The sequence below is a fragment of the Thermococcus celericrescens genome, from assembly GCF_001484195.1.
In the GTDB taxonomy this organism is placed as follows: domain Archaea; phylum Methanobacteriota_B; class Thermococci; order Thermococcales; family Thermococcaceae; genus Thermococcus; species Thermococcus celericrescens.
This window is the reverse complement of the sequence record NZ_LLYW01000018.1, coordinates 54,313-106,194: the sequence shown is the minus strand read 5'-3', so window position 1 is coordinate 106,194 and position 51,882 is coordinate 54,313. Positions and strand designations below refer to the sequence as shown.

The following is a 51,882-nucleotide window of genomic DNA, read 5'->3' as shown; positions in this document are numbered from 1 at the left end:
CACGAGGGTGAGACAAACAGTTGAAAAGCTCTATCGTCTCGGTGTTTCAAGGATTGTTGTTGGCTATCCGAAGGGCATCAGTGGGAACTCCAACAAGGGTAAAAAGCAGAATTATCTCCTCTCCCACGTCTGGCGGTTTAATTACGTTATCAAACGCTTGAAGGAAGTTGCTGGGGAGTATGATATTCGGGTTTTGGTTGTGGACGAGGTTTTCACGTCTAAGCGTTGTCCCGTCTGCGGGAGGCCTCACGAGGGGGCTCGCTTCCTTCGTGGTTTGTTTAAGTGTCCCGAGACGGGGCTTGTCTTCAATTCAGACTTGGTTGGGGCGTTTAATATTTTGAAGAAGGTTGTGAAAACCATAACCCCGAGTCTGAGCGGGCTTTACGCTCAAGGGAGGGGTAATTGGGGGAAGACCGTCCCGGAGGGGTTGAAGACCCGCTTTTTAGTGGGTTTGAATGAGACCCCTCAAACCTCTCCGCCATTAGCGAGGGGTTAGGCAAACCCCCGCCCCTCACGGCGGGAAGGAGGTCAGAAAGTTCCTCCATTGGCGATTTCAAAGTATATTATACCAGATATTGCAAATCGTCTGGTTGCTAATATTAAGTTGAATGATAAAAAAGGACTTCAAAAGCTACATAGAGACTTACTGAAAGAAATATGCTACATTCCAACCTTGAAAATTAAAGATAGCAATGAGTTGCATCCTCTAAATACCATAGGCCAAAGATGCGGGAATTGTCTTCAAATTTCTATTCTTGAGGCTTCTATATTGAGGGGACTGGGATTCTCAGAACGGGAAGTATATGTATTTTTGCTTCTTCACAAAGGAGAAAGTGTTTTTGAGGCTTCACATGCTGTATGTGGAGTATTTTTAGAAGAAAAGGAGATATGCTTAGAGAACGAAATCGTAATATTGGATCCCTCTACTCCCCAAATAAGTTCAATGACATTATTAGGACTACTCTTGACCCACAACATCCATACATTTTTCAATGATGCGATCGCATTTTTGGTGGAGATGCCAATCAACCCTTTCTGAGTATTGAGTATATCAGGAATGCCACCGAGACATACCTGATACTGTTAGAACAATCAAAAAATTAGAAAAGAACCCCTTGATCTAACTCGCATTCTCCAACCACCGTGTCTCGTAGAGCTGATCATCACCATGAGCATCTTGTGGAAAACCTTAAGTATCGGTACCGATACTTAGTATCGGGGGCGATACCAAATGCTGTTTGATCCAAGGCCTAAAGAAAGAAGAGAGGAAATCTTTGACCGAGAGAAAGAGCTTGAAAGTATACTTAATGGAATAAACGAGTATCCAATAAGCCTTATTATTGGAATCAGACGCGTGGGGAAAAGCTCCCTATTGAAAGTCGCCTTGAACGAGTATTCCGGTATTGGGATCTATATAGACACTCGCCGTCTCTATTCTGCTGGCAGCGGTAGTATAAGCTCAGCTGTGCTCGTTGACGAGATAAACCGGATACTCCTCGGGAAGGGCAGAGTCGGTTTCCTTAGGGGAATCAAGGTTGATGGCGTGAGCCTTGCCGGTCTTCACTTAAGACCTCGAGAATCAACCTGGGTTGACGTCTTGGACGGGTTGGAAGGGCTCGGAAGAAAGACCGGAAAAAAGGTCGTTGTTGCCTTCGACGAGGCGCAGTATCTACGCTTTTTTGGCTCCCGTGGAGGTAAAGACTTCCTCACGGGAGTGGCTTATGCATACGATTCTCTCCCAGATGTCAGTTTTGTATTCACGGGCTCCGAGGTGGGCCTCCTCCATGACTTCGTTGGAATTGACGACTATTCCAGCCCTCTTTACGGCAGAATATCGGAGGAGATCGAGATAAGGCCGTTTCCCAGAGAGCTCTCAGAGGAGTTCCTGAGGAGAGGCTTTGAAGAGGTTGGGCTTAAAGTCCCCGAAGATGAGATACGGAAAGCTGTTGACGAGCTCGACGGAATCCCTGGATGGCTCGTGGAGTTTGGCTTCAAATACTGGAAGAAGGGAAGCTTTGAGAAAGCTATTGAGGCAACCATGGACAGGGCAAAGGCGATGATAAGGGAAGAACTATTTGAACTGGAAAAGCGCTCTCCCCGCTACGCTTTGATTTTGAAGGCGATCTCAATTGGACTTTCAAGGTGGTCTCAAATAAAGGACTACGTGGAGGCCAAGGGCGGCCCGATAACCAACGCACGCCTCAACAGCATTCTCGTGAACCTGGAGAAAATGAGCTGGATAAAGAAGGAAAACGGCCGCTATCAGATGATAGACCCGGTTGTTGAAAAAGTGATTAAAGAGGGCTGATCACATCTTCTCCGGCGCCTCTATTCCGAGAAGCTCGAGCGTGTTCCTCAGCACCTGCTTCGTCGCCAGGACGAGCAGCAGGCGCTCCTCCAGTATTCCCTCTTCCGCCTTGAGCACGGGGTGGTCCATGTAGAACTTGTTGAAGAGCGAGGCGAGCTCGTTGGCGTACCACGGGATGAGGTGGGGCTTGACGTCCCTGCCCGCCTGCTCCACGACCTCGGGGAACTTGGCGAGGAGCTTTACCAGTTCCTTTTCCCTGTTGGTGAGCCTCGAAAAGTCCGCCCTCTCCATGAGGACCTCCCAGTCGGTCTCGATGCCACCGTCCGCGGCCTTTCTGAGGATGGACGCACACCTGGCGTGGGCGTACTGAACGTAGGGGGCGCTGTCTCCCTCGAAGTTGAGAACATCGTCCCAGCGGAAGGTTATCACCTTGTCCGGGCTGTACTTAACGAGGTTGTAGCGGACGGCGCCGACTCCGACGGCTTCGGCTATGTGCTCCTTCTCCTCCCCGCTCAGGCCGGGGTTCTTCTCCTCCACGAGGGCTCTGGCACGCTGAACGGCCTCGTTGAGGACCTCATCAACGGTAAAACCGACCCAGGTTCCTTTCCTGCCCGAGAACTTGCCCTCCTCGCGGACAACGTGTTCGTACGCAAGGTGGTGGAAGTTCTCGGCGCTTTCCTGGAAGCCGAGAAGCTGGAGGGCGTACTTGATGGCCATCTGGGGGTGCTTCTGCTCGGCACCGATGACGTTGATGACCACATCGGCTTTTCCGAACTTTCCGGGCATCGCTCTCCCATCGGGGGCGGTCGTCCAGGTTTCATGTTCTTCGTTCTCCCACGGCTTGTAGAGCATGTCAGCTTTGACCTTCCCGAACTTCCAGAGGTGATAGGCTATGTCCTTGCCGGTGTAGGTCGCCGTCCCATCGCTCCTCTTGAGGACGAGGAACGGGTTCTTCATGTCCGGGAAGAGCTTTCTGAGGCCCATCACGAACGCTCCCTTATACTTCCCCTCCTCCGCCCAGAAGAAGTTCTCGTTGGCCTCGATAAGCTCGTAGGCCTCGCCGAAGATTCCGCTCCTCATTATGTCGCTCTCCCAGCTGAGGAGGTCGTAGTTTATCTTCATGCGGCTGGTAGTGAGCATCTGCGCCCTGACAACCCTCTCCGCGAGCTTTCTGCCGATTTCCGCTATTTCGTTGTCCCCCTCCTCGAGCTTCTTCATCAGCTCACGAACTTCCCCCTCAACATCGGGGTTCTCCTCTATGCGCCTGTTCACCTCGACGTAGAGAAGGCCCATAACGTGGTCAATGATGTCCTCCTTGAGGCCCTTTTCCCTCATCTCCGCCTCTATCCTGTCGAATTCCTCTTTGAGGTTCAGGTAACCCCAGAGAACCTGGGCAAACTGAACGCCGAGGTCGTCTATGTAGTTTTGAACCTCGACGGTGTAGCCGAGCTTCCGCATTATTCTCGCTATCGTATCGCCGAGAACCGAGTTCCTGGCGTGTCCCATGTGGAGCGGCTTCGTCGGGTTCACGGAAGTGTGCTCGACGATGACCTTCTTCCCATCCCCAAGCGCGCTCTCGCCGTATGCGTTTTTCTTCTCAAGTATCTCGCGGACGAGCTCCCGTCCGAAGGTGCCGTAGTTCAGGTAGAAGTTGATGTAGCCGTTGACCGCCCTGACTTCTGAGATTTCCTCGGGGAGCTTCCCACCGAGCCTCTCCGCAAGCTCCTCCGCTATGAGCTTTGGCGCCTTCCTGAAGACCCGGGCAAGCTGAAAGGAAACCGCCGTCCCAAAGTCGCCGAGCTCGATGTTTGGGGTGTCATCAAACGTTATCTCTCCGCTCCATTCCTTCCCTGCCTCTTTCAGCATGTCCTCAAGGGTTTCCTGAAGGATGAGCTTCATTTTCTCCTTAACTTCGCCGTATCCCATCTCACACCACCGGTCGTGATTTGGGATATGGACTATAAAGTTTTGCGTGGTGGAGGATATGGAAAACGATAATAACCTGAAGGATTTTCTATTTAGGGGATTTGGTATGAAGAGGGTCGCCGTCCTGCTCGTAATGGTCCTTCTGGTGTCCTCGGCTGGATGCATCGGGGAAAAAGAGCAGGTTGAGGCCACAGGAAAGCTGGAAGCCATGACCAAGGAGGCCGAAGCACTGGGGTGGATCAAAACGGGGGAGGGATACTCCGAAACCTACGAACTTTCGATTCATGGGTTTTCCCTTGTGAAAATTCCCTACAGAATAATGCTCTTCAGAAAGCCCACGTATGAGCGCAGACGGATGAAAGAGCTGGAAGGACTTTTTGAATTTCTCAACATCAGTGAATCCATGGAAACTCCCGATTTTACCACCATGGCGGTTGGATGGATAGACACGTCAGACGTGCCGGCCAGGAGGGCTTTGGGGGCCGTTCTTGAGAAGGAGATAAAAGACACCCTTGATTCAGAAGTCGCAGAGATGTTGAATAAAATGGGGCTCTCAATAATCTCGGAAGGGGAGTGGAAGGAAAGGGACGGAATGATGCTTAAAAAACTGTCCGCAAGATATCCTGTGGGGACGTTCAGGACCCAGTACGGCACCGTTGAGCTGGGGAATGTGAAAGTGGAGATACGTGAATACCTCATCCAATCAACCAGCGGCTATGGCATTGTTATAGTCGCCGTTCCCGAGGACTACCATCGGAGGATCGTGCTGCGTCCCCTCGAGTTCGTTGAGGTCGAGGTCGAGATCGACTGGAACCTCCATGACGGTTCTCTGGTGTCGGACGCGGAGAGTGTGGCCGAGGTGGTTAAATGAGGGCGCTGAAAATCATCGGTGCCATCCTCGCGGTGATGGCGCTGGTTTTCATCCTAACAGTGGCCACAATGGACGAACCCCGAACCCTTGTGCCGTCCACGGCCCCCGACAAATGGGGCCCCAAAGGAACACAGGTGAATGCCATCTCTTACGGCCCTGCAGAGGTGAGGTACACCATAACGGAGTACTCGTACACTGGGTTCGCCCGCGACATGGGAAACCTCTCGCGGCTGGCCGGCGTGAGCGTGTCTCTGAAAGACGGAGTTGTGGGATACGTGGTGGTTGTCGATCTCTCATCGGTTCCATCGACGGTGCTTCCCCTGGTCCGCGGGAAGGTGGAGGAAAAGGTCATGGGGTTCATTGAGGATGAGGTTTTCTCCATGGCAGGGGAACTGGGGCTGGAACTGCAGGAGAAGTACACCTCCGGGAAAGACGTTGTGTGGCGCTTCTCGTTCCCCCTAGAGCTTCCGGGGGTGTTCGGTGGGAACACTACAAAAGAAGAACTGCCTGTGTACGTAAGGGCACGCACAGTGTGGCGCGGAAAGACCCTTGTGGTGGCCCTTGTAGCGTATCCTGACGGCACTCTGGAGGCATCAGGAGGAAAACACTCCTTCGGAAGCCTGTCGATATCGATAACCGCCAGGATACATCTGGAATATTCGGACGAGGCTGAGGGCTTTCTCCTGTGGGCGGGCGATGCCGAGCTCGAAGAAACATGACCAACCTTTAAAAACTTCTTCCACCAATTTACTTTCGAGGTGGGTAGAATGAAACATCATGTGGGCGAGCACAAAGCGAAGAAGGGACTCATAAGGATAGAGTTTGATGAGAGGGACGGCAGGGCCGAGCACGTCAGGATCACGGGAGATTTCTTCATGCATCCAGAGGAGGCGGTCCATGAGCTGGAGCAAAAGCTCGAGGGGCACGGGATCGACGAGCTGGAATCCCTGATGGACGAGTTCTTTGCGATGAGAATGGACATTGAGATGCCCTACGTAAACATCGAGGACTTCAAAATCGCACTCAAAAACGCGCTGAAGGAGTGATGGACGTGCTCGATGTGAAGGTTCCGAGGAGAACCCTGGGGCACCTGCTGCTGGTGTTCCTGCTCTCCACCCTCGGGGGATACTGGGCGGGGGCCGCCAGTCCGGACACGGCCCTTGAGGCAGTTCGGAAGATAATTGGGCAGATCGGGCCGATCTCAGACTCCAGCTTCCACAACTTCGTCAAGATATTCACCAACAACTCGATGGTGGCACTCCTCACCTTCATATCGGGCCTTTTCTTCGGTCTCGGCCCGTGGTTTATAATGGCCTTCAACGGCTTCGTCGTTGGACTGGTGGTGTTTGCGGTTCACCGGATGGGCGGGATGCCGATGGGGCAGATACTCCTCGGTCTGGTGCCCCACGGCGTCGTCGAGATACCCGCGATAGCCCTCGCCGGCGTCGCCGGTATCGTCTGGTACAGGGAGATAATCTCCGGAGAAGGTGATGGGGGAGAAAGGTTTAGAAGGGGGGCAGTTAAGGGCCTGAAGCTTTTCGCCCTGTCAGTTCTGCTCCTTTTCGTCGCGGCCCTCATTGAGGCCTACGTAACCCCCAGGGTTGCGGGCCTCTGAGGTCCCTGCCTCCCCAATCTTCATCGCGCTGAACGTTCCGAACTCTTCGTACGTCTCGATCTCGCCGAGTATGACGTCTAGGGGGTTCTCAAAGCCGCTCACAACGCTCCTGAGGTACGCCCGGTAGCTTCCGTTCATCTCCATCATGTGCTCTGCCATCATAGCGACCTTCACAGGATCGGTTGAGTGGAACTTGACGCCTTTCTCGACGAGCCACCGCGTCACCGCGAGCAGTCTGCCGGGGTAGGTGGAGATCGTTGGGGTTCCAAGGGCTATGGCCTCGCGGTTCATCGTTCCGCCCGCCCCTATCATAAGCCTGGCGTAGTAGAGCAGGCTGAGGCTGTCAACGGGCTCCTCCGGCATGATCACGTTGTCGAAGCGCTCGAAGCGCTCCCTCTGCTCAGGAGTCCTGGGGAAGAGAACTATGGGCACCTCTGGGAGGAGGGGTATAACGTCCTCAAGGATGCTCTTTCCGTGTCCGTTGAAGTAGTTGGCCTTCACGGGCTCGGTGCGCATGACGATGTACTCGTTCCTCCTGACGCCGAGCTTATTCAAAACCTTCCGGTTGGGAACAAAGCCGTAGAGGTGAGACAGCTCGGAGAAGCCGTTTATCGGCCTCATACCGTTGGGATCGGCGCCGCATCTGATCAGTTCGTAGGCGTCTATGGCCTTGGGGAACACCAGGAGTTCGGTGTAGGGGAGTATGAGCTTGTTCTGGCCAACGGCGGTTTCGTTGTCCACGAAACCTATCGAAGGAATCTGAAGACCAAAGGCGACGCGCGGTGCCTCCGCGGAGTGCTTGTACAGAGCCAGGTCGGGCTTCTCCTCCACTATGAGCTTGCTGAGGCGGTACATCCTCTCGGTACCGGCCACGAGCTTGCCCTCGAGGGTGGCACCCCCGTGCCTTCCGACGACGTAGTAATCAAACCCGTACATGTCGAGGATGCCCGTGAGGCCGTCGAATTCGCGCGTGGTTATTAAAACCTCATGCCCGGCCTTTTCGAGTTCCCTGATTATACCCTTGAAGAAGTGAACGTGAGGGGAGTTTGTTATGTCGATCCATACCTTCATTCTACCCACCATGTTACTGAACAGCTCTGTTCAATATAAGGCTTTCCCAAAAACGGTTGTGAAGCCTTCTTTTCAAAGCTTTATCCGTGCATTTTCAAGCAAAAGAACGTTTAGAACGCTTTCTCTCCATGAAAAAGGCCCTGGTTGAAACCAAAAATCTGTCGGGCATGTCCTCGTCCCGTAGAATGGCCCAACACCCCATACATCCCAAGAAACCGGGCCGGAAACCGTTTTCTGGAAAAGGCTTTTATTCATGCGGGGAAAGCGTTGATAGGTGGTATGAATGAGGGACAGGATAGAGAAGAGAACGGCGGAGATAGCTGTCATCGGCCTCGGGTACATCGGCCTCCCGACCGCGATAATGTTCGCCAACGCGGGCTTCAAGGTTACCGGATATGAAATAAGGAAGGACGTTGTTGAGAGGATAAACTCCGGAAAGGCCCACATAGTCGAGCCGGATATAGACGATCTCCTCAGGAAGGCCATTGAGAGCGGAAAGCTGCGGGCAACGTCGAATCCCGCCGACATCAGGGGAAAGGACGTCTACATAATCTGTGTCCAAACGCCCCTAAGGGAGGACAGGACGCCCAACCTCACATACCTGGAAAGCGCCGTTGAAACCGTCGCAAAGGCGATGAAGCCGGGTTCACTCATCGTTATCGAGAGCACCATTCCACCACTCACGACGGTTAGAATGGCCGAGCTCATAGAGGAGCTGACCGGATTGAAGCCGGGAAGGGATTTCTACATGGTTCATGCGCCGGAGAGGGTGATGCCTGGCAGGATATTCCGGGAGCTGGTGTACAACTCGCGCATCCTCGGTGGAATAACCCCCGAAAGTGCCGAGCTTGCCGAAAGGCTCTACCGCTCCTTTGTTAAAGGACAGATATTCAGGACAAAATCGACCGTCAGTGAGGTTGTCAAGCTCATGGAGAACACTTTCAGGGACGTCAACATCGCCCTCGCGAACGAGTTTGCCTATCTCGCCCACCAGTACGAGATAAACGTCTTCGAGGCCATAGAACTGGCCAACAGCCACCCGCGCGTTAAAATCCACGTTCCGGGAATAGGCGTTGGCGGCCACTGCCTTCCAAAGGACCCTCACCTTCTCGTCTGGCCGGCGAAGGACGACTTTGGCCTCATAAGGCTCGCGAGAGAGATAAACGACGGTATGCCCCTCCTCGTCAAGGATCTTCTTTTCGAGGCGCTGAGAACCATCAACCTCCCGCCGGAAAAGGCTGTGGTCGCGGTCCTTGGGCTGGCATACAAAGGGGACAGCGACGACACCAGGAACTCCCCCGCCTCCGCCTTCGTGGAAGCCATCGTGGATGACGTGGCGGAGGTAAGGACGTACGACCCGTTCGTGGAAGGAACCCACGGGAGCCTCGAGGAAGCCCTGAGGGGCGCCGATGCGGTGGTCATAGCGACGGACCACACGGTCTTCAAATCCCTCGACTGGGAAACTCTCGGGAAGCTCATGCGGAACCGCGTTCTCATCGACGGCCGTCGCGTGGTCGAGGTGCCACCCGAAGGGTTCGTCTTCAAAGGCGTTGGGAGGGGTGAGTATTGAAACCCGCCTTTGTATTCGGAACCCGGCCGGAGATAATAAAGCTCGCGCCGGTAATACGGGCGTTCCTTGATAAGGGTGTTAAGCCGCTCCTGATTCACACCGGACAGCACTACGACTACGAGATGAGCAGCGTCTTTCTGGAAGAGCTGGAGATGCCCCCCATAGACCACCACCTCGAGGTCGGTTCGGGAACGCAGGCCGAGCAGACGGGTCTCGCGATGATTAAGATCGAGAAGGTCCTGATGGACGAGAGGCCAGACGTCGTGCTCGTTCAGGGGGACACCAACACAGTCCTGGCCGGGGCTCTAGCCAGCGTCAAGCTCAAAATCCCCGTTGCCCACGTGGAGGCCGGCCTCAGAAGCTTTGACCGGACGATGCCGGAGGAGATAAATCGCATCCTTGCAGACCACGCGAGCGAGGTTCTCTTCCCCCCAACGGAGGAGGCCCGGAAAAACCTGGAGCGCGAGGGCATAACGGAGAACGTTTACGTCGTTGGCAACACCGTTGTGGATGCCGTTCTCCAGAACGCGGAGGTGGCGGAGAGAAAGAGCGATGTGCTCGAGAGGTTTGGACTGAAGCCGAAGGAATACGTACTCATAACCGCCCACCGCGCCGAGAACACCGACAGCAGGGAGAACCTCGAAAGACTCATTGAGATTCTGGAAGGGCTTCCAATAAGGGCGGTTTACCCGATGCATCCCCGCACGAGGGGCAGGCTCGAGGAGTTCAGCCTCTGGGAGAGGGTGGCCTCAATAGAGAACCTGACCGTGACAAAGCCCCTTGGCTACCTCGACTTCCTGAAGCTCGAGAGGAACGCCTTCACGATAATGACCGACTCGGGCGGCGTCCAGGAAGAGGCAATAATCCTAAACGTGCCCTGCCTAACGCTCCGCTACAACACCGAGAGGCCGGAAACCGTCGCCGCGGGCGGCAACGTTCTCGTAGGCCTGGAGAAGGAGCGCGCCCTGGGGCATCTCCAGAAACTCCTGGAGGACAGGGAGTTCTACAGGAAAATGGCCGAGGCAGCGAATCCGTTCGGCGACGGAAAGGCCGGGGAGAGGATAGCGGAAATTCTGCTGGAGCTCCATAAGAGGGGTGAGCTGATGGTTAAGGGCTCAAAGTTTATTTAATCCAAGCCGTTCTCCGTTTTTCCCTCCAATTCAAAACGCTCAGCCTGATGCGCGATAACCTCAGCGGCCCGCCTCAGGAGGTAGTCCTGGTAGCCCTTGAAAGCAATGAAGCCCTCGGATTCGTCCGAGACTTCAGCGATGATGTAGGCCTGGAACTGGGCCCTGCCGGTTTTCTCAAAGGACGTCAGGGCCGTCCTCTTATCCATAGCGTTCCGGTAGTTTATGTAGTGGGTTGGATCGCCGGCGCTGGAGTAGACGGCGACGGCCCTCACGCGACCCTTCGAGAGCACAGGAGAATAGCTGATGTTGAGCCCCTCGACCCAAACGGCCAGAAACTGACCGTCACACTCCACCGGGGCGGAGAGGATCAGGACCTTGTGTCCTCCGGCCCTCAATTCGTCGGCGACTAAATTTCCAAAAGGAGAATCCGGGTACACACAAAAGCCCTCACTAAAGGTCGCGTTGGCGTCCTTTGAGCCCCCAACCTGAGCGGTTGAATATGTTTCGGACTTTGCCAGAGCAAAATCGCCGAAGTAGAGCGCGAGAACCAAAACCACCAAAACTACGATGGCGATATATGCCCTCCTCATGCACTCCCCCCAAACGCAATAAAACTCTAAAAATTTAAACTTTTCGAAGTTACAGTTAAACGAACAGGGGTCCTCCATAAGTTACCGAACTAGAGTTATAGAACACTAACGACCAGAGTTTGAAGATAGTGCTTTGCCCAGCATATCTTCGACCGTTCTCGTGAGGTTCTGGGCCCGCTGAAAAGTTTCTTCAAGGGTTCGTGAGAGCTCCTCCCCCTTCTGCCCACCGTGTTCTCCAAAGATGGCGAAGAATTTCTCAATTATCGCTTTAGAAGTCTCCGTAGAGTTTCTAACGACCTTCAGAGTATCGTTGTAAACCCTCAGCGCGTACTTAGAGCTCAGGGAGCTGTTCCCAACGTACCAGTCTGTAGTGTCCAGGAGTTCACGGATCATGGAAGAGTTCAGATCACTTGCATTGTAGACGCCGCCCTCCAGGGATATTCCCATCCCACCAGCGGACTGGTTGTACTCCGGAACTCGGGGTCCGGGCGTTTTTGCCCCCTCTGCTGGTGAAGTCCACGTGAATGGAACCTCCCCGTTAAGTCTTTCCAGTGTCTTTGAGAGCGAGCCAAGGGAGGAGAGGATACCCGAATACACCATTGCCATTAGAATAAACATAATGATAATTGTCACCACCTTTCTCATAACCCTCCCTACATTAAGTACGGTTCTCCAAATTTAAAAGTTACTGCAGTATTGTTAAAATCCCAAAACATTCCAAAAAATCCGATATTTTCAGGAGACCCTAAATCTCCGTGCCAATGTATATGCCGTGCCTCGTTCTGACTATCCGCACCCTCACCATGTCCCCTACCTCGGCGTCGGTGTTGATGACCTCGATGAGGCGGTTCCGGGCCTTCGCGAGCATCTCACCCTTTATCCTCCCCGGGAGGACGACCTCCGCCTTGACGATTTCTCCCGGCCGGAAGGAGAGGGGGATGAACTCGCGCTTTTCCATTCCGAAGTGCTTGGGCTTCAGGACGAGCGGCCTCATCCCGGTTTTCTCCTCAAGCTTCCTGAGCCAGGCGTAGAAGTCCTTAAAGGGAACGAGCTTCGCTATTGTGGGGTTCCTTCCGAACTTGTAGGGGATGTAGTTCTGGAAGCCGAGGGCCGGCCAGCGCTTTCCGGCGCCGATTTTCCTCGCGAACTCTATGAAGGCCTCGGCCTCGTCGTCGTTTATGCCGAATATTATGACCGGAGCGATGAGGACGTCGATTCCAGCGTTCACCATGGCCTCGGCCATGTCCAGAACGTGCTCAAGGTCGTAGTCCTTCCTGCCCATGAGCATCCTCGCCTTGTCCGGATCGAGGGAGTGGAGCGAAAGGTTCACACGGTCAAGGCCGGCCTCCGCCAGCTCCTCGACGAGTTTGTCCGTGAGGAGTGTCCCGTTGCTCTGCATCGAGATTACAGACACGTTCGGGTGCTCCCTGAGCGCCTGGACGAGCTCAACGCGGAAGGGATAGATGAGCGGCTCACCCTGGCCGTCGAGATGGGCCTCGAGGCCCCTCCCCTTTATCCTCGCGACCTCATCGAACCATTTCATCAGGTAGTCAACATCAACCACATAGTCGAGCTTCCTCGTCCTCGAATACGGCCCCTCATCAACGGAGCAGAAGACGCAGCTGAGGTTGCAGCCGCTCACGCCGCGAATTTGAATCAGGTTGGTCCCCCTGTCAATCAGGCCGAAGGCGTTGTATCCCAGGAGCGGGACGTCAAGTCCCTCGTGGATATAGAAGACCCTTCTGTTGGTGTAGCGGTTTCTCAGGATGGCGCCGAGGTTGTTCTGGATGTATATCGAGATGTACTGCTCGATGCCAGGGTAGTCCGTGTCGATGACCATGGCTCCGTTGCGTACCGTGATCTCCGGCTCAACACGGTACTTCCGCCGTATAATCCTCGCCAGCTCGCCCTTGTCGAAGTCCGCGTAGAGGGTCTCTCTCCAGACCAGCCTGATGCTCTCGCCGGCATCCTCAAAGGTGACGTGGGGAAGGTGAACCTCGATCATGTTCCGGGGTTTGGGACCATTCTTAAAAATCCGACGATGGATAAAACATCCCGACATGAGTGGGCCTCCAGGGGCGTCACTGCCCAAAGGTTTTTAAGGGAAGACCTGTTGGCATCATGCGGGCATGGAAACATTTTAATATTATTGAATTAAACAGTCTAACAGTGGACTAGTGTGGGTGATATGGAATGTGGGGAAAGATTGAGCATTATTTTGATGAATATCCAGTCAGGAAGCAGATAGCCAAGACCCTCCTCAAGTACGGCCTCAAGGTCTCCGATGACCTCAAGATCAAGGCCGGTGATATCGAGGTTCCGTACACCAAGATCGCCAAGGCCCTCGACGTGGATAGACGTGTCGTCAAGGAAACCGTCGGCATGATACTCAAGATACCCGAGCTGAAGGAGATATATACCAACCTCGAGCCGACGGTTCACATGAAGTACGTCGGCAGGCACGTCGGCTACGGCGTCATCGAGATAGAGCCGGAGCCGAGGGCCATCGGAATACTCGCCAAGATAGCCCTCAAGATAGCCGAGCGCGACATCAACATCGTCCAGGTCGTCGCGGAGGACCTGGAACTTTATCCCGAAGCGACCCTCACGATAATCACCGAGAAGCCCATCCCCGGCGACCTCATCAACGAGCTCTCCAAGCTTGAGGGCGTCAAGAGGATTTCGATATACTGATGGTTCGTTCCCATCCTTCTCATCTTTCATCATTTTGAATCCTGCGATTCTTGTTCCAACCTCCTCCGTCCGGAGCACAGGCATCCAGGACTCACTTTTCTAAACGCAATCCCTGTGGTTTCTTCATCCCCTCAGATGGAGATGGACAAACTGGACATATTGCTCCTATAAAGCGGTGCTCCATGAAGAACCCCTCTTGCCATTAAAGAACAAATCTGATGCCTTCATTTCAACCAAAAGTTTTAAACCTTTGTTATTCGCAGGTAAGGTTTATAAGTCAATGTTAAAAACCAAAGATTAGCTTCCCTTAACTCTGTTCGGACATGTCCACCAACCGCTGGAGGTTGATGATATGGGAGAAGCAAGCAAAATAAGCAGATACCTGTACACGGTGATCGTACTGTTCTTGATATGGCTGGCCATAACGGCTAGCCTGGACGTACAGGAGCTGGGATTCGGCCTACTGCTGTCGCTCATAGTCGCGGCATTCACCTACGAGATATTCACCACCAACGGCCTGGCGAACCTCCACCCCAAGAGGATAGCGTACATGATAGCGTACATCCCCTACTTCCTCTGGGCCATGATCATGGCCAACCTCGACGTTGCCTACAGGGTCCTCCACCCCAAGAGACCCATAAGGCCCGGAATAGTGAAGTGCAAAACCGTTCTCAGCAGCGATGTCGGAAAGCTCGCCCTGGCCAACTCGATAACGCTGACCCCCGGAACAATAACCCTCGATGTTGACGAAGATGAGTACTTCATCCACTGGATATGGGTTCCGGATGAGGCCCTGACCGAGAGCGAAGAAGAGCACGTTAAGGCCTCCTCCGAGGGAATAACCGTTCCCTTCGAAAAGTTCCTGAAGGTGATCTTCGGATGATAGGGATAAACATCTACCTCGCCCTGATAGCGATAGCAACGCTGCTCAGCGTGTACAGGGTTTTCAGGGGACCGACTACCGTCGACAGGCTCGTTGCGGTTGATATCATGACCACCATCACCGCTGGACTCATGGTGCTCTTCGCACTCTACTACGAGCGCATGATATTCCTCGACGTGGCCCTGGTCTACGCGATACTCGCCTTCGGTGGAGTCATAGCATTCGCGCGCTACATGGAGGGAGGACTATGAACGCTCTGGCTGCGATAGGGGAAGCCCTCGTCCTCATAGGAACGTTCTTCTACTTGCTGTCAGCCCTGGGTCTCATCAGGATGCCCGACGTGTACAACAGGATGCAGACCTCGACCAAGAGCGCGACCCTTGGAAGCCTCGGTGTCATGGTCGGTGTTGGCATCTGGGCGCTCGGTACCGACTTCGGAAGCGCGGCATGGCTCACCAAGACCGTGGTCATCGCGATCTTCCTGCTGCTCACCAACCCAATAAGCGCCCACGCCCTCATCAGGGCCGCATACAAGAGCGGCGTACCCCTCTGGGAGGGCAGCGTTGTCGATAAGTACCGCGAGCACCTGGAAGGTAAGGAGAGGGAGGAAGTTGAGGCCCCCGCGGCATCCGAAGAAACACCCGCTGAGGAGGGTGGTGAGGAATGAACGGCATAGCACTTATCGAGTACCTGATAGTGGGCATAATGATAATCTCCGCAGTGCTCGCCGTCGAGTGGAGGGACCTCCTGGCGGCGGCAGTTGGAATGGCGGCGGTGAGTCTATTCGCGTCGCTGCTGTTCTTCATGCTGCAGGCCCCGGACGTCGCAATGACAGAGGCTGCCATAGGCGCAGCGCTCAGTGGTGCGATATTCATCTTCGCCATCAAGAGAACCCAGCGCTTTGAGACCGAGGAAGAGGAGAAGCCCGGCTGGTGGGTGAGGTGGTGAAAATGCTCAAACGTGCGCTCGCGATAATTTCCCTGCTCCTCATAGGCTACTGGATTGCCCAGGGACTCGCCGGAGTTCCCTTCGGGCAGGACAGGATGCTCGTTGCCCAGTACTACCTTGACCACGTTAAGGAACAGACCGGCGCGGTCAACGCCGTCACCGCAATAGTCGTTAACTACCGTGGATTCGATACCCTCGGTGAGGTCACCGTTCTGTTCATAGCCTCAACCGGCGTGGGTGCTCTCCTCTGGAGGAGGAAGAAGCAGAGGACCGCCAAGACCGAGGGCTCGATAGTTCTCACGACCGGAACCAGGCTCCTCGTGCCGTTTGTGATGCTCTTCGGTGCGTACATCTTCATCCACGGACACCTCACCCCCGGTGGAGGATTCCCCGGCGGAGCCACCATAGCCACCGCGTTCCTGCTGCTCTACATGGCCTTCACCGCCTACGAGATACCCCACAAGGCCTTCGAGAAGACCGAGGGTGCGGTTGGAATGGCCTACGTGCTCGTCGGCCTCATAGGCCTTGCCATAGGTGGCTACTTCCTCTACGACTGGATATGGCAGGACTGGGGCTTCGGCGTTGACAACATCGGCAGGCTCCTCAGCGGAGGATTCATCCCCATAATCTACACCATCATCGGCCTCAAGGTCGGCACCGAGCTGAGCGGAATCATCGACAACATGGTCAAGGAGGAGGTGAGCGAATGATTTCAGTCTACTACTTCGGTGCCATCTCCCTCATACTGATAGGCCTCTACGCAGTCCTCGTTAAGAAGAACCTCCTTAAGATGCTCATCGGGCTCAGCATAATGGAGACCGGCGTGAACCTCCTCCTGGTCAGCATCGGCTACGTTGCCGGAAGGAGCGCGCCCATACTGAGCGAGGGAATCGGGCCAAACCAGGCCGTTGATCCGATTCCCCAGGCGCTGGTTCTCACGGCGATAGTCATAGGCGTTGCCACCACCGCCATGGCCCTTAGTGTCGCCATGATACTCCACGAGAAGTACGGAACCCTTAACGTTGAGGAGATAAGGAGGTTGAGAGGATGAACGGGCAGTACGCTTCACTCCTCATAGCATTGCCCCTCATAAGCGCCTTCTTCGTGCCCCTGATAAAGGGGGCCGGAAAGAAGGCCGTTAAGTACTACCTCATAGCCATCACCGCAGTCCAGACCGGAATCGCGGCGTGGATCTTCCAGCAGGTTTACACCACTGGACAGCCGATAATAGTCATGGCCGGCGCCTGGAGACCGCCCGTTGGAATCAACCTCTACATCGGCCACTTCGCGGCTCTCTTCGTGCTCATCGTTGCCGCGGTCAGCTTCATGATGGCAGTCTTCAGCCTCAAAGCCATCGAGGTCGAGCCGATAGACAAGTACGCCATGCTGTTCCTCCTGCTGATGCTCGGAGCCACCGGCATGATAGCGACGGGAGACATCTTCAACCTCTTCGTCTTCATGGAGATAACCGCCATCAGCGCCTACGCTTTAACCGCCTACAACAAGACCGGTGAGGCGGCCGAGGCTTCAATGAAGTACATCGTCCTCGGAGGAATAGGCTCAAGCTTCTTCCTTATTGGCATAGCCTCATCTACGGCTCGCTCGGAACCCTCAACATGGCCCAGATAGCCCAGCTCGCCGGTAACATGAACGCCACCGTCGCCCAGGTCGGGCTGGCGCTTATAGTCTTCGGCCTGGCCGTTGAGGCCGAGCTCTTCCCGCTCAACGCCTGGGCGCCCGACGCCTACCAGGCCGCGCCGCACCCGATAACGGCCATGTTCTCGGCATTCGTCGTCAAGGCGGGCCTCTACGCAATGGCCAGGCTGCTTTACCTCATGCAGGCCGTCGAGAGCTGGGGTTCGGTCCTCAAGCTGCTCATAATAATGGCCACCCTCACCGTCTTCGTCGCCGAGTTCGCGGCGCTTAGGCAGAGAAACGTCAAGAGGATGATAGCTTACTCCAGTATAGCCCAGATAGGCCTTATAGCCCTCGCCTTCGCCCTCGGAACCCAGAGCGGTGTCGATGCAGGAGTCTTCCACATGGTGAACCACGCCATAGTCAAGGCCCTCCTGTTCCTCGCCGTCGGGCACGTCGCGGTTACCCTCGGCGGGGCGGAGATGGAGAGGTTCGAGGGCCTTGGAAAGAGGATGCCCCTGACCGCCTTCGCCATAACCGTCGGAGCGGTGGCCGCCGTGGGAATACCGCTGTTCAACATATTCTGGAGCAAGCTCAGAATCCTCCTCGCCGCCATCGGCGCGGACTACGCCTGGGCCGCCGCGGTCGTCCTGACGGCCAGCGTCGTCGAGGCGGTCTATTACTTCAGGCTGATACACACAATGTGGTTCGCCGGAGAGGGCGAGAGGATAAACGAGGGACTTGCCGTCAGCCTCATGCTGCTCTTCCTCGCGGCCCTCGTGATAGTCATAGGCGTTTACCCCGACTACGCCTGGAGCATCGCCCAGAAGGCTGGAAACGATATCTTCAATGTGGCCCAGTACATTAAGAACGTTCCACTGATGGGGGTGGGAGCATGATCAACGAGCTGCTTATCATCCTCCTCGCGCCCCTGATTGCCGGTGTCATCGCGTGGGCGCTTGACATCAGGGGTCTCAGGGAGGGAATCGGCATCATCGGTGCCGCCGTACCTCTGGCCATGCTGGCCAAGCTTTATTCAACCGTCCTCAGCGAGCCGGTCGAATACTCGCTCACCGTCAGCGGGTTCACCCTCCAGTTCCAGCTCAACACCATGAGCTGGTACTTCGCGGCCGTCGCTTCCCTCGTCGGCCTCGCGATGGCCTTCGGAATGGCCGTCACCTCCAGGGAGAGCTACGACTGGCTCTTCGCCCTGATGAGCTTCACAGGAGTGCTCGGCGTCTTCCTGAGCCAGGACTTCGTGGGCTTCTTCCTGCTCTGGGAGCTCATGACCTTTGCCAGCTTCATGATGGTGCTCAGGAGGAACAGGCACGAGTCCCTCAAGTACTTCGTGCTCAGCGTCATAGGCGCCTACGCCATGCTCATAGCCATTGGAATGCTCTACGCCAAGACCGGTGCCCTTGACTTTGCGTCCATCAGGCAGGCGCTCTACATGGACGCGGCCATGGGCACCATAACGACCAGGGAGATGGCGGTGATATTCGGCCTCTTCCTGACCGCCTTCGGCGTCAAGGCCGGTGCCTTTCCGCTCCACGTCTGGGCGCCGGGAGCCTACAGCGAGACCGACCAGAGCTACACCGCCTTCTTCAGCGGCGCCCTCAGCAAGGCCGGAGCTTACGGTTTCCTCCTGCTCTACATCCTCATGGGCTACAAGCTCTACGCCGCCTTCGGAACCTTCCACAACCACCTGGTCTTCGCGTACATAATCGCCTGGATAGGCGCCCTCACCGTCGTGGTAGCCAGCTTCCTGGCCGTGCTTCAGGAGGACATCAGGAAGCTCTTCGCCTACTCCTCCGTTGGCCAGGTCGGCTACATACTGCTCGCTTTCGGCCTCGGAAGCACCCTGGGATTCGCGGGAGGCCTCTTCCACGTGCTCAGCCACGCGGTCTTCAAGGGCCTCTTCTGGCTCGTGACCGCGGCGATAATCCTCCAGACCGGCAAGACCCAGTTCAAGGACATGGGAGGCCTTGCTGAGAAGATGCCGTTCACCTTCGCGATGGGCCTCATAGCGGTGCTGAGCCTTTCGGGAATCCCGCCGCTGGCGGGCTTCGCCAGCAAGTGGCTCATCTACGAGGCGGCCATCAGCGCCCACATGCCCCTCGTCGCAGGTGCAATATTCCTCGGAAGCGGCCTGGCCTTTGCCTACGTTGTTAGGTTCCTCTACTCCGTCTGGTTCGGTCAGAGGCCGAGCGACCTTGAGGACGTCAAGGAGGCCCCGCTTCCGCTCCTGATAGCCATGGCCATACTGGCCATCCCGAATCTGCTCTTCGGTGTGGCTCCGGGCCTGGTCACGGGGTACATAAACAAGATGCTCGGTGGAGAGGTCGTCGGCGGCGACTACTACAAGCTTGTTACCCCGACCGGAACCTACAACGCCCTGCTCGTGACGATAGTCCTCATGATAGGCCTCGCCATAGCCGGGCTGATATACCTCTACGGCGCAAAGGTGAGGAAGATAAGCGTGACCAACACCTACCAGTCCGGTAACCCGGTCACTGAGGAGTTCAACCTGAGCATCAGGAAGAACTTCTACAGGCCACTCGCCGAGGCCCTCGACTTCTGGCTCAAGAGGAGCTTCGACAGGTTCTACGAGAGGTTAGCGGGCATGGCGGAGGACTTCGCGGACTCTCTCAGGCAGGCGTTCTACAACGGAAACGTCCAGAGCTACTCATGGTATCTGGTGATAGTGCTCCTTATACTCGCGCTGTGGGGGGTGCTGTGAATGATAGACTGGAAACTCGTGCTTGAAGTCATAGGAATGCTGATATACGCCACCTTCATGGGCTTCATCTTCATGGGCATTGAGAGAAAGGCAATGGCCAGGATACAGAGGCGCGTCGGACCTCCGATATACCAGCCGATCATAGACACCCTCAAGCTCCTCGGCAAAAAGGAGAGCGTTACCCACGGCTTCATCTACGACTTCGGACCGATATTCGCGCTTGGGGCCAGCATAGCTGCGCTCCTCTTCATCCCCCTCGCCAACTTCCAGCTCTTCAGCGCCAACGCAGACCTCATCGTTGTCGCCTACCTCCTTGAGGTACCGATGCTCGGTATAATGCTCGGTGCGATGAGCTCGGGCAACCCGTACTCGGCGGTCGGTGTCCAGCGTGGTCTGCTCACCATGGTGGCCATGCAGCTGCCCTACGGCCTGGCGCTGATAGCCATCATCCAGCACTGGGGAACCTTCAAGCTCAGCGAGATAGTGGCCCTCCAGCAGACCCAGGGATGGAGCGTGCTGGTTCCCGCGCTGCTCCTCGCCCTGATAGTCTTCGACATAGTCTTCCAGGCGATGCTCGGACTGGAGCCGTTCGACATCATCACTGCCCCGGCGGAAATCTCCATGGGTCCGATGGTCGAGTACGGCGGCAAGCACGCGGCCATACTCTTCACCCAGCACGCGGTTCAGCTCTTCGCAGAGACGGCGTTCTTTGCCGTGCTTTTCCTCGGCGGAGCTAGCAACCTGCTTGAGCTGCTGGTCAAGCAGATAGCGGTGCTCTTCATAGCGATATTCGTGGCCAGCATCTACCCGAGGTTCACCATAGATCAGGCGGCCAAGTTCTTCTGGAAGTGGCCGACCATACTGGGAATAATAGCCGTGCTCCTGACGGTGTGAGGTGATGTGGATGAGCGAGAGGAAGAATGACGAGTTCATAAACTACGAGCTCCAGGAGTTCAAGCTCTTCGAGCCCCTGTTCAAGTGGGCCAGGAAGAAGAGCCTCTGGATAGTGGCCTTCTGTACCGGATGCGGCGGTATCGAGATGCCGCCGCTGGCCACCGCCAGGTACGACTTCGAGCGCTTTGGAATAATGCCCAACCCGGCACCGAGGATGGGTGACCTGTTCCTCATCACGGGCTACGTCACCCCGAAGACCCTCAAGAGGATAATCATAACCTACGAGATGATGCAGGATCCCAAGTACGTCATGATACACGGCTCATGCCCGATAAACGGCGGAGTCTACTGGGACTCCTACAATGTGGTCAAGCAGTTCGACAAGTACCTTCCGGTTGACGTTGCCATAGCCGGCTGCATGCCGAGGGCGGAGGCAGTCATGGACGGAATAATGGAGATAATGCGCAAGATAGAGGACGGAACCGCCGACGGCTGGAAGAGGTACAGGGAGAACTACGAGTACTACAGGAAGAATCAGGACGAACTGTTCGGTGAAGGATGGCGTGAGAAGGACGCCAGGAGGTGGCTGGCATGGATATGAACGAGAAGCCCAAAGTCGAGGAGAAGGTTGAGGAGCAGAAGCCCCAGGAGGTTCCGGAAGTGGAGGCTCCAAAACTCCCTGACACTAAGGAGGGGAAGCTGGTCGCAGAGGTGCTTGAGAAGGCCCCCTATGCCGAGGGCAACGTCAGACGCGAGAGGCGCGTTGAGTTCAAAGTCCCTGCGGACAGGATAAAGGAGTTCCTTGAGCTCGCGAGTGAGAAGTTCGAGATGCTCATCCAGATAAGCGTCGTTGACTGGCTCAAGGAGGGCGAGTTCGAGCTCGTCTACCAGCTCTGGAGCGTCAGTGAGAGTGTCCACGCATTCGTGAGGACGAGGATACCCAGGGAGAACGCAAAGATGCCGACCGTCATGGACATCTGGCCGGTCGCCGAGACCTACGAGAGGGAGGCCCACGAGTTCTTCGGCATTATATTCGAGGGCAACCCGAGGCTCGGTCCGTTCATCCTCGAGCCGAGGGAGTACGAGAAGCATCCGCTCAGGAAGGACTTCAACATGCTCGGCTACGTCAAGACTATCTACGGCGAGGATTTCGACAGATACGACGAGAGCAAGACCAACTACGTGATATGAGGTGAGGATAATGGCAAATTTGGAAGTCCCGAAGGAGCTTAAGAAAGAGGCAAAGGCACACGATATGTATCTTCACCCAATTGACAAGGATACCTACGAGCTGTTCTTCGGTCCGCAGCACATGGCGACCGAGAACTTCAGCATAATCCTCAAGATGGACGGCAACAGGGTGGAGAAGGCCATCGTCAACCCGGGTTTCCTCCACAGGGGATTCGAGAAGCTCGCAGAGCAGAGACCCTACTTCACCAACATCGCCCTGCTCCTTCGTATTTGTGTTCCAGAGAGCGATGTGCCGGAGAACATCTACTCCATGGCCGTTGATGAGATAGTCGGCTGGGAGGTTCCCGAGAGGGCCCAGTGGATAAGGACGGTAGTCCTCGAGATGGCCAGGATGAGCGCGTGGATGTTCTGGATAATGGGCTTTGGAAACGAGATAGGTCTCTACACCGCCGGCCAGTGGGCAGCTGCCTACCGTGAGAGGTTCATGCGCCTCTTCGAGGAGCTCACGGGAGGCAGGGTCTACCACATCTACACCGTGCCTGGAGGAGTCAGAAGGGACATACCCGGCGACAAGTGGCTCCGCCAGCTCAGGGACACCGTCGAGTACATCAAAGGCAAGATGAAGGACTTCGATGAGATACTCTTCGACAACTACATCACCTTTGAGAGGACTGAGGGAGTAGGAGTTATGGACAAGAGGTTCGCGCTGAAGCACGCCGTCACCGGTCCGAACCTCCGCGCTGTGGGTGTTCCCTACGACGTCAGGAAGGACGACCCGTATCTGCTCTATCCGGAGCTCGAGTTCGAGGTCCCGGTGCTCAAGGAGGGCGACAGCCTGGCCAGGATCCTTGTGAGGAGGTACGAGATGGAGCAGGACCTCTACATCCTTGAACAGCTCCTCGACATGGGACCGCCGAGCGGACCGTACATGGTGAAGGACGCCAGGCTCAAGGCCCTGCCGAGGTTCAAGCCGCCGAAGGGAGACGCCTACGCCCACGTCGAGAGCACGAAGGGAGACTTTGGCGCTTACGTCGTCAGTGACGGAACCCACAAGCCGTACCGCGTCCACGTCAGGGGACCGAGCCAGAGCCACGGTGTCACGGTGCTTGAGGAACTGCTCAAGGGAGCCCGCCTTGCGGACGTTCCGGTCATCCTGAAGACCCTTGACAACTGCCCGCCGGACATAGACAGGTGATGAAAATGGAGAGCGTTGAGAAGCCAAAGGTTAGGGTCGTCGGCGAGGAGAAGGTCAAGCTCAAGAAATCATTCGTCAAGCCGTGGATGGGCATCAAGTACCTCTTCAAAAAGCCGGTTACCATCAAGATACCCTTCGAGCAGATAGAGCCGGCACCAAAGTACAGGGGATTCCACACGCTGAACTGGAAGACCTGCGTCGGCTGTAACTTCTGCGGCCAGATATGTCCAGCCAGGGCTATAGAGATGACATGGATGGAAGTAGATGGCAAGATGGAGAAGAGGCCGCACCCGAAGGTGGACTACGGCAGGTGCACATTCTGCCAGTTCTGTGTCGACGTCTGCCCGACCGGTGCCCTTGACTTCACCGAGAACTACTACCTCACCACCGGCGGCCTGGAGGAGGACCTGGAGCTCTACGACTGGGTGCCCATAGACCCGAAGAAGGTCAAAGAGCTCAACGAGAAGTTCAGGGACTACCGCTTCCCGGTGGTCAAGATCGAGAAGCTGGAGGACGGTACACACATCTACCACCTCCGCGACGGCGACAAGATAGAGTTCAAGATACTCGGCTACGGTCTGAGGCCGCCCAAGAAGCCGACGCCGGCCAAGGCCCCTGAGAAGAAAGAGGCTGCCAAACCGGCCGAAAAGAAGGAAGCTAAGCCTACTGAGAAGGCTGCGGAGAAGAAGGGAACCGAGTGAGCGTTTTTTGTTATTCTCCCCTTTTCTATTCTCCCGGATCGCCGTACCGGTATCAGCCTCCCAGCGTAACCCTTTAAAGTTATAATCGCACACAACTATCGGAGGGAGGCAATGTGGCTGTGAGTCTGAAAAATGAAAAGAACTACGGGTTGATAGGTTCGGTTCTTGTGCTCGCCGGGGGATTCCTCGGGATAATCCCGTACATCGGGACGTTCATGGGGGCCATCTCCCTCGTCGGGCAGGTGCTTATTCTGCTCGCCCTCAAAGGGATAGGTGACAAGCTGGGAGACGACAGGCCCTTTAGGTACTACCTTTACTCAGTCATCGCTGGAATAGCCGGACTGATACTGGCCGCGGTTCTCGTTATAATCGGTGCCCTGTCCATACCATCGTTCGTTGAGAATGGGGACTCCGTATCCCTGGTTGGCATCAGCCTTCTCGGCACGGGATTGCTGGTGCTCCTGGCCGCGGCAATAGTCGGCATATACTTCACCATCAGGGCCTGGCGCGCTACGTACGAACTCACCGGCGTCGAGGAGTTCGATAAGACCGCCACGTGGCTCATGTGGGGTGCGATACTGGCGATAGTCGTCATTGGCCTCGTCCTGCTCCTCGTCGCGGCGGTGTACCAGATACTGGCCTTCGCCAACCTTCCGGAGGAGCTGGAGCGTTCAAACGAATCCGGAACACTGGTTATTTCCTGATGCATTAATTTTTTTAAGAGTTGATGTTGATTTCATATATGGTGGTACAATGATAGTAAGGGTTGAACGTGAAAGGGAGATGGGAATGTGGGGGCTCCTCCTGGCCCTAGTCAGCGGCTTCATCCCGTACATTGGAGCGATACTCTCCATAGTGGGCTTCATCCTCGTTCTCATGGCCCTCCACGGCATAGGGGATAAGTTCAACAACGGCAGACCCTTCAGGAACTATCTCATCGGTGCGGTCTTCAACGTCATGGGCCTGATAGTTCTCGTGATCTTCGTCCTCGGCGCCGTTGGCTTAACATCGCTCCACGAAAGCTCAACCTTCCACGGGGAGGGCGTTCAGATGGTCACCCCCGGAGAAAACGCAGAGTTCATAGAAAACGGGGATGAGGCCTCACTCGGGCTTATCCTGCTGGGGGCCTTTACGATGCTGGTCTTCATCGCCCTCGGAGCCTACTTCAAGAGCCGCGCCTGGGCGGTGATGTACGAGATAACTGGGGTTAAGGAGTTCAATGACGCCTCGACTTGGATGAAGTGGGGTGCTGTAACTTTAATCGTCATCGTGGGCGCAATACTCCTCCTTATCGGTAGGATAATGGCCATCATGGCCTTCAGTAAGATGCCGAAGGAGATTGAAACGGGACAGGCAGAGGGCCCAGTTCTGGTCGCCTACTGATTTTCTCTTCTTTTTCAGACAATAAAAAGAGAATCAGAGGAGCCTGTCGAGCACTATCGCTGTGAGCGCTCCGACCGCCATTCCAGACTCAAGGATGCTGGCGACTATCTTCGGGAAGGCCGCCAGGAACTCCGCCGGGAGCTGGGGCGCGCCGAGGCCGGCTATCAGTGCGGCGGCCAGTATCAGCGTGTTCCTGTCGTTGAACTCGACCCTCTCCTTTATCAGCCTCAAACCTGTGACGCTTATCATTCCGTACAGTGCCAGGGTCAGGCCGCCAAGAACCGGGGCTGGCATTGAGGCGAGAACCCCTCCGAACTTCGGAACCAGGGAGAGGAGGATCAGAATAACCGCCCCTATCTGCACCACGTACCTGCTCCCTACCTTCGTGAGGGCCACCACGCCTATATTCTCAGAGTAGCTCGTCGTTCCACACGCGCCGAGGAGGCCAGCTATCGAACAGGCCAGGCCTTCGCTGCCGATTCCCCTTGCTATGTGCTTGCCCGTTATGTCCGAGCCCGTGACGGTGGCTATCGCGTGGTAGTCCCCGACGCTCTCTATGATGCTCACCATGAAGGCGAAGAGGAGCAGGACTATCGCCGTGGTGTCGAATATCGGCTCGCCCCACGGGAAGGGCCTTGGGACGCTCACGATGGGCAGGCTCTTTACGAGCCCGAAGTCCGTGAGGCCGAGGGGAACGCTCACCAGGTATCCCACGGCTGCCCCCACAACGACCGGCATCGCCTTTAGACTTCCCTTCGCCCGCAGGGCAACGAAAACCGTCGTGAGGAAAGTTATGACCGCGACCAGGGTTGCCCTGGCGATGGTTCCCCCGGATGGGTCTGCGTAGAAGTTGAAGAAGTTCTTTATCGCAACGTCGGCCAGGCTGAAGCCTATCAGCGTTATCGTGACGCCCGTGACCAGCGGAGTGAAGAGCTTCCTGACCTTCCCGATTATCCCGAGCCATCCGATGGCGGCCTCTATCAAACCCCCAACGATTAGCGCACCCTGAACCGCAGCCATTCCGAGGCTCGAGCCAATCGCTATGAGGCCTGGAATAAAGGCGAAGCTTGAGCCCTGCACTATCGGGTAGCGGGAGCCTATCGTCGTCTGGAGCAGCGTTGCGATGCCCATCGCCAGCAGAACAGCCTGTATCATGAGGGCAATCTCAGAGCCGCTCAGACCAACGGCGCCCCCAACGACCAGGGGCACGGTGACGGTGGCACCGAACATCGCGAGAACATGCTGAAGGCCAAAAACCAAAGCCTTTGAAGGTTCAACCTTATCCTCGATTCCAACCTTCAGTACCGGTCCTTTCATGGTTTCCAGGGTTTCCATTGAAGCCCGCTCAAGCTGTGTAGGAGTTTGTTTAAAAAGTTTTCGGAGAAGGAAAAAATAAACATACTTATGTCAATCACCAGCCCTGAACCTTCGTCAGAACCTCGTCCGGAACCTTACCATCCTCCACGTCGGCTATCGCCCGCTCCAGCCTGTCGAGGCCCTCCTCGAGGAGTTCCTCCTCTATCGTGAGGGGCGGCTGAATCCTCAGCACGTTGCCCTGCAGGAACGCCAGCACGAGTCCGAGCTCGTAGGCGCGCCAGACGACCTTCCTGGCCTCCTCGTAGGCCCTCGCCTTGGTCTCCCTATCCTTAACGAGATCAACGCCGAGCATCAAGCCGAGGCCGCGAACGTCGCCGATGAGCTCGTGTTCCTCCTTCATCTTTTCGAGCCTCTTTCTAGTGTACTCCCCAAGCCTCTCCGCCCTCCTGAGCAGGTCCTTCTCCTCTATCTCCTCGATAACCGCCAGGGCCGCCCTGCTCGTCACGGGATTGCCGCTGAGGGTGAAAGTGTGTCCAAGCGACGGGAGGGAGTCCATGACGTCGGAGCGCCCTATTATCGCGCTTATGGGCAGTCCACCGCCGAGGGGTTTGGCTATCGTTATGACGTCGGGCGTGACCCCGAAGTGCTCTATCGCGAACCATTTGCCTGTTCTCCCCATGCCGCTCTGAACCTCGTCCACTATGAGGAGAATTCCGTGCTCGTCGAGGATCCTCTTGACCCTCCTGAAGTAATCCTGCGGCGGAACGACCATTCCGGCATCGCCCTGTATCGGCTCGGCGAAGAGAGCGGCCGTTCCTTTGGCGTAAACCTCTCCCTCGAACTTCTCCTTAATGTAGGAGACGCACTCCATTTTGCAGGTCTTTGGCTCCTTCCCGAAGGGACAGCGGTAGCAGTTGGGGTACGGGATGTAGTGGACACCGCTCAGCTCACCGACTATGGAGCGAACCTCGAAGTCGAGGCCCGTTATACTCATCGCGCCGTAGGTTGCCCCGTAATAGCTCCTGAGGTAGCTGAGTATCGTTCTCCTCCGCGTGTAGGCCCTCGCGAGTTTTATCGCCCCATCGTTGGCGTCGCTTCCGCTCGTACCAAGGCTGACCTTCGGACTATCAATCGGTGCTATCTCGGCGAGCTTCTCGGCCAGGAGGAGCGGCTCAACCGGGAAGCCGTAGATAAACGTGAAGTGGATCAGTCTGTCTGCCTGCTCCTTTATCGCCTGGACAACGCGGGGGTTGTTGTGGCCGACGTTCTGAACGGCGGCATCGCTCAGGAAGTCTATGTACTCCCTGCCCTCAATGTCCCAGACGCGGGCGTTATCCGCCTTAACACCCACTATCGGGGCGTAGGTGACGCGCGCTGACCTCGGAAAAACCCTTGAATAGCGCTCCAGAACTTCCTCCTTGTTTCCGGGATAACCCATGTTCCCACCGTATGCTATACGCGCTTGGAATTAATAGCAATTTCGCCAGAATTTTGCTAATTTCGTAGAAAAGGTTAAAAGAATAGCGAAATATTGACAAGAATTGGGGTGAGAAAATGCGGACTAGTGAGCACCTTGACGAACTGGACAGGATGATACTCCACATCCTCCAGGAGGACGGGCGGGCCAGCTACTCCGAGATAGCGAGACGCCTCAAGGTGCCGGAATCGACGGTCAGGCTCAGGGTAAAGAAGCTCGTCGAGAGGGGTGTTATAAGAAAGTTCTCCGCGCTCATAAATCCCTTCAAGGCGGGCTACTCGATAGTGGCTTTCATAGCGGTCGACGTTGAGCCGAGCAGGGTCAAGAAGGCCGCGGAGGAGCTGAGCAAACTGCCGGAAGTGGATGTTCTCGGAATCGCCACCGGAGCGCACGACATACTCATGCAGGTGACCGTCAAGGACCTTCAGGAGCTCGAGAGCTTCCTCATAGAAAAGCTGGGAAAAATAGAGGGGTTGAGGAGCACGGAAACGTCAATCCTGACGAGCGTGAGGAAGTGGGGCTACGCGAGGGTGTTTTAGGTCACCCTCTCGAGCCCACCTTTTTTGACTATGTAGGTGTCCTCGTGCTTTACCGCTCCCTCCGGAATCATGAGGGGCGGGTGTATTATCGTAAGAACCATGTTCTCCTGGACTTTGGTGGCCCTCTGCGGGACGATGATAGTGGTTATAGGAGGCTCCTCGATTAACAGGCCGACGCCGTGGGTGTAGCCGGCTATGTAAGCTTCCCCAAAGCCCCTCTCCCTGAAGAAGTTCGCGAGTTTCTTCTCGATGGTGTTCAATGCAACGCCAACCCTCGTCTCCTCAAGTGCAATCCTGTACGCCTCCTCCTTAACCTCGATGGCTTCCCTGACCCTTTCGCCCGGCTCTCCTACAACGAAAGTCCTGGCCATGTTCGCGTAGTAGTGGTTCCAGTCGGCTCCTATAACGACGGTAACAATGCCATTTTCGGGGACCCTGAGGTCGCGGAAGGGCTCGGCGTGAGCCCTCGGCGTCGTTGAAACGTAAACCTTCGGGTCTTCACTGCCACTGAGCATGAGCTCCCTTACGACTTCAGCCGCTATCTCCAGCTCGCTGAGGCCCGGCTTTATGACCTCCTCGGCGACCTTCATGCCCCGCCCTGCGATTTTTCCAGCTTTCCTGATGTTGTCTAGCTCCCAGTCTTCCTTTATCATCCTCAGCCCCATCGTGAGGTCGAGGATGTCCACTATCTCGATGGTCGGGTTGAGGCGCTCGAATATCTTGAGGAATATGAGGTAAGCGTCGCGCTCTACCCCGAACTCAAGGCCGACCCGTTCCATGCCGTTCCTGTGGATCCAGCTCACGACGCCAGCCATCAGGTCCTCTACCTTCTGGAACTCCACGACGTTCTCGATCCAGCTCTTCTCCCTGAAAAGCTCGGCTTCACCTTTAACAACGTAAACCACTGGCTCTCCCTCGGCCGGGATAAGGAGACTCGGCCGGAGCCACTTGGTTCCGGTGAAGTATATGAAGCTGGAAAGGGTTCTTATCACTGCCCCGTCTATCTCGTTCTTCCTAAGGAGTTCCTGAAAGCGCTCCACACGTCTTTTGAAAATTTCGGGATTCCCACGCATTTACATCACCTTGATAACGAGGAATGCCATGTCAAGGCTTCCCCCGTTGGAAACCGCATGCGGCACTTCCTTCGGGAGATATACGGCGGTTCCCTTCTTAATCTCTGCCCTTTCGTCGCCGACCTCCACGATGCCCCTGCCCTTGAGGACGTAGAGGAAAGCATCAACCGGCGTTGTGTGTCTCTTCAGACTCTCTCCCGGTTTCAGGGTTATGTAAAATATCTGGGCACTTTTCTCATCCATCAGCTTTCTCACATCCACTCCGTGTGGGTTGTCCACCCGCGGGGCGTCCTCAACTCTAACAACGATCATCTCAATCCCTCCAGTCGAGCAGTCTCTTCTCGCCCTCGATCTTCTTATATGGCTCGATGTCCATGGTAATCTCCAGCGTTCCCAGGTAGTTCCCGTTTTTGTCAAAGAGGGGCACGTATTTGATGTAAACGTACTTCGGACCGAGCCTGAGCCAGAAGGTTGCCTCCTTCTTCCTGCCCTCCTTGAAGGCCTTGAGTATCTTGTTGACGATGTGAACGCTCTTGGGCGGGTGGCAGAGCTGGACGGGCCTCCCGAGCACGGAGGGAGTTCTGGCGAATATCCTTTCGCCGGGCGAGAAGAAGCGAACGCGGTCGTCCTTGTCTATGAAGGTCACGTCAACCGGCAGGGCCTCAAAAATCGCTTTAAGCTCTTTCAGGCTGAGGAAGCCCGTTCCAAGATCTATATCGCCCTCCCTCAGGAGCCGGCTCTTGTCGAACTCCAGCGGCCTGCCCTTCAATGCCTGCTGAACCTCCTTTGGAAGGTTCAGAAGCTCCTCAACGCTCAGTTCGGGATTGATTTCCCAGGGATGGAGCGGTTTAACGTCCTCGCCGGGATCCCAGGCGGGCGGGTCGACCTTGTAGTAGCCAATCTCATCCTCCTGCTGACGGATAGCTTTCCACTCGCCCTCGCTCAGGAGAGCTTTAAGGGTCGGGTAGTAGATGTTGTTCTCCCTGAAGACCATGTCGCTCAGCGCGAAGGAGGCCTCGCCCGCCTTTTCCTTAAAGCGCTCGACGAACTCTTCCCAGGGCATCTCGTCCCTCTTCCTCAAAAGCTCTGCAAGCCTTTTTATCATGAACCTGATTTCGTCATGCTTCGTCCAGAGAACTGTTGCTATCGCGGTCAGACCTCTGCGCTCAATGTAGGGGAAGGTGAGCATCTCCTCCCGATTGTAGTGGGTGAAGCCAACCCTCTTGAGGTTGCCAACGAGCTCCTCCAGAACGCCGAGTATTTCCTCCCTCATGCGCTCGTCCTTGGTCGTTGCTAGGGTTCTTGCGTAGAGGTTGAGCATCTCGGAGTCCTTCATTATCTCCTTGTTTTCGAGGTAGAGCGTCTTGAGCGGATGCCCGTCGGGAAGGTCTTTCTCCTCAAGTTCCTCCGTTCCCTTAACGGCTTCCCTGAAGAGTTCGACGTGCAGGTCACACATCTTCGCTATATCCTTGGCCGAAATTCCTTCCTTCACGAGCTCCTGCTCTATGATTGGAATCTCAAGGGGCGAAATGCCGCTCAAAACTTGGCGGAATTCTTCCTTGAGCTTATTAACGTCCTCTCCCTCATGAATTCTGAGAAGGAGTTTCTTCAGCTGCTCCTTCTTGTATTCGCGATTGTTCAGCAACTCAGTCATTTTCATCCCTCCCTAACCTTGTTTATCAGCAGGTTCGTCAGCCTGACGAGTTCGTTATAATCACCCATCCCGGGCCTCGCGTGGACGTCAAGCGTACCCAGGAGCTCGAGGTTTAACCCCTTCAGAACTTCGAGGAGAGCCTCATTGCTCTTCCCGTGCCACCCATGGGAGCCGATTATCAACGCGTACCTGGCCGGCGGCCTGAGGGCTTTTACGAGGTATGCGGCATGAACTGCCAGGGGGTGGGCCCCTCCAAGTACGGTGGGCGCGGCGAGCACTATTGCCCTCGAATCCACAAGGTCTTTGGCTATCTCCCCTATGTCCGAGTTCACAAGGTTGTAAACGACCACCTCTATTCCCTCGGCAGTTAAGCGGGCCGCGAGTTCCTTCACGATCCTCTCGTTGGTGCCGTACATGCTCACGTAGGCTATGAGCACCTTCTCCCGCGTTTCACCGCCGCTCCACCGCTCATAAGCTTCAATTATCCTCCCAGGGTTCCTGTATATGGGCCCATGGCTCGGGGCGATCATCTCTATCTCAAGTCCCTCAATCTTCTGAAGTGCTTTTCTCGCCATGACCGAGAAGGGCATTATTATCTCGCCGAAGTATCTCTGGGCATGTGTCAGGAGGTCTGGCACATCATCATCGTAAAAGCCCCTTGCGAGGTGGGCCCCGAAGAAGTCGCAGGTAAACAGTATTTTATCCTCCACGAGGTAGGTGAACATGGTCTCTGGCCAGTGGAGCCACGGGGCCTCTATGAACAGCAGCGTCTTTCCACCGAGGGAGACCTCATCACCGTCCTTCACGACCATGAGCCTGTCTTCCGGCACATCATAATAGGCCCTCGCTATGTCCGCACCCTTCTTCGTCGCAACCAGCACGGCCTTTTCATTCCTCTCCAGCAGGTACGGAATCGCGCCCGAATGGTCGGGTTCGGCGTGGTTCATAACTATGTAATCAATATCCGCCACGTCCGCTATTTCGTTTATCTTCTCCTCAAGCTCACCCTCAAAACCGGGGTTCACCGTGTCTATGAGGGCGGTTTTCTTGCTTCCCACGACCAAGTAAGCGTTGTAGGAAGTCCCCTGAGGCAGGGGAATGAGGGCATCGAAAATTTTCCTGTCCCAATCCTTGGCCCCCACCCAGTGGACACCACTGGTTATCTCAACGGTTTTCATAATATCACCTTCATGACGAGTGTCATACTGGGTACTTTTAAGCGTTTCTGGGCAGATTTGCCCAACAACCTTTATATGTCGCGTGTCATAGGGGGGAACGGTGATGGAAAATGATGCTCGATGTCCGTGGATTACAGCCTCCCCAGCCGGCGGTTATGATAATAGATGCCCTGGGAAAGCTCAAGGTCGGGGAGACGCTCGAAGTCATAGGCGACAAGCCCTTCGTTGACATGCTGGGAAAGCTTGAAGAAGCCGGTTACCGGGTCGAACTGAAAGAGGTTGGCGGGGCATTCGTGCTCAGGATAACCAAGACCGAGAACTCCAAGGAGCTTACGATGGAGGTCAAGGAGTGCGACGATAAGCTTGAGGAGATAACGGAGGACACCAACGTGGCGAAGCTCCTCAAAGCTTACCCGGAATCTCTCAGGATACTGGTCAAGTACGGCTTCTCGCCCCTTGAGAATCCCGAGATGAGGAAGACCCTCGCGAGGACGATAACCCTGAGGCAGGCAAAGAAGCTCATTGGAATGAGCGACGAGAAGTTCAAAGAGATGATGGAAGAACTGAAAGGGCTGGAAGAAGGTAGATAGTTCAGTTCAAAACATTTCCATTGAGGTTTATTTGTTTTTTAGTAATCTCAACCTACGATGGATTTATTTTTGTTAATCATTAAAGCCACCAAACTTTGGCGAGGCCGTTACCTTTTCCTTCCGAAAGCCTCACCCTTTAGGGCGGGGATGCAGTGTTCGGAAATTCAGCCCTTTAAACCGAAATTCTTTTAAACTTTGGTGGTTAATACGGCCTTGGAGAGGCCAAAGTTAGAACCCGATGAGATGAGGGGTTTGAGTGTCCCCTTCGGCCTGAAGGGGAGTGGACGCCGATAGGCGTCCTTTGAGAACTGCCCGCTTGGGCAGTCAAAGACTGGAGATTGGCCTCTAAGCCATAACCCCAATCCGGCTTTAGCCGGTAGGGGTAATGGGGGCAAGACCGTCCCCTTGGGCCGAGCCGAAACCGGCAACGGGAGTAGGGGATGAGTTGCCCATAAATCTCCCTGCCATTGGCGAGGAGTTAATTCGTTGGAACCCTCGCCGTTCACGGCGGGGAGGAGGTCAGCCGCTCAATATGGTTCAGCCCCTGTTTGAGCTTTAAAGTATTCCTCGGCCCTCTTGATTAAGAATTCGTTTTTAATTTTCTTTCCAATACGCTTGAAGATCAATGTGGTTATGTCCCCGCCGAACCATGCTTTGTCTTCAATTAGCTCTCGGTAGCCCTCCTCATCGGTTAAATCGCTTTCTCTTACTGAAACAAGTATTTTATAACTATCCAATCTCTTGATTAGGACATACTCTTCCTCCTCCCTTCCGGGTCTTTCAATCAGCTCGTAGAGACCGTCCTCCAAGTCTAAGAGTTCTTTCTTCACTATGGTAACGTCCGAAGGAACGATTTCAAGCTTTTTCCTTTTCACAGTCTCAACTAACCATTCGTAGAAAAGAAACTGGTTGTTTTCTTCAAAGCCTGCATCTCTGAGGTCGTGGTCGTCCGTGTAACCACAGATGAGGACCGCCCCAACCCTCATCAGCTTTCCGAGGAACTTCATAAGTTCGGGGCTCAGGACGAACAGCCACCTGCCGGTGGAGACTCCAATCTGGAGGAGCGTCATGTTCTCCTTTGAGTACGTTTCAACCTCAAGCCAGTCAAAGGAATCTTCCTCGGTGGTTTTCAGCTCGTAGTGCAGTTCTCCCACTGCAACCAGCCTAAATCCCCTCATATCAAAGATGAACTTCAGGTGCTCTTCTCGTCTTTCCCGCTGGTACGCGAGTTCGCGAGTGTACTTGAACTCGCGCGAGAGCTTCTCAAGCACTTCTCCCCAAGGCTTATCAAACACGGCGACAACATAATACGTGGTTCCCATATCACTCCCCCCATGATTAATTCATAATGAAAAATAAAGAAACAGATTCAGTCGAATTCTGAAGCTAGGTAACGCACTTCAACGTCCACACCAAACCGGGACTTTATCTCCTTTGGCAGGTACTGGGTGTAGTAATAGTAGTCCCTTATGTTCTCAATGCCTCCAGCATAGTACACCTCAATCTTTCTGATTCCCTTATTGATGGCGTACTCAGCGTACTTTGCAAGCTGTTCCTCGCTTATTTTATGTGCGTTTCTCTTGCACTCTATCAGCACGGTCTCCGACCCCTTCTCCGCGATTATGTCAATCTCAGTGTTTTTATCAATTGATGTTATCACTCTCTTCTCGACTTCCCTTATCGTCCACCCGTTCCTCTTGAGGTGGCTGACGACCTCAGCCTCATAAAGGGCTCCTGACTTAATTTGGCCTCTCGCTAATTCCTGATTAATCTTGCTGATAATCTCGCGCCCTCCGTGTTTAACGCTGCTTGCATCGTTAAGTACTTCTTCAAGCTTCTCAACGTCCCAGTCTCGGCGAATAACCTCCTTAAATGCATTCTTGTTAGTTAACCACCTCCTGATCCTTTTGAGGCTATTAACAACCTCATCAAAGTCCATGCCACGCCTTTTTACGTATTTCTCGCCTATCTCCTCGAGGTACTGCTTGCCCAGTTCATTTACGACCCACCTGGCGTTTTCTCTGCTGACTTTCGTGAATTCCCTAACCATTATTTTACGTCCCAGGTAGTCCTTTACGATGCCCATTGAAAATCTGGATATTTCGTCCCCGTCCTTCGCGAGTATCTTGATCCCCCATTTCCCACCGCGAACGATGTCTGTTGGATCTGGAGCAAGAATAGTGGATAGTGCATCATACGCCATTGCTGCCTCAGGAGAGACGTAATGTTCGATAGCAAGACTTAACGCATTGTCCACGAGGATTGCACCTATTATCAGGACAATTCCCGGAACAGCCTGGGGCTGGACCTCATCTCCTGGCCTTTTTTTCCGGACTGAACTCCTGCGGAACCGTTACGGTGCCGTTCACCGTTCCATTAACGAGACTCGCTGTAGCGCTCGCACCGCTGAACGCCAATCCCAAAATCAAAACCCCGAAGAGCAGGGCAAGGATTTTCTTCCACACCTGCCGGACCCCCAGATATGTGCACTGGATAATTACGCCAGAACCTTAAAAAGTTTACTGTGCAAAGTTTAACAAGCTCATGATGATAGAATTTAAATCAAACTTTCAAAAGTTCAGAAAAATACAACCCCAACAAACGGGGCACCTGAGGGGGACAAGGTTTATATTCAAGTTTTGCCTTGAAATTATTGCAAGTAAAAACTTGAAAAGGTGATCGGAATGGGAAAGCTGGCCGTTATTGAAGCTAAGGGCACCGAGAGGCTGAAGCGCGGTTTTGCCAAGATGGTGAAGGGCGGCGTCATAATGGACGTCACCAACCGCGTCTTTGGTAAAGCAGTTGCCCAAGGGTATAATCTCATCCCCGTGCTTGATGGCAATGGTTAGAGCATCCGCAGACACCTCACCCCTGAGAGCCTCCTCCCAGCCAAAGAAGATAAAGGAGAACGACATGAGCTCACCTCCTTCTTTTCCCTATGTCATCCGAGCTACCTATCGAGCGAGAGCATTTCAATTGACCTGTCAATGTGCCTTATTGTGGCCTTGGCCAGGGATGAACGAATATCAATACGATCGATTAGGACATTTATTGAGTCCCTCCCTGCAATGAGAATGTCCAAAGCAAACCTCGTGAACTCTCTTTCCCCCATCCTGTAGACCCTGCCATTGTCGAAAATCCAAATCAGAGAGTTTCCACTCCTTAAAAGTACCGCATGAAGGGCGGGGTCAAAGGCTCCAAAGTCCATGTCCACGTAGAGTTTGACCTTTGCTCGCGTTCTCCTTGCCCAGTCGGGGAGCTCTCCAATGGGCTTCAGCACGTCCTCGGGAACCATCCTGCCGTCTCCTGCAGGCGTTTTAACTCCCGGTCCTCCAATGAACTTTCTGAACTCGTTCTCCTTTTCGAGCGCGTATAAAATTCCAGCTATGAAGTTTCCAAGAAAGCGGGGGAAGCTTACGGTGGTGGAGAGAACATTGATGTTCCTAGGAACCCCAGTTAGGAGTGAGTGGTTCTCAATCCAGTGACCTCTGAGCTCCGGCAGGTGGTGCTTGAGAACATTATCGAAGTCAAAAAGTACCTCTGTCCACTCCAAAAGCTCGTCCACGCTTTTAGCGGTTGAATCCAGCGTTTTTGTGGCATACCAGTACCAGTAAATTCCTGGATTGGCACTATGCCGAACCATCATACTTTCCACCAAACATACTTTTAGGACAAAAATAAATAAAAACGATGAAGTCATCCCTTTGTAACTGGAAACGCCGTAATGACCTTCCACCGGCTCTTGCCTATACACTGAATCACGACTCTCAGTTTAACACCTAATTTCGGTTGGTATTTTTCTATTGCTATCCTTTTTAAATCGGTTCTGCTCTCGGCACAATTAACCTCTCCATTTTCGATAGTGTCTTTTATTAGTTTTAATAGTTGCTTTGCAGTTAATTGTTCAAACTTTGATTTTAGTGGGTGGCTATCAACCAAGATGTGGGCCTCGATTATATGCTTCGCACTTTTCTCCGTAATTATGACTTCACCGGGTTTGCAATTGACGCTTCCACACAAGCTTCTGGCATTATAGTATGCTCTGAATGTCTTGTATTCTTTGGCAAACCCTCTTGCAAGTTTCTTAGCTTTGTTAGCATCCCATCCGTTGAGGTATGCCTGTGCGAGGAGTTTGCCGTATTCCTTCGGGCTGAATAAGTCCTTAACAGCCTTGACTTCGTCCCTGGTTATTGTTATGACTGACTTCACTATGACGGTTTCCTTCTTTAGACCGCCCCATTTTTTCTTTACGTAGCCATATCCGATCTCTACTTTGGTACCCCAGAAGTTCTTGCTCTCGATTCCCTTTGCAAGTTCCTGCCCGTTGTATGAAATTCTGTCTGGAAGTTCTTTATAGAACGCTTCAGTGAACTCACTAACAGGTTTGGAGTACAAATATTTTGAAATTGCCAACGCAACTCCACCTATAACCACTAGCCATCCTATGCCCGGAACAAATCCACCGAAGAAGTTTTCTACTACAATCCCAGCACCAGCATTCTCAGGCTGAACTTTATCTCCTGGTCCCTTCTCCGGACTGAACCCTGGAGGAAGCTTTACAGTACCATTCACTGTCCCGTTGACAAGGCCCGCCGTTGCACTGGCTCCACTGACCGTCAGTCCCAAAATCAAAAAGCCAAAGAGCAGGGCGAGGATTTTCTTCCACATCTCCAAACACCTCTACGAGTTTTCAATGGATAATAAATCCAGGACTTTAAAAGATTTACTATTGTAAGTTTCATACTGTCAGGATAACTGGGGCATCACCCCCTGAAGCCATTCAGTCACATCACCTGGAGGAGCACCGAATCTAGAATGCTCCCTAACAAAATTATACCAGAATGCGAACAGGAAAATAAATCTGTGAACTCTCCTCCAGTTTTTACTCCGGAAATTATTCCAGAAACGCTTCAACCTCTCCTTCAACGTCCTGAACCAGCGCCCAATACTGTTCCTCGGCCCGAAAGTCACATGCACGTAATCCAACCCCAGAGTATTAAACGCTGACTTGTACCACGGGCCACCATCAACCAGAAAAACCGGTTTATTAACGCAGGACTTTAACACAGTGCTAATGAAATCCCTGGCAGTCCACCAGTTCCGGGTAGTCGTAATCCAGACTGCGAGAACTCCCTGCTCTCAACGTCAATAGCGGCCCAGAGGTATCTTTCCTGCCCGTTGATTTTTATTACAGTCTCGTCAACCGCGATGAAATTCCGCTGTTTTCTCACTGCAAGCGTTTTCGGTAAGTAAACTGCTTCCGCGAGTTTCTGGACTGTTTCCCAGACTGTTGTGTGGCTGATTCCGAGAATCCTGGCGACTTGCCTGTAACTGAGGCCTTTTAAGTATAATTCCACTGCCCTGATTTTCTTCTCCACCGCGATTTTGTTTCGGCGAAAAGGTTTTAAGGCTGAAAACACCCAGTAAAGAGCGATTCCAGCCTTCATAAGTCATCCCCTTTTTACCGAAGACTCTCCAGAAACTTAAACCTAACGCCCAACCGCTTATCCTGACAGTATGGTAAGTTTAACAAAACAATGAAAATTGAATGTAAAATTCAACTTTGGAGAGAAGACGATCCGCTTTTACCCTTTTCTCAATTCTTTAATTCAAGAATTGCTCTAACGGTTCTCAATTGGGGTGGTAAGGAAGAGAAAAGATCGGGGCCGGTTCCCATTCAGAGTAGAGCCGTTATCGTGTTTGGCCCTTATCAGACTCGCCAGAAACTTCGCCCACCTGCGCTTTGAAGTATTCTTCAGCCCTTTTGACGAGGAACTCATCCTTAACTCTCTTTCCAATCCTCCCGAAGATCACGGCAGTCATGTCCTGGCTGAACCATGCTTTGTCCTCAAGGAGTTCCCGGTAAGAGTCTTCATAAGTCAAATCACTCCCCCACACCGAGACGAGGATTTTATACCCGTCCAAGCTTTTTATGAGAACGTACTCCTTCTCTTCCATCCAAGGTATTTCAACAAGTTCGTAGAGGCCGTCCTCGATGGGGAGCAGGTTGTCCTTCACGACGGTAACTCCAGAAGGAAGAATTTCAAGCTTCTCATGCTTTAGGGCTTTCTCCAGCCACTCATAGACGAGGAACTGGTCCCACTCTCCAAAAATCTCCTCAAACCTTTCACTCCCGTACACGTAACCTGTAATAATCACTGCTCCGGCGTTCGTTAACTTCTCAAAGAATTCCACCAACTCCTTACTTGAGACATCCCAAAATTTACTTGTACAGGTTCCAAAGTCAACGATTGTTATTTCACTCTTTGAGAACACTTCAATCCAGAAGCCGACACCGACGTACCGCTCGGGTCTTATTGTCTTCAGGATTATATTCTTAGTCTTCCCTTTGAACACTAATTTAAATCCTCTTGTGTCATAGTGTTCATACCACTCATCCAGACCATGCTCCGTGTCTTTAACGAGCCCAAACTGCCTATCTAATTCATCAACAACCTCCTTCCAAGGCCTTTCAAACACCGCAACTACATCATAACAATCACCCATGGCGTCACCCCCTTCAATGTAAATAATTAAAAGAAAGTCAGTTGAATCCCGAACTCAAATGGACTATCTCAACGTCCACCTCCAAGACTGCTTGTATTGCTCGTTCACAACTGTGGATTGTTATAGGTACCACTTATCTGGGTTTTAAATGCGTTTTCTGCGATTTTCTGCCATCTCTTATCCTCCACAAGCCCCAGATCTCTTAGGGGCAACACGACGGGTATTACCAAGTCACACGCCAGTTCCGACGGTTCGTAGAGAGATTCAAGAACATTCTCCGGATCATCAAGGTCCACAATACCAAGGAACCAGATAACCGCGTAATCATTCAGCTCTCCTATGAACAAGAAACCCCTCTCTCCAGGACGCCATGGGATTGAAACCCCGTACAAACCCGTATCCATCTTCAAGAGCTCCCTTTTAACTACAGTGAGTGCTGAGGGAATGACTTCGAGTCTTCCGGTCTTAACCACCTTCGGGAGCCAGTTTATGAGGATAAGCTGATTATTGTGCTTGAAACCGAGTTCCGTAAGATCAGCATCATCCCGATAACCACATATCAAGAGAGGTTCCGCCCTCATGAACTTCTTCAAGAGTCTAATGAGTTCGGAACTAAGGACATACCCCCACCTACTTCTCCAAGCTGGGTGAATTTCCAGGATCGTGTAACCCTTGACCGAGTAAATCCTAAAGTCTGCATTGATTATCCTCTCTCCTTCAGTAGTCCTCAGCGGCGGATCGAAGGCTAATTCACCGGATGCAACCCGCTGGAATTCCTCATCCAAGAGGCTATATCTCTTCAAATCAAGCACCCACGTATCCTCTCCATCATCATCCCACGACTCAAGCTTAAACTCTTCTTCAAGAAACCTTCTAACGTCCCCCAGCTTCATATCAAACACAAGGTAAACGTAATTATCAACACCCACCGGCATCACCCACCTGAGCCTTAAAGTATTCTTCAGCTCTTTTGACGAGGAACTCGTCCTCAACTTTCCGACCGATGCGCTTGAAGACGAGCCCAACGATTTCCAAACTAAACCACGCCTTATCCTCCAAAAGGTCGAGGTAGCACTCTTCATCGGTTAAATCACTTTCCCTCGCCGAAACAAGGATTTTGTAACCCTCAAGACTCTTTATCAGTACGTACTCCTTCTCCTCCCTCCCAGGCCTCTCAACAAGCTCGTAGAGACCGTCCTCAAGGAAGAGTAAGTTAGCTTTCACTACAGTGAGGCCAGAAGGGAGTATTTCCTCCTTCTTCTCGATGATGGAAACGAGCTCCATGTAGAGGAGGAGCTCGTCATCCTCTTTTAGACCTATTTCGGTGAGATCAATGCCGTCACTGTACCCTGACACCATTAAAAAGCCCTCTCGCATGAAGGGCTTTAGGAAATCTAGGAGGTCACTGGATTTCACAAACATCCATGAGCTCCTTGGTTGAGGATTGAGTTCGAGTAGGGAATACTCCCCAACCTCGAACAATCTTAGGTCAAAGTACTCGATGGGCCAGAAACTCTCGTCCGAGGTTTCCAAGGGGTTGTTTGACCACAAGCCCCCCTTCTTGATAAACACTACTGGATACTTCAAAAGCCCCCTCTTGAGGAACTCCCGCCTTTCAATCTCCATGAACTTCCTATCGGACTCATCCGGCTCCCGAAGTCGAACTTTAAAATTTGAACTAATGAACCGTTCAATCTCTTCAGGAGACTTGTCAAAAATAAAAGACAGGAAGTACTCAGTCCCCATTTCTATCACCACTATTCAGTTGAATTCCGAGCCGTGATATTCAATTTTAACCTCAACCCCATACTTGGCCTTTGCTTCGCGGACTGCCTCTCTGATTTTGTACCATTGCCCCATACTCGCAGTATCGCGTGAGTAGTACACAACGAGCTTCCTCACTCCATTCATGTTAGCGTATTCTGCCTCTTTCAGTAATTGCCCCTTAGATATCTTACTACTCCTTCTCTTGCACTCGATGTAAACCCTTTCGCCGTTTTTCTTGGCAATTATATCAATGTCACCCGGTTCGCCATAAAGCTTAAAGCCATGTCCTACTTCCTCCACCTTCCATCCGCTCCTCTTGAGGTGGCTTACAACCTCTGCCTCATAGAGCGGCCCAAGGTCCTTCTCATTTTTCAAATCCCTGTTGATGTCAGCGATCAACTTCTTTCCTCATTTCCTGACGCTCTTCGCATCTTCGAGCACTTTCTTCAGTTTCTCGACGTCCCATCCCCTATCAACGATGAACCTCCTGGCGTTACCGTTAGTTATCCCCAGTTCGTATATCCTCTTTAGGGCTTTTGCTACCTCATCGAAGTCATGGCCCTTCTTTAATCCTCCGCTCTTGACAACGTATTTTTCAACGATCTTCCCTAGGTAGTCTTTTCCAAGCTTGTTACTTACCCATTCAGCGAGATCCTTGGAAGCGTACGTGATTTCCTTAACGACTTTGCTGTCCTTGAAGAGACCGATCAGCACCTTATTGCGGCTGATGACCTTAATTCCGAGTTTTGCTCCCTTGATTCCTAGTTTCTCTGCAATTTTAGCGGGGTCAATGAGTATTGTGACCGCATCGTAGACTGCTGCAACTTCTGGAGAAACGTAATGCTCAAGGAACCAGCTCGCTGCGGCATCAAGTACTATAAGGCCAACAATCCCCCAGAACTGCGGCCGTACCTCGTCTCCGGGTTTTTTCTCAGGGGTTAACTCTGGCGGAACCGTTACGGTGCCGTTCACTGTTCCGTTGACAAAGCTCGCCGTGGCACTGGCACCGCTGACTGTTACTCCTAAAATCAAAAACCCAAAGAGCAGAGCGATTACCTTCTTCCACATTCCAGAGCACCCCACTAGTTTGTGATGGATAATAAGTCCAACACTTTAAAAATATTACTATTGAAAGTTTAACAAAATAATGAAGATTGAATGTAAAATCCAACTGGGAAAAGTTTGAATGATACGATTACCAAAAACGCAGCAATCTGTCTACCCGTTAACAACGGGCATCAAAAAGATGAGAAAAGAAGATCCTCACTCCAGCTCCTCCGCGAGCGGGGCACTCTCATCAACGCTGGTGCCCTTGCTCAGCATCTCCTTGAGGTCGGCCTCCGGGTCACCGGTAAGCCTCAGGTCGAACTGCCTCCTTAGGGTCTCGAAGACGTTCGGTGTGAGGAACTCGGGCGGCTTTGGACCGAGGTAGATGCCCCTGATTCCGAGGTAGAGGAGCGAGTAGAGTATAGCCACGGCCTTCTGCTCCATCCAGCTCAGGACTATGCTTACCGGCAGGGAGTTCACGTCGGTTCCAAGCTCGTTCGCAAGTGCTATTGCAATCTCGATTATCGAGTAGACGTTGTTGCACTGGCCGAAGTCAAGGAAGCGCGGAATCCCCTCGATGGTGCCGTAGTTCCTCGCGTTGTAGCGGAACTTGCCGCAGGCCGCAGAGAGTATCAGAGCATCGTTGGGGATCAGCTCGGTGAGCCTCTCGTAGTAGCCCATGCCCTTGTGCGGCGTATCACAGCCGCCCACTACGAAGATGTGCCTTATCTTGCCCTCCTGAATCAGTTCTATCAGTTTGTCCTTCATAGCGAGGACGTTGGTGTGGTGGAAGCCCGTCAGGAGCTTTCCGCCGTCGTAGGCCTTCATCCTCGGTGTCTCAAGGGCGCGCTTTATGAGCGGCTCGAAGTTGTAGTCCTCGATGTGGGGAACCCCCTCAAGGCCCGCTATTCCGACGGTGAAGATTCTATCCTGATACGCCTTCGTCGGCTGCTGGACACAGTTGCTTGTGCCCAGAATCACTCCCGGGAACTCCGCGAATTCCTTCTTCTGGTAGAGCCACGAGCCGCCCCAGTTGCCGTAAAGCGCTTTAAACTTCCTCAGCTCTGGGTAAGCGTGGGCAGGGAACATTTCGGCGTGGGTGTAGACCTTGAGCTCTTCCTCAAGGCCCATCTCCTCAATCTGCCTGAGGAGTTCGTACAGAGCTTTGTAGCTGTGGCCGGTCACGAGTATGCCGTGTCCCTCAGCCGTTCCGGTCGGAACTTCAACCGGCTCAGGCCTTCCGAAGGTTTCAACGTAAGCTTTGTCGAGGAGCTTCATGGCCCTAAGGTGAACCCTTCCGTTCTCAAGGATAAGTTCAAGGAAGCGGTTTTTGTCGAAGTTCACGTTGGTTAGGGTCGAGTAGAGGGCCTCCGCCAGGAAGTGGCCTATTTTTGGGTCGTCGTAGCCGACCTCAAGGGCGTGGTGGTAGTAGGCCGCGGTTCCCTTTATACCATACAGCAGGGCCTCCTGAAGGGAGTTGAGGTCCGGGTCTTTACCGCAGACTCCCCTTATCGTACATCCTCCAGCGAGGCTCATCGAGCACTGGTTGCAGAGCATGTCCAACTTCTCAGGTACCTTTATCATCTTCAATCCCTCCTTTTATGACATGTGTCATATCCTTCGATTATAGATGAAGGGACCTTCATAAAAATCTTGCGGTTTCTTAACCTAAAGCGGCCATATGACTTATGTCATGGCAAGCACCCAAAAGACTTGGCAGAAAGGCTTAAATATTCCGCCCGTCATAAAACCCACCATGAAGACCAACGCGTTTGAAGTGGCCTCGCGCTACGTGTACCCGTCACTCAGGCGGAGGCTCGTTGAGATACTCTATGAAAACGGCCTGAAGCAGACGAAGATAGCTGAGCTCCTCCACATCACCCAGTCGGCCGTTTCCCGCTATCTTCGGATGGACAGAGGCGCGTTGATGGATGTCTCCCAGTTTCCAGACACCGATAACGAGCTTCGTTCATTTGCCGACGAGATCATTAAGAAAAAACCGAGTGAGTATGAGATACACAGGAGGCTCGTGGAAATCTCCGTCGAGATGCTTGGAAAGGGCTACGTCTGCCAGTTCCACTCAAAAATCGACCCCGAAGTGAATCCCGCGGAATGCAACGTATGCCTTGAACTTTTCGGCTGAGCTAAGGCTTCTCGGCTCGGCTAAAGGAAGGTTAATATGTTTCGATGGAGATTTTAATGTTGGTGATTCTTATGAAAAGGGCACTTGTAACCCTCACCCCACCGGAGAGCAAGAGGCTTATCGCAAAGGCAGTCGTCGCTCTCGATGAGGTTCAGCATGCCCTCAAGCACGGGTTTGTTTACATTGCCACCGGTATAACCGCGGCCTATATAGCCGAGGAGATCTTAGGAAAGGAAATAGACAAGGAAAAATGGACCGTTGGCGTCATCAGTAAGGGAAGAACCTGCGTTACCCCAAAGGCCACCTGGCCCAAGCACATTGTCCTCTACAAGGGTGAACCGTTTGACGACCCCCTCGAAGCGCTCAAGCAGATGGGTCCGAAGGACGTCTTCATCAAGGGGGCCAACGCAATAGACATCAACTGGAACGTCGCTGTTTTCGCCGCCGCTCCCGATGGAGGAACGATAGGAAAGACCTTCGGCTGGACAATAACCAAAGGTGTCTTCACCATAACGCCCGTGAGCCTCGAGAAGTTCGTGCCAACACCTGTCGAGGAAAGCGCCAAGCTCACAGGCATTTACTCATTCGACTGGGGAACCGGGCTTTATTCAGCCCTCGTGCCGATACCCCACTCCCACCCAGTTACCGAGGTTGAAGCCTACAGGATACTCGCCGGAGTTGAGGCGATACCGATAGCGGCCGGCGGAGCAGGCGGGGCTGAGGGCAGCGTTACCCTCGTCTTAGAAGGCGACGATGAGGCAATGGAAAAGGCGAAGGAGATAACGAAGGCCATCAAGGGTGAACCCTACCTCAAGCCCTACACCGAGGACTGCTCGGTCTGCCCCTTCGCGAAGATATGCGGCCCTGGAAGCGGGGCGTTCTGATGGGATGCCCATGAAGAGGCTTCTGGTTTTTCTTCTTTTGGCTCTCCTCATCACTCCCCTTGTTCTTGCGGACGAGTACGAAGAGGAAAACGAGTACGAGGCCGGCTACACGTCCCTCGCGGTGGCAGGAGTGGCAATGATAGCGGTGGGAGTTGCCTACTATGCCCTCACCAAGAGGAAGCTCATCATAACCCACCAGAGGTCGAGCAGTTGGGGCTTCGAGATAAAGATGGAGCACCCGTATATGACAGTGATCGGCCCGGTATCGCCGATGACCGTCCATCACTTCTTCACGATAACGGGAACCCTGCTGGTCTTTGTTCACTTCTTCTCGTGCGGCAACTACACCGGCCTGGCGGGTACAACGGGACTGGCAATGGCGGTCGTTCTCGTTCTCCTGAACGTGATGGGTTTCATAGGGAGGAGCATAAACCACAGCATAATCGCGGCGGCAAAGGCCAACGACATGGAAAGGGCGAGGAAGTACGTGAACAGGTACGAAAAATGGAAGAAGCTGCACATCCTGCTGGCGATTATATTCGCGGTACTCCTGGCTGCACACCTGAACGCCATCGATTGAAGCTTTTTTCAAGAATTTCTTTTTAAACCTGCTTCTTTCTCTCTTCTAACGGGGGTGAGAGGATGGACGAGCTTGAGATGATAAGGAGAAAGAAGATGCTCGAACTCATGAAGAAGGCGGGAATGATAGAGGTCACGCCGAAGAAAAAGGTGGTCATCGAGGTCATAACGTCACCCGGCTGCCCCTACTGCCCGATAGCCTGGGCAATGGCTCAGGAGCTTGAGAGGAAATACGAGGGTGTTATAGCGAGAGAACTCAGCGTGGCCACCCCTGAAGGCCAGAGGAAGGCCATGGAGCACAACATAATGGGAACCCCCACCATACTCATAGACAACAGAGTGGAGTTCATAGGGGTTCCGAACTTTGCGGAATTTGAGAGAAGGGTGAGGGAAAAGCTCGGTTTACAGTGAAGCACCCGTAAGAACCCAGACTCCAATGGCTATCAGCAGTATCCCCGCTATGACCGAGAGCTCCCTGCTGTGCCTCACCATCGCCTGGGAGAAGCGCTTGCTCTCTGTAACGCTTCCCATCGCCAGCAGTATGACAACCAGCGGAAGCACGAAGACGAGGTTGTAGAGCGCCAGGAGGAGGAACGCGAGGGCCTCCCCCGCCTTCGAGATTATTATCGCATAGACGAGGTAGCTACCCGCGGAGCACGGGAGAAGGGTTGTGGAGACTATAACTCCGAGCGTAAAAGCCCCGATGGCCGTTGCGTCGCTGCTGAATATCTTCCTCCTGATTTTGCTCTTGTCCCCGACGCGGGACTTCTCCATCAGTCCGGTGGCTATGGTGTAGGCACCGAAAACTATTGCGGCAACTCCGGCGACCCAAAGGGGCAGATAACCGGCGAAGTAGAGCAGGCCGACTCCGAGGAGGTAGTAGGATATGTAAACCGCAGCTATGAAAGCCGCGCCTATGAAATACAGCCTTTTCTCTGATATCTCCCTGACGGAGAGTGCTATGAGAAGCATAGTGTATATGACGAAGGTGCATGGGTTTATCGAGTCGCTCATGGCCAAGGCGAAGAACTTGGGGATAAAGTCCACCATACCCAGCGCCCACAGCGCGAGGGAGCTCACCCCGAAGGATGCCAGAAGGATTATCGCCAGTCCCTTTATCTCACTCCTCATGATAGTCAGTTATCACCACTCTTTTTGTGGCTTTCTAAAACAAAAAGTTGAGAACGAAAGGTCAGCGCCTCCGTTTAAGGAGGACCAGGGGAATGACGGCAAAGGCAACCACTATTCCCGGACCACATATCCCGTTATCAGATGAACTCGTGGTGGTATTATTCGTTGGCGTTGTGGTCGTCGTTACTGTCTCATCTGGGTTCCTGTGCTCAACGTAGATAACCTGAAGTTTCTGGATGATGGTTTCGTTTTTTATTATGTACGCCTTGCCCCCCATAACCAGGATGAGGCCGTCGTTCTCAATGGCGGCCTCCACTATCTTCGGTGCCGCGGAAACGTTGAATTCCCCCTCGACTATCGCCCTGAGTTCCCCTTCATAGGCTATACCTATAGCGGGCACTCCGGATATGCCAGTGTACCGGTACTGCTCCCCGAACAGTGCCTGGTTTTCGGTATTGTCCACCAGTTCATAGTACGTGAAGCTGTCGTTTCCGTAGACCCTCGGTATCTCCTCCTTCATTTTGCGGCAGTGGGGACAGGTCTTTGCACCGTACATGTAGAAGTCGAGCTTGTCCGGGTTCACCTGGCCCTCTGCAACGGCGTATGAAACCGTCGAGATTAACAGCATCCCAATGATAATCAAAACCAGCTTTCTCATTTTCTCACCCGAACCTTATTCCCGTGGGAAGTTATAAACCTTGGCCGCGGAAAGCTTAAATCCTTCGGGTTGCAGAATTCTTGGGGATGATCATGCAGGAGTGGTACCGCTCCAGGGCACTGTACGAGGCGGTTCTTAAACTCGTGGAATCCGGCAGGGTTAATGAGGCTCTCGACATGGCTGAGGGGATACCCGATGGCAACATACGCTCGAAGGCGTTCTCACACATAGCCGTCGAGGTGGCGAAGTCGGGGAGGGATTATCACGAGGCGCTGGAGAGGGCAGTTAAGGCGGCTCTTGACATCGACAACCGCGACGAGAGCACAAAGGCTCTGATGAGCCTGGCCTTTGAGTTCCTGAACATGGGCAATCCGGAGGAAGCCCTCAGAATTTCCCGGTACATAACTGACCTCCCGAATAAGTCAAAGGTCGAGGCGGAGGTGGCGCTGGTCCTTGCCAAGAGGGAAAAGGTCGCCGAGGCGATGGAGATAATCAACGGCATCATGGACGATGATGTCAAGACGTGGGCAATGTCCAGACTCGCCAGCCAGCTTTAGCTCAAATTTGTCTATTCATCCAATCGTTCTATTCGATTTTGACATGGGTCCATCCACAAGGCTTTTTTACGCTCTTCTCTTCCCCGTTGGGGGTGAGAGAAAATGGACAGTGGAGCGATAATAGGCTTGATAGGAATGCTGCTGCTGGTGAGCTCGTGGGTTCCTCAGACGTGGGAGACCATAAAGACCAGAAAGTGCCCGCTTAACCTGCAGTTCATACTGATCTACGTGACGGCCTCGACGCTGCTCACCATATACTCATACATGATAGGGGACTGGATATTCTTCGCCCTGAACTTCCTCGCGGCGTTCCAGAGTGCCGTCAATCTGGTGGTAAAGTTAAAAGAAGAGTAGCTCAGCGTCTCTCGTAGAACCCCACAAGCTCACCCATCTGAATGATGTGGCCGCTCATGGCCCTTTCCAGTTCTTTTCTGCTTGCCCCAGGGTCGAGTTCCAGAACCGTGTCAAGCGCATAGACCTTGAAGTGGTAATAGTGCACCCCATGCCCCCTCGGCGGACAGGGGCCCCCGTACCCGATTCTCCCGAAGTCGTTCTTCCCCTGAACCATCCTGACGGGAGCGTCCACAACCCCCCGCGGCGGAACTCCCTTTGGTATTTCCCCGAGGGGTGGAATGTTCCACGCTATCCAGTGGGTGAAGGTCCCACCGGGGGCATCGGGGTCGTCCATTATGATGACGAGGCTTTTAGCATTGGGGTCCACGTGCCCGATAAATATTGGCGGGTTCACGTCGTTCCCATCACAGGTGAACTCGACGGGTATGGTGCCCCCATCGTGAAATATGGAACCAACCTCAAGATCCATCCTAACATCCCCTCCGAAATCCTTTGAAGATATGCATCCCCCGCTCAGGGCCAGCAAAACCACCAGGAGCGGCGCTAACCATCTCATGTAAATAATATACCCAACAAAACGTAAAAAGATTTCGGCACAACGCTTTATCAACAGCAACAACATTGTAGTGTTGATGATGGTGTGAGGCCGGCCGGAAATACTGACCGGTTACCAGCGATGAAAGGGCTGCGGACGATGTCCCGTTCCCGCAGGGAATGAAGACAAACGTCGCCGTGAACTATGGATTGATTTTTAAGCTCCTCTCCCATCTTTTCTTGATGCCCAATGAAGGTGCTGTGGGAGAGGGAAATCCCGGCGGATGAGATAGTCGTCTCGCCCCGGCCAGTCTGGAAGTGTCGCTCTTGCCCGATGTACGGCAGAAGACCGAGCTGCCCGCCCCACGTTCCGGACTGGAGGGAAGCGAGGGAGTGGGTGCGGCACTTCAAGAGGGCCCTGATAGTGAAGTTTGAGATAGACATGGAGCGCTTTGAGGAGGAAAAGAGGGAGGCCCTGCTGTACCTCCTGAAAAGGGAGGGAGAGTTCTTCAAAAAGGGGAAGATGTACGCAATGGCGCTATTTCCCGGCTCGTGCAACCTCTGCGACGACTGTCCCTTCGAGAGGGGCGAGCCGTGCAGGATGCCGACCAAGGTCAGACCGAGCATAGACGCAGTGGGCATCGAGATTGGGAAACTCGTGGAAATCAACTTCTCCGAAAGCGTTTTGTACGGGATGATGCTAATTGAATAACGGTGTGAACGGATGAAGGAGAACGTCTCCCCCGCCGGAATGAAGTGGGGAATCTCACTTATCATGACGCTCGTATACGCCTTCGGAGCCGCGTGGTTCTACTACCTGCCGGGGAGGGGAGAGCCAAATCTTGAGGTTGATTTCTGGCAACTGCTGCTCCACTTCCTTGTTCTCAGCTTCCTCTTCTGGGTAGTCCTGGTCCCAGAGAGGAAATCGAGCAAAGCCCCCGACGTGCTCATGTTCACAGTTTTAACGGTTCCCGCCGGAGTATTTGCCGCACTCATCTTCCTCTTTGCGGCAGGGGGCATTGGGGTTCATGAAACCTACGGCGTCGAGTACCTCATAATGGCACTGGTACCGTTCCTGATCGCCCACAAGACGGTTAAGGAGCGAATTTCAGTGGTTCCATTCGTTTTAGCGCTGGTTTATGGGCTCCTAGCGTACATCTGGGGGAATGGATTATGGTGAAGGTTGCGTACATAACCCTGCTCGGCCGCTCGCCGTGGGCGGTCGTTAACACCTACTACAAGCTCCTCACACGGGGAGGAAAGGCGGAGAGGATATACGTATTCACGGAGGAACGCTACCGCCACAACCTCCCGAAGGTCGTCGAGGCCATCAGGGCGATTTCGGAAGCATATAACCTCCATCCAGCCATAGAAACCGAAGTCGTTCCGGACTACGGCTTCTTCGTCGCCGACAGAAAGTTCAGGGAGCTGTTCACTAAGCTGGAGCGCGAGGGCTACAGGATGGGCCTGGACATAACCTCTGGCAGGAAGGCCCTCGTCGCCGCCGCGATAGTTCAGATAAGAGAGTTCCCGGTGGCGTTCATAGTTTACATGGGGCTCCTCGACCGGGACTTCCCGGACAGGCCCTACATGATGATTCCAACCCACATGCAGCCGATAAAGAACTTCCTGGGTGATGAGAGTGAGGGAGACTAGCGAGGTTATAGAGAAGCCGGAGCTCCAGATACTCCTCAACGTCCTGGGAGACATCAGGGTGAGCTATCCGCTCTACGGGCTGCCTTTACTGAGGGCAAAGCCGGTGGAAACCGGCTACCGCGTTGAGCTCACGGTGAACAGGCGGGAGTTCAACGAGCACGTTCCGGAGTACCTCTCCCACGAACTCCCCACCTGGACAGACTTCTACGAGTGCTTCCTCTCCGCGGGCATCGTGAGGTACGCGAACATCGATGAGTTTATCCAGAATCTCGAACTCTACGAGAGGCTCAAGAAGGGTGTAGCCTTCGCCCCGGATACCAACCTCTTCTACCACCGCTTCATCTCGGGTTTCAGACCCCTCGAGGGGCACCAGATAGTCGTGGCGGAGGGCGTGAAGAAGGAGATAGAGAACGCCATGAACTACAAGTACCGGCACAGGGAGCTGGAGGAGATTAGGCGCGAGGTGAGAAACGGAAGCCTCCTCAGAGAGTTCAGCAACAGGAGGACGAAGAGAAGCAGAAAAGCCGCTTACATAGCCCTCAAGGAGTTCGAAAGGCTGAAGGACAGGATAATCATAGCCGAGAGCGTCAAAGAACCGGCCCACAACAACGACGAGACAATAATCAAGTCCCTAAAGCACTACGACAACATGACGCCCACGCTTCTCGTCTTCCTCACTGCTGACATAGCGATAACCGACGTGGCTGAGATGGAAGGCCTGGAGTACTTCCTCTTCAAGTACCCGCGCCAGGAGATTGGACGGCACGACGTTAGGGCCTACCAGCTCAGGACGCTCCTCTTCAACCTCGCGGCCGTCTTCGGCGTCATAGAGGTGAACGGGATAACCGTGTTCGGCGAGTTCGGCGGTAAGGGCGGGCTGAACGAGCTCAAA

At 53.7% G+C, this 51,882-nt stretch carries 62 protein-coding genes and 2 pseudogenes (1 of these 64 only partly in view); 38 read left to right on the top strand and 26 right to left on the bottom strand.

Going from position 1 to position 51,882, the window contains the following annotated elements; genetic code table 11:
• The 3 genes from APY94_RS05580 to APY94_RS05570 form a co-directional block, all read left to right on the top strand.
• Window positions 1-496, top strand: a 496-nt coding sequence (locus APY94_RS05580) for a zinc ribbon domain-containing protein (RefSeq protein WP_157065480.1), incomplete at its 5' end; no start/stop codon positions are given.
• Window positions 497-544: 48 nt separating this feature from the next.
• Window positions 545-1,039 (top strand): transglutaminase-like domain-containing protein, encoded by a 495-nt coding sequence (locus APY94_RS05575; RefSeq protein WP_058938690.1) that lies wholly within the window; start codon window positions 545-547, stop codon window positions 1,037-1,039.
• 192 nt (window positions 1,040-1,231) lie between these two features.
• Window positions 1,232-2,308, top strand: coding sequence for an AAA family ATPase (locus APY94_RS05570; protein WP_058938689.1), 1,077 nt, complete (start codon window positions 1,232-1,234; stop codon window positions 2,306-2,308).
• Here the strand turns inward: APY94_RS05570 and APY94_RS05565 are convergent, their stop codons facing one another.
• A complete protein-coding gene (locus tag APY94_RS05565; protein WP_058938688.1) occupies window positions 2,309-4,234 on the bottom strand; it encodes an arginine--tRNA ligase in 1,926 nt (641 codons plus the stop codon).
• Window positions 4,235-4,292: 58 nt separating this feature from the next.
• Between APY94_RS05565 and APY94_RS05560 the strand changes: the two genes are divergently transcribed.
• From APY94_RS05560 to APY94_RS05545, 4 genes are read left to right on the top strand one after another with little or no spacing between them, the layout of a single operon-like run.
• On the top strand, window positions 4,293-5,105 hold the full coding sequence (locus APY94_RS05560) for a hypothetical protein (RefSeq protein ID WP_169791804.1): 813 nt from the start codon (window positions 4,293-4,295) through the stop codon (window positions 5,103-5,105).
• Window positions 5,102-5,824 carry a hypothetical protein gene (locus APY94_RS05555; protein WP_058938686.1) on the top strand — a complete coding sequence of 241 codons (723 nt, stop codon included), beginning with the start codon at window positions 5,102-5,104 and terminating at the stop codon, window positions 5,822-5,824. The genes APY94_RS05560 and APY94_RS05555 overlap by 4 nt, the downstream gene beginning before the upstream one ends.
• A 48-nt stretch (window positions 5,825-5,872) precedes the next feature.
• Entirely contained in the window at window positions 5,873-6,151 is a 279-nt protein-coding gene (locus APY94_RS05550; RefSeq protein ID WP_014012119.1) for a lipoate protein ligase C-terminal domain-containing protein, read from the top strand.
• A complete protein-coding gene (locus tag APY94_RS05545) occupies window positions 6,151-6,720 on the top strand; it encodes a stage II sporulation protein M (RefSeq protein WP_058938685.1) in 570 nt (189 codons plus the stop codon). The genes APY94_RS05550 and APY94_RS05545 overlap by 1 nt, the downstream gene beginning before the upstream one ends.
• Here APY94_RS05545 and APY94_RS05540 read toward each other — a convergent pair.
• Window positions 6,652-7,791, bottom strand: coding sequence for a DUF354 domain-containing protein (locus APY94_RS05540; protein WP_058938684.1), 1,140 nt, complete (start codon window positions 7,789-7,791; stop codon window positions 6,652-6,654). The two genes, APY94_RS05545 and APY94_RS05540, sit on opposite strands and share 69 nt — an antisense overlap.
• A 283-nt stretch (window positions 7,792-8,074) precedes the next feature.
• Here APY94_RS05540 and APY94_RS05535 point away from each other — a divergent pair, with 283 nt between their 5' ends.
• Both APY94_RS05535 and wecB read left to right on the top strand, forming a co-directional pair.
• Entirely contained in the window at window positions 8,075-9,361 is a 1,287-nt protein-coding gene (locus APY94_RS05535; protein WP_058938683.1) for a UDP-N-acetyl-D-mannosamine dehydrogenase, read from the top strand.
• On the top strand, window positions 9,358-10,491 hold the full coding sequence (gene wecB, locus APY94_RS05530; RefSeq protein WP_058938682.1) for a non-hydrolyzing UDP-N-acetylglucosamine 2-epimerase: 1,134 nt from the start codon (window positions 9,358-9,360) through the stop codon (window positions 10,489-10,491). Before APY94_RS05535 ends, wecB begins: the two co-directional genes overlap by 4 nt.
• On the opposite strand, the gene APY94_RS05525 is transcribed toward wecB, so the two are convergent.
• From APY94_RS05525 to APY94_RS05515, 3 genes are all read right to left on the bottom strand, one after another.
• Window positions 10,488-11,081, bottom strand: a complete 594-nt coding sequence (locus APY94_RS05525; protein ID WP_058938681.1) for a hypothetical protein — start codon at window positions 11,079-11,081, stop codon at window positions 10,488-10,490. The genes wecB and APY94_RS05525 overlap by 4 nt on opposite strands.
• Window positions 11,082-11,186: 105 nt before the next feature.
• Complete coding sequence (locus tag APY94_RS05520; RefSeq protein ID WP_058938680.1) at window positions 11,187-11,726, bottom strand: hypothetical protein; 540 nt, start codon at window positions 11,724-11,726, stop codon at window positions 11,187-11,189.
• Between the two features lie 100 nt (window positions 11,727-11,826).
• Window positions 11,827-13,086 carry a radical SAM protein gene (locus APY94_RS05515; protein WP_058938679.1) on the bottom strand — a complete coding sequence of 420 codons (1,260 nt, stop codon included), beginning with the start codon at window positions 13,084-13,086 and terminating at the stop codon, window positions 11,827-11,829.
• A gap of 188 nt (window positions 13,087-13,274) precedes the next feature.
• On the opposite strand from APY94_RS05515, the gene APY94_RS05510 reads away from it, so the two are divergent.
• The 16 genes and pseudogenes from APY94_RS05510 (at window position 13,275) to APY94_RS05435 (ending at window position 25,345) form a co-directional block, all read left to right on the top strand.
• Complete coding sequence (locus APY94_RS05510; RefSeq protein ID WP_058938678.1) at window positions 13,275-13,775, top strand: hypothetical protein; 501 nt, start codon at window positions 13,275-13,277, stop codon at window positions 13,773-13,775.
• A gap of 352 nt (window positions 13,776-14,127) precedes the next feature.
• Entirely contained in the window at window positions 14,128-14,658 is a 531-nt protein-coding gene (locus tag APY94_RS05505; protein WP_058938677.1) for a Na+/H+ antiporter subunit E, read from the top strand.
• Window positions 14,655-14,909: a monovalent cation/H+ antiporter complex subunit F gene (locus APY94_RS05500; RefSeq protein ID WP_058938676.1), complete on the top strand. Its 255-nt coding sequence runs from the start codon at window positions 14,655-14,657 to the stop codon at window positions 14,907-14,909. The genes APY94_RS05505 and APY94_RS05500 overlap by 4 nt, the downstream gene beginning before the upstream one ends.
• Window positions 14,906-15,325 carry a monovalent cation/H(+) antiporter subunit G gene (gene mnhG / locus APY94_RS05495; RefSeq protein ID WP_058938675.1) on the top strand — a complete coding sequence of 140 codons (420 nt, stop codon included), beginning with the start codon at window positions 14,906-14,908 and terminating at the stop codon, window positions 15,323-15,325. Before APY94_RS05500 ends, mnhG begins: the two co-directional genes overlap by 4 nt.
• Complete coding sequence (locus APY94_RS05490) at window positions 15,322-15,606, top strand: DUF4040 domain-containing protein (RefSeq protein ID WP_058938674.1); 285 nt, start codon at window positions 15,322-15,324, stop codon at window positions 15,604-15,606. Before mnhG ends, APY94_RS05490 begins: the two co-directional genes overlap by 4 nt.
• A gap of 2 nt (window positions 15,607-15,608) precedes the next feature.
• On the top strand, window positions 15,609-16,316 hold the full coding sequence (locus APY94_RS05485) for a Na(+)/H(+) antiporter subunit B (protein WP_058938673.1): 708 nt from the start codon (window positions 15,609-15,611) through the stop codon (window positions 16,314-16,316).
• Window positions 16,313-16,657 carry an NADH-quinone oxidoreductase subunit K gene (locus tag APY94_RS05480; protein WP_058938672.1) on the top strand — a complete coding sequence of 115 codons (345 nt, stop codon included), beginning with the start codon at window positions 16,313-16,315 and terminating at the stop codon, window positions 16,655-16,657. Before APY94_RS05485 ends, APY94_RS05480 begins: the two co-directional genes overlap by 4 nt.
• Window positions 16,654-18,140 (top strand): annotated as a pseudogene (locus APY94_RS05475) (proton-conducting transporter transmembrane domain-containing protein). Before APY94_RS05480 ends, APY94_RS05475 begins: the two are co-directional and overlap by 4 nt.
• The gene (locus APY94_RS05470) at window positions 18,137-19,981 is read left to right on the top strand and encodes a proton-conducting transporter transmembrane domain-containing protein (protein ID WP_058938671.1); all 1,845 of its coding nucleotides are present in this window, start codon (window positions 18,137-18,139) and stop codon (window positions 19,979-19,981) included. Before APY94_RS05475 ends, APY94_RS05470 begins: the two are co-directional and overlap by 4 nt.
• Entirely contained in the window at window positions 19,982-20,875 is an 894-nt protein-coding gene (locus APY94_RS05465; RefSeq protein ID WP_058938670.1) for a respiratory chain complex I subunit 1 family protein, read from the top strand. It abuts the gene before it with no gap.
• Between the two features lie 10 nt (window positions 20,876-20,885).
• Complete coding sequence (locus APY94_RS05460) at window positions 20,886-21,476, top strand: NuoB/complex I 20 kDa subunit family protein (protein WP_058938669.1); 591 nt, start codon at window positions 20,886-20,888, stop codon at window positions 21,474-21,476.
• Window positions 21,467-22,066, top strand: a complete 600-nt coding sequence (locus tag APY94_RS05455) for an NADH-quinone oxidoreductase subunit C (protein WP_058938668.1) — start codon at window positions 21,467-21,469, stop codon at window positions 22,064-22,066. The genes APY94_RS05460 and APY94_RS05455 overlap by 10 nt, the downstream gene beginning before the upstream one ends.
• Window positions 22,067-22,076: 10 nt before the next feature.
• Window positions 22,077-23,261 (top strand): NADH-quinone oxidoreductase subunit D, encoded by a 1,185-nt coding sequence (locus tag APY94_RS05450; RefSeq protein WP_058938667.1) that lies wholly within the window; start codon window positions 22,077-22,079, stop codon window positions 23,259-23,261.
• Window positions 23,262-23,266: 5 nt separating this feature from the next.
• Complete coding sequence (gene nuoI, locus APY94_RS05445) at window positions 23,267-23,962, top strand: NADH-quinone oxidoreductase subunit NuoI (protein ID WP_058938666.1); 696 nt, start codon at window positions 23,267-23,269, stop codon at window positions 23,960-23,962.
• Between the two features lie 113 nt (window positions 23,963-24,075).
• Window positions 24,076-24,666: a DUF996 domain-containing protein gene (locus APY94_RS05440; protein WP_058938665.1), complete on the top strand. Its 591-nt coding sequence runs from the start codon at window positions 24,076-24,078 to the stop codon at window positions 24,664-24,666.
• Between the two features lie 49 nt (window positions 24,667-24,715).
• A complete protein-coding gene (locus APY94_RS05435) occupies window positions 24,716-25,345 on the top strand; it encodes a DUF996 domain-containing protein (protein ID WP_058938664.1) in 630 nt (209 codons plus the stop codon).
• Window positions 25,346-25,378: 33 nt separating this feature from the next.
• On the opposite strand, the gene APY94_RS05430 is transcribed toward APY94_RS05435, so the two are convergent.
• Window positions 25,379-26,680: a uracil-xanthine permease family protein gene (locus tag APY94_RS05430; RefSeq protein ID WP_058938663.1), complete on the bottom strand. Its 1,302-nt coding sequence runs from the start codon at window positions 26,678-26,680 to the stop codon at window positions 25,379-25,381.
• 76 nt (window positions 26,681-26,756) lie between these two features.
• A complete protein-coding gene (locus APY94_RS05425; RefSeq protein WP_058938662.1) occupies window positions 26,757-28,100 on the bottom strand; it encodes a leucine/methionine racemase in 1,344 nt (447 codons plus the stop codon).
• 116 nt (window positions 28,101-28,216) lie between these two features.
• Between APY94_RS05425 and APY94_RS05420 the strand changes: the two genes are divergently transcribed.
• Window positions 28,217-28,678: an Lrp/AsnC family transcriptional regulator gene (locus tag APY94_RS05420; protein ID WP_058938661.1), complete on the top strand. Its 462-nt coding sequence runs from the start codon at window positions 28,217-28,219 to the stop codon at window positions 28,676-28,678.
• On the opposite strand, the gene APY94_RS05415 is transcribed toward APY94_RS05420, so the two are convergent.
• From APY94_RS05415 to APY94_RS05400, 4 genes are read right to left on the bottom strand one after another with little or no spacing between them, the layout of a single operon-like run.
• The gene (locus APY94_RS05415; protein WP_058938660.1) at window positions 28,675-29,751 is read right to left on the bottom strand and encodes a M24 family metallopeptidase; all 1,077 of its coding nucleotides are present in this window, start codon (window positions 29,749-29,751) and stop codon (window positions 28,675-28,677) included. The two genes, APY94_RS05420 and APY94_RS05415, sit on opposite strands and share 4 nt — an antisense overlap.
• On the bottom strand, window positions 29,752-30,063 hold the full coding sequence (locus tag APY94_RS05410; RefSeq protein WP_058938659.1) for a cupin domain-containing protein: 312 nt from the start codon (window positions 30,061-30,063) through the stop codon (window positions 29,752-29,754). It abuts the gene before it with no gap.
• 1 nt (window position 30,064) lies between these two features.
• Window positions 30,065-31,405 (bottom strand): DUF438 domain-containing protein, encoded by a 1,341-nt coding sequence (locus APY94_RS05405; protein ID WP_058938658.1) that lies wholly within the window; start codon window positions 31,403-31,405, stop codon window positions 30,065-30,067.
• 2 nt (window positions 31,406-31,407) lie between these two features.
• Window positions 31,408-32,583, bottom strand: a complete 1,176-nt coding sequence (locus APY94_RS05400; RefSeq protein ID WP_058938657.1) for an FprA family A-type flavoprotein — start codon at window positions 32,581-32,583, stop codon at window positions 31,408-31,410.
• Window positions 32,584-32,693: 110 nt separating this feature from the next.
• On the opposite strand from APY94_RS05400, the gene APY94_RS05395 reads away from it, so the two are divergent.
• Window positions 32,694-33,173, top strand: coding sequence for a DUF1858 domain-containing protein (locus APY94_RS05395; protein WP_058938656.1), 480 nt, complete (start codon window positions 32,694-32,696; stop codon window positions 33,171-33,173).
• Between the two features lie 527 nt (window positions 33,174-33,700).
• On the opposite strand, the gene APY94_RS05390 is transcribed toward APY94_RS05395, so the two are convergent.
• From APY94_RS05390 to APY94_RS13180, 3 genes are all read right to left on the bottom strand, one after another.
• A complete protein-coding gene (locus tag APY94_RS05390) occupies window positions 33,701-34,444 on the bottom strand; it encodes a hypothetical protein (RefSeq protein ID WP_245610416.1) in 744 nt (247 codons plus the stop codon).
• Between the two features lie 98 nt (window positions 34,445-34,542).
• A complete protein-coding gene (locus APY94_RS05385) occupies window positions 34,543-35,430 on the bottom strand; it encodes a YraN family protein (RefSeq protein WP_058938654.1) in 888 nt (295 codons plus the stop codon).
• 52 nt (window positions 35,431-35,482) lie between these two features.
• Entirely contained in the window at window positions 35,483-35,638 is a 156-nt protein-coding gene (locus APY94_RS13180; RefSeq protein WP_157065478.1) for a hypothetical protein, read from the bottom strand.
• Window positions 35,639-35,857: 219 nt separating this feature from the next.
• Here APY94_RS13180 and APY94_RS14040 point away from each other — a divergent pair, with 219 nt between their 5' ends.
• Window positions 35,858-36,022 (top strand): hypothetical protein, encoded by a 165-nt coding sequence (locus tag APY94_RS14040; protein WP_157065477.1) that lies wholly within the window; start codon window positions 35,858-35,860, stop codon window positions 36,020-36,022.
• Between the two features lie 101 nt (window positions 36,023-36,123).
• Here APY94_RS14040 and APY94_RS05375 read toward each other — a convergent pair whose 3' ends face one another.
• The 9 genes and pseudogenes from APY94_RS05375 to hcp all read right to left on the bottom strand — a co-directional run bounded on the left by APY94_RS05375 (window position 36,124) and on the right by hcp (window position 44,078).
• Complete coding sequence (locus tag APY94_RS05375; RefSeq protein ID WP_058938652.1) at window positions 36,124-36,819, bottom strand: hypothetical protein; 696 nt, start codon at window positions 36,817-36,819, stop codon at window positions 36,124-36,126.
• 50 nt (window positions 36,820-36,869) lie between these two features.
• Window positions 36,870-37,841 (bottom strand): hypothetical protein, encoded by a 972-nt coding sequence (locus APY94_RS05370; protein ID WP_058938651.1) that lies wholly within the window; start codon window positions 37,839-37,841, stop codon window positions 36,870-36,872.
• Window positions 37,842-37,919: 78 nt separating this feature from the next.
• A pseudogene (locus APY94_RS05365) lies at window positions 37,920-38,620 on the bottom strand (IS6 family transposase).
• Between the two features lie 244 nt (window positions 38,621-38,864).
• Window positions 38,865-39,680 (bottom strand): hypothetical protein, encoded by an 816-nt coding sequence (locus tag APY94_RS05360; RefSeq protein WP_058938650.1) that lies wholly within the window; start codon window positions 39,678-39,680, stop codon window positions 38,865-38,867.
• Window positions 39,681-39,784: 104 nt separating this feature from the next.
• The gene (locus APY94_RS05355; protein ID WP_157065476.1) at window positions 39,785-40,615 is read right to left on the bottom strand and encodes a hypothetical protein; all 831 of its coding nucleotides are present in this window, start codon (window positions 40,613-40,615) and stop codon (window positions 39,785-39,787) included.
• The gene (locus APY94_RS05350; protein ID WP_058938648.1) at window positions 40,599-41,426 is read right to left on the bottom strand and encodes a hypothetical protein; all 828 of its coding nucleotides are present in this window, start codon (window positions 41,424-41,426) and stop codon (window positions 40,599-40,601) included. Before APY94_RS05350 ends, APY94_RS05355 begins: the two co-directional genes overlap by 17 nt.
• 15 nt (window positions 41,427-41,441) lie before the next feature.
• Window positions 41,442-41,846 (bottom strand): YraN family protein, encoded by a 405-nt coding sequence (locus APY94_RS05345; protein WP_058938647.1) that lies wholly within the window; start codon window positions 41,844-41,846, stop codon window positions 41,442-41,444.
• 9 nt (window positions 41,847-41,855) lie between these two features.
• Entirely contained in the window at window positions 41,856-42,515 is a 660-nt protein-coding gene (locus tag APY94_RS05340; protein WP_058938646.1) for a hypothetical protein, read from the bottom strand.
• Between the two features lie 195 nt (window positions 42,516-42,710).
• On the bottom strand, window positions 42,711-44,078 hold the full coding sequence (gene hcp / locus APY94_RS05335) for a hydroxylamine reductase (protein WP_058938645.1): 1,368 nt from the start codon (window positions 44,076-44,078) through the stop codon (window positions 42,711-42,713).
• A 172-nt stretch (window positions 44,079-44,250) separates the two neighbouring features.
• On the opposite strand from hcp, the gene APY94_RS05330 reads away from it, so the two are divergent.
• The 4 genes from APY94_RS05330 to APY94_RS05315 all read left to right on the top strand — a co-directional run bounded on the left by APY94_RS05330 (window position 44,251) and on the right by APY94_RS05315 (window position 46,511).
• A complete protein-coding gene (locus APY94_RS05330) occupies window positions 44,251-44,637 on the top strand; it encodes a transcriptional regulator (RefSeq protein WP_058938644.1) in 387 nt (128 codons plus the stop codon).
• Between the two features lie 71 nt (window positions 44,638-44,708).
• Entirely contained in the window at window positions 44,709-45,521 is an 813-nt protein-coding gene (locus tag APY94_RS05325) for a hypothetical protein (protein WP_058938643.1), read from the top strand.
• A 4-nt stretch (window positions 45,522-45,525) separates the two neighbouring features.
• A complete protein-coding gene (locus APY94_RS05320) occupies window positions 45,526-46,101 on the top strand; it encodes a hypothetical protein (RefSeq protein WP_245610415.1) in 576 nt (191 codons plus the stop codon).
• A gap of 62 nt (window positions 46,102-46,163) precedes the next feature.
• On the top strand, window positions 46,164-46,511 hold the full coding sequence (locus APY94_RS05315) for a thioredoxin family protein (protein ID WP_058938641.1): 348 nt from the start codon (window positions 46,164-46,166) through the stop codon (window positions 46,509-46,511).
• On the opposite strand, the gene APY94_RS05310 is transcribed toward APY94_RS05315, so the two are convergent.
• Window positions 46,503-47,231 carry a cytochrome c biogenesis CcdA family protein gene (locus tag APY94_RS05310; protein ID WP_058938640.1) on the bottom strand — a complete coding sequence of 243 codons (729 nt, stop codon included), beginning with the start codon at window positions 47,229-47,231 and terminating at the stop codon, window positions 46,503-46,505. The genes APY94_RS05315 and APY94_RS05310 overlap by 9 nt on opposite strands.
• Window positions 47,232-47,292: 61 nt before the next feature.
• Window positions 47,293-47,889 carry a CGP-CTERM sorting domain-containing protein gene (locus APY94_RS05305; protein WP_058938639.1) on the bottom strand — a complete coding sequence of 199 codons (597 nt, stop codon included), beginning with the start codon at window positions 47,887-47,889 and terminating at the stop codon, window positions 47,293-47,295.
• Window positions 47,890-47,981: 92 nt separating this feature from the next.
• Between APY94_RS05305 and APY94_RS05300 the strand changes: the two genes are divergently transcribed.
• Both APY94_RS05300 and APY94_RS05295 read left to right on the top strand, forming a co-directional pair.
• Window positions 47,982-48,446 carry a hypothetical protein gene (locus tag APY94_RS05300; protein ID WP_058938638.1) on the top strand — a complete coding sequence of 155 codons (465 nt, stop codon included), beginning with the start codon at window positions 47,982-47,984 and terminating at the stop codon, window positions 48,444-48,446.
• A gap of 102 nt (window positions 48,447-48,548) precedes the next feature.
• Entirely contained in the window at window positions 48,549-48,800 is a 252-nt protein-coding gene (locus APY94_RS05295; protein WP_058938637.1) for a hypothetical protein, read from the top strand.
• 1 nt (window position 48,801) lies between these two features.
• On the opposite strand, the gene APY94_RS05290 is transcribed toward APY94_RS05295, so the two are convergent.
• Window positions 48,802-49,269: a YbhB/YbcL family Raf kinase inhibitor-like protein gene (locus tag APY94_RS05290; protein WP_083500621.1), complete on the bottom strand. Its 468-nt coding sequence runs from the start codon at window positions 49,267-49,269 to the stop codon at window positions 48,802-48,804.
• A gap of 315 nt (window positions 49,270-49,584) precedes the next feature.
• On the opposite strand from APY94_RS05290, the gene APY94_RS05285 reads away from it, so the two are divergent.
• The 4 genes in view from APY94_RS05285 to APY94_RS05270 are tightly spaced (at most 12 nt apart) and all read left to right on the top strand, a layout consistent with a single transcriptional unit that may run on beyond the window.
• A complete protein-coding gene (locus APY94_RS05285; protein WP_058938635.1) occupies window positions 49,585-50,046 on the top strand; it encodes a DUF2284 domain-containing protein in 462 nt (153 codons plus the stop codon).
• Window positions 50,047-50,058: 12 nt separating this feature from the next.
• Window positions 50,059-50,514 carry a hypothetical protein gene (locus tag APY94_RS05280; RefSeq protein WP_058938634.1) on the top strand — a complete coding sequence of 152 codons (456 nt, stop codon included), beginning with the start codon at window positions 50,059-50,061 and terminating at the stop codon, window positions 50,512-50,514.
• Window positions 50,508-50,990 carry a hypothetical protein gene (locus APY94_RS05275; RefSeq protein WP_058938633.1) on the top strand — a complete coding sequence of 161 codons (483 nt, stop codon included), beginning with the start codon at window positions 50,508-50,510 and terminating at the stop codon, window positions 50,988-50,990. Before APY94_RS05280 ends, APY94_RS05275 begins: the two co-directional genes overlap by 7 nt.
• On the top strand, window positions 50,977-51,882 hold the 5' portion of the coding sequence (locus APY94_RS05270) for a PIN domain-containing protein (protein WP_083500620.1). 90 nt of this gene lie beyond the right edge of the window; the window shows 906 of its 996 coding nt (coding positions 1-906); the start codon lies at window positions 50,977-50,979; its stop codon lies off the right edge, out of view. The genes APY94_RS05275 and APY94_RS05270 overlap by 14 nt, the downstream gene beginning before the upstream one ends.

Coding starts and splice junctions, on each gene's coding strand:
- APY94_RS05310 (WP_058938640.1), bottom strand. CDS start 47,231: ATGAGGAGTGAGATAAAGGGACTGGCGATAATCCTTCTGGCATCCTTC.
- APY94_RS05340 (WP_058938646.1), bottom strand. CDS start 42,515: ATGTGGAAGAAGGTAATCGCTCTGCTCTTTGGGTTTTTGATTTTAGGA.
- APY94_RS05375 (WP_058938652.1), bottom strand. CDS start 36,819: ATGATGGTTCGGCATAGTGCCAATCCAGGAATTTACTGGTACTGGTAT.
- APY94_RS05410 (WP_058938659.1), bottom strand. CDS start 30,063: ATGATCGTTGTTAGAGTTGAGGACGCCCCGCGGGTGGACAACCCACAC.
- APY94_RS05405 (WP_058938658.1), bottom strand. CDS start 31,405: ATGACTGAGTTGCTGAACAATCGCGAATACAAGAAGGAGCAGCTGAAG.
- APY94_RS05355 (WP_157065476.1), bottom strand. CDS start 40,615: ATGCCGGTGGGTGTTGATAATTACGTTTACCTTGTGTTTGATATGAAG.
- APY94_RS05395 (WP_058938656.1), top strand. CDS start 32,694: ATGATGCTCGATGTCCGTGGATTACAGCCTCCCCAGCCGGCGGTTATG.
- APY94_RS05430 (WP_058938663.1), bottom strand. CDS start 26,680: ATGGAAACCCTGGAAACCATGAAAGGACCGGTACTGAAGGTTGGAATC.
- APY94_RS05275 (WP_058938633.1), top strand. CDS start 50,508: ATGGTGAAGGTTGCGTACATAACCCTGCTCGGCCGCTCGCCGTGGGCG.
- APY94_RS05320 (WP_245610415.1), top strand. CDS start 45,526: ATGCCCATGAAGAGGCTTCTGGTTTTTCTTCTTTTGGCTCTCCTCATC.
- APY94_RS05295 (WP_058938637.1), top strand. CDS start 48,549: ATGGACAGTGGAGCGATAATAGGCTTGATAGGAATGCTGCTGCTGGTG.
- APY94_RS05300 (WP_058938638.1), top strand. CDS start 47,982: ATGCAGGAGTGGTACCGCTCCAGGGCACTGTACGAGGCGGTTCTTAAA.
- APY94_RS05545 (WP_058938685.1), top strand. CDS start 6,151: ATGGACGTGCTCGATGTGAAGGTTCCGAGGAGAACCCTGGGGCACCTG.
- APY94_RS05465 (WP_058938670.1), top strand. CDS start 19,982: ATGATAGACTGGAAACTCGTGCTTGAAGTCATAGGAATGCTGATATAC.
- APY94_RS05305 (WP_058938639.1), bottom strand. CDS start 47,889: ATGAGAAAGCTGGTTTTGATTATCATTGGGATGCTGTTAATCTCGACG.
- APY94_RS05280 (WP_058938634.1), top strand. CDS start 50,059: ATGAAGGAGAACGTCTCCCCCGCCGGAATGAAGTGGGGAATCTCACTT.
- APY94_RS05520 (WP_058938680.1), bottom strand. CDS start 11,726: ATGAGAAAGGTGGTGACAATTATCATTATGTTTATTCTAATGGCAATG.
- APY94_RS05460 (WP_058938669.1), top strand. CDS start 20,886: ATGAGCGAGAGGAAGAATGACGAGTTCATAAACTACGAGCTCCAGGAG.
- APY94_RS05325 (WP_058938643.1), top strand. CDS start 44,709: ATGAAAAGGGCACTTGTAACCCTCACCCCACCGGAGAGCAAGAGGCTT.
- APY94_RS05425 (WP_058938662.1), bottom strand. CDS start 28,100: ATGGGTTATCCCGGAAACAAGGAGGAAGTTCTGGAGCGCTATTCAAGG.
- APY94_RS05315 (WP_058938641.1), top strand. CDS start 46,164: ATGGACGAGCTTGAGATGATAAGGAGAAAGAAGATGCTCGAACTCATG.
- nuoI (WP_058938666.1), top strand. CDS start 23,267: ATGGAGAGCGTTGAGAAGCCAAAGGTTAGGGTCGTCGGCGAGGAGAAG.
- APY94_RS05540 (WP_058938684.1), bottom strand. CDS start 7,791: ATGAAGGTATGGATCGACATAACAAACTCCCCTCACGTTCACTTCTTC.
- APY94_RS05550 (WP_014012119.1), top strand. CDS start 5,873: ATGAAACATCATGTGGGCGAGCACAAAGCGAAGAAGGGACTCATAAGG.
- APY94_RS05360 (WP_058938650.1), bottom strand. CDS start 39,680: ATGGGTGATTGTTATGATGTAGTTGCGGTGTTTGAAAGGCCTTGGAAG.
- APY94_RS05500 (WP_058938676.1), top strand. CDS start 14,655: ATGATAGGGATAAACATCTACCTCGCCCTGATAGCGATAGCAACGCTG.
- APY94_RS14040 (WP_157065477.1), top strand. CDS start 35,858: ATGGGAAAGCTGGCCGTTATTGAAGCTAAGGGCACCGAGAGGCTGAAG.
- APY94_RS05480 (WP_058938672.1), top strand. CDS start 16,313: ATGATTTCAGTCTACTACTTCGGTGCCATCTCCCTCATACTGATAGGC.
- APY94_RS05415 (WP_058938660.1), bottom strand. CDS start 29,751: ATGCGTGGGAATCCCGAAATTTTCAAAAGACGTGTGGAGCGCTTTCAG.
- APY94_RS05470 (WP_058938671.1), top strand. CDS start 18,137: ATGATCAACGAGCTGCTTATCATCCTCCTCGCGCCCCTGATTGCCGGT.
- APY94_RS05400 (WP_058938657.1), bottom strand. CDS start 32,583: ATGAAAACCGTTGAGATAACCAGTGGTGTCCACTGGGTGGGGGCCAAG.
- APY94_RS05555 (WP_058938686.1), top strand. CDS start 5,102: ATGAGGGCGCTGAAAATCATCGGTGCCATCCTCGCGGTGATGGCGCTG.
- APY94_RS05330 (WP_058938644.1), top strand. CDS start 44,251: ATGAAGACCAACGCGTTTGAAGTGGCCTCGCGCTACGTGTACCCGTCA.
- APY94_RS05515 (WP_058938679.1), bottom strand. CDS start 13,086: ATGATCGAGGTTCACCTTCCCCACGTCACCTTTGAGGATGCCGGCGAG.
- APY94_RS05525 (WP_058938681.1), bottom strand. CDS start 11,081: ATGAGGAGGGCATATATCGCCATCGTAGTTTTGGTGGTTTTGGTTCTC.
- APY94_RS05350 (WP_058938648.1), bottom strand. CDS start 41,426: ATGGGGACTGAGTACTTCCTGTCTTTTATTTTTGACAAGTCTCCTGAA.
- APY94_RS05450 (WP_058938667.1), top strand. CDS start 22,077: ATGGCAAATTTGGAAGTCCCGAAGGAGCTTAAGAAAGAGGCAAAGGCA.
- APY94_RS05455 (WP_058938668.1), top strand. CDS start 21,467: ATGGATATGAACGAGAAGCCCAAAGTCGAGGAGAAGGTTGAGGAGCAG.
- APY94_RS05535 (WP_058938683.1), top strand. CDS start 8,075: ATGAGGGACAGGATAGAGAAGAGAACGGCGGAGATAGCTGTCATCGGC.
- APY94_RS05510 (WP_058938678.1), top strand. CDS start 13,275: ATGTGGGGAAAGATTGAGCATTATTTTGATGAATATCCAGTCAGGAAG.
- APY94_RS05290 (WP_083500621.1), bottom strand. CDS start 49,269: ATGGATCTTGAGGTTGGTTCCATATTTCACGATGGGGGCACCATACCC.
- APY94_RS05435 (WP_058938664.1), top strand. CDS start 24,716: ATGATAGTAAGGGTTGAACGTGAAAGGGAGATGGGAATGTGGGGGCTC.
- APY94_RS05370 (WP_058938651.1), bottom strand. CDS start 37,841: ATGTGGAAGAAAATCCTCGCCCTGCTCTTTGGCTTTTTGATTTTGGGA.
- APY94_RS05505 (WP_058938677.1), top strand. CDS start 14,128: ATGGGAGAAGCAAGCAAAATAAGCAGATACCTGTACACGGTGATCGTA.
- APY94_RS05565 (WP_058938688.1), bottom strand. CDS start 4,234: ATGGGATACGGCGAAGTTAAGGAGAAAATGAAGCTCATCCTTCAGGAA.
- APY94_RS05420 (WP_058938661.1), top strand. CDS start 28,217: ATGCGGACTAGTGAGCACCTTGACGAACTGGACAGGATGATACTCCAC.
- APY94_RS05560 (WP_169791804.1), top strand. CDS start 4,293: ATGGAAAACGATAATAACCTGAAGGATTTTCTATTTAGGGGATTTGGT.
- APY94_RS05490 (WP_058938674.1), top strand. CDS start 15,322: ATGAACGGCATAGCACTTATCGAGTACCTGATAGTGGGCATAATGATA.
- mnhG (WP_058938675.1), top strand. CDS start 14,906: ATGAACGCTCTGGCTGCGATAGGGGAAGCCCTCGTCCTCATAGGAACG.
- hcp (WP_058938645.1), bottom strand. CDS start 44,078: ATGATAAAGGTACCTGAGAAGTTGGACATGCTCTGCAACCAGTGCTCG.
- APY94_RS05485 (WP_058938673.1), top strand. CDS start 15,609: ATGCTCAAACGTGCGCTCGCGATAATTTCCCTGCTCCTCATAGGCTAC.
- APY94_RS05285 (WP_058938635.1), top strand. CDS start 49,585: ATGAAGGTGCTGTGGGAGAGGGAAATCCCGGCGGATGAGATAGTCGTC.
- APY94_RS05570 (WP_058938689.1), top strand. CDS start 1,232: ATGCTGTTTGATCCAAGGCCTAAAGAAAGAAGAGAGGAAATCTTTGAC.